54 protein-coding genes and 7 tRNA genes (1 of these 61 only partly in view) are annotated in these 55,898 nt (G+C 72.6%); 17 read left to right on the forward strand and 44 right to left on the reverse strand.

Features of this window, described 5'->3' with window-relative positions; genetic code table 11:
- The 18 genes from AC0666_RS22205 to pgsA all read right to left on the reverse strand — a co-directional run.
- Positions 1-481 carry the beginning of a RelA/SpoT family protein gene (locus AC0666_RS22205; RefSeq protein ID WP_361719183.1) on the reverse strand. The gene continues 1,958 nt to the left of window position 1, outside the view, so only the first 481 of its 2,439 coding nucleotides appear in the window; the start codon lies at positions 479-481; its stop codon lies off the left edge, out of view.
- A 204-nt stretch (positions 482-685) separates the two neighbouring features.
- On the reverse strand, positions 686-1,237 hold the full coding sequence (locus AC0666_RS22210) for an adenine phosphoribosyltransferase (protein ID WP_361719186.1): 552 nt from the start codon (positions 1,235-1,237) through the stop codon (positions 686-688).
- Entirely contained in the window at positions 1,234-2,289 is a 1,056-nt protein-coding gene (gene secF, locus AC0666_RS22215; RefSeq protein WP_468583707.1) for a protein translocase subunit SecF, read from the reverse strand. Before secF ends, AC0666_RS22210 begins: the two co-directional genes overlap by 4 nt.
- 3 nt (positions 2,290-2,292) lie before the next feature.
- Positions 2,293-4,089 carry a protein translocase subunit SecD gene (gene secD, locus AC0666_RS22220; RefSeq protein ID WP_361719191.1) on the reverse strand — a complete coding sequence of 599 codons (1,797 nt, stop codon included), beginning with the start codon at positions 4,087-4,089 and terminating at the stop codon, positions 2,293-2,295.
- Between the two features lie 154 nt (positions 4,090-4,243).
- Entirely contained in the window at positions 4,244-4,717 is a 474-nt protein-coding gene (gene yajC / locus AC0666_RS22225; protein WP_468970790.1) for a preprotein translocase subunit YajC, read from the reverse strand.
- 162 nt (positions 4,718-4,879) lie between these two features.
- Positions 4,880-5,947 carry a Holliday junction branch migration DNA helicase RuvB gene (gene ruvB, locus AC0666_RS22230; RefSeq protein WP_468583710.1) on the reverse strand — a complete coding sequence of 356 codons (1,068 nt, stop codon included), beginning with the start codon at positions 5,945-5,947 and terminating at the stop codon, positions 4,880-4,882.
- Positions 5,948-6,008: 61 nt separating this feature from the next.
- Positions 6,009-6,641 carry a Holliday junction branch migration protein RuvA gene (ruvA, locus tag AC0666_RS22235; protein WP_468970787.1) on the reverse strand — a complete coding sequence of 211 codons (633 nt, stop codon included), beginning with the start codon at positions 6,639-6,641 and terminating at the stop codon, positions 6,009-6,011.
- Positions 6,638-7,174 (reverse strand): crossover junction endodeoxyribonuclease RuvC, encoded by a 537-nt coding sequence (ruvC, locus tag AC0666_RS22240; RefSeq protein WP_468970785.1) that lies wholly within the window; start codon positions 7,172-7,174, stop codon positions 6,638-6,640. The genes ruvA and ruvC overlap by 4 nt, the downstream gene beginning before the upstream one ends.
- 127 nt (positions 7,175-7,301) lie before the next feature.
- The gene (locus AC0666_RS22245; RefSeq protein WP_468583712.1) at positions 7,302-8,054 is read right to left on the reverse strand and encodes a YebC/PmpR family DNA-binding transcriptional regulator; all 753 of its coding nucleotides are present in this window, start codon (positions 8,052-8,054) and stop codon (positions 7,302-7,304) included.
- Between the two features lie 57 nt (positions 8,055-8,111).
- Positions 8,112-8,711, reverse strand: coding sequence for a pyridoxal 5'-phosphate synthase glutaminase subunit PdxT (gene pdxT, locus AC0666_RS22250; RefSeq protein WP_468583713.1), 600 nt, complete (start codon positions 8,709-8,711; stop codon positions 8,112-8,114).
- 5 nt (positions 8,712-8,716) lie between these two features.
- Positions 8,717-9,637: a pyridoxal 5'-phosphate synthase lyase subunit PdxS gene (gene pdxS, locus AC0666_RS22255; protein ID WP_356848359.1), complete on the reverse strand. Its 921-nt coding sequence runs from the start codon at positions 9,635-9,637 to the stop codon at positions 8,717-8,719.
- A gap of 130 nt (positions 9,638-9,767) precedes the next feature.
- Entirely contained in the window at positions 9,768-10,310 is a 543-nt protein-coding gene (locus AC0666_RS22260; RefSeq protein WP_468583714.1) for a LemA family protein, read from the reverse strand.
- A 39-nt stretch (positions 10,311-10,349) separates the two neighbouring features.
- A complete protein-coding gene (locus tag AC0666_RS22265; protein WP_478708166.1) occupies positions 10,350-11,357 on the reverse strand; it encodes an aminoglycoside phosphotransferase family protein in 1,008 nt (335 codons plus the stop codon).
- A 2-nt stretch (positions 11,358-11,359) separates the two neighbouring features.
- Complete coding sequence (locus tag AC0666_RS22270; RefSeq protein ID WP_478708195.1) at positions 11,360-12,343, reverse strand: phosphotransferase family protein; 984 nt, start codon at positions 12,341-12,343, stop codon at positions 11,360-11,362.
- 5 nt (positions 12,344-12,348) lie between these two features.
- Complete coding sequence (locus AC0666_RS22275) at positions 12,349-14,823, reverse strand: hypothetical protein (RefSeq protein WP_478708167.1); 2,475 nt, start codon at positions 14,821-14,823, stop codon at positions 12,349-12,351.
- Between the two features lie 166 nt (positions 14,824-14,989).
- Positions 14,990-16,159 (reverse strand): glycosyltransferase family 4 protein, encoded by a 1,170-nt coding sequence (locus AC0666_RS22280; RefSeq protein WP_468970780.1) that lies wholly within the window; start codon positions 16,157-16,159, stop codon positions 14,990-14,992.
- Positions 16,156-17,061 (reverse strand): phosphatidylinositol mannoside acyltransferase, encoded by a 906-nt coding sequence (locus AC0666_RS22285; protein WP_471231304.1) that lies wholly within the window; start codon positions 17,059-17,061, stop codon positions 16,156-16,158. The genes AC0666_RS22280 and AC0666_RS22285 overlap by 4 nt, the downstream gene beginning before the upstream one ends.
- Entirely contained in the window at positions 17,061-17,807 is a 747-nt protein-coding gene (gene pgsA / locus AC0666_RS22290) for a phosphatidylinositol phosphate synthase (protein ID WP_468583717.1), read from the reverse strand. Before pgsA ends, AC0666_RS22285 begins: the two co-directional genes overlap by 1 nt.
- Before the next feature lie 217 nt (positions 17,808-18,024).
- Here pgsA and AC0666_RS22295 point away from each other — a divergent pair, with 217 nt between their 5' ends.
- Together AC0666_RS22295 and AC0666_RS22300 are read left to right on the forward strand one after the other, a co-directional pair.
- Positions 18,025-20,220, forward strand: coding sequence for an elongation factor G-like protein EF-G2 (locus tag AC0666_RS22295; protein WP_468970776.1), 2,196 nt, complete (start codon positions 18,025-18,027; stop codon positions 20,218-20,220).
- Between the two features lie 191 nt (positions 20,221-20,411).
- Entirely contained in the window at positions 20,412-22,076 is a 1,665-nt protein-coding gene (locus AC0666_RS22300) for a hypothetical protein (RefSeq protein WP_468970774.1), read from the forward strand.
- A gap of 127 nt (positions 22,077-22,203) precedes the next feature.
- Here AC0666_RS22300 and AC0666_RS22305 read toward each other — a convergent pair whose 3' ends face one another.
- A complete protein-coding gene (locus AC0666_RS22305) occupies positions 22,204-22,764 on the reverse strand; it encodes an HIT family protein (RefSeq protein ID WP_468583722.1) in 561 nt (186 codons plus the stop codon).
- A gap of 67 nt (positions 22,765-22,831) precedes the next feature.
- On the opposite strand from AC0666_RS22305, the gene AC0666_RS22310 reads away from it, so the two are divergent.
- A complete protein-coding gene (locus tag AC0666_RS22310; protein WP_478708168.1) occupies positions 22,832-23,512 on the forward strand; it encodes a potassium channel family protein in 681 nt (226 codons plus the stop codon).
- Positions 23,513-23,549: 37 nt separating this feature from the next.
- Here the strand turns inward: AC0666_RS22310 and thrS are convergent, their stop codons facing one another.
- Positions 23,550-25,526, reverse strand: a complete 1,977-nt coding sequence (gene thrS, locus AC0666_RS22315) for a threonine--tRNA ligase (protein ID WP_468970771.1) — start codon at positions 25,524-25,526, stop codon at positions 23,550-23,552.
- 167 nt (positions 25,527-25,693) lie between these two features.
- Between thrS and AC0666_RS22320 the strand changes: the two genes are divergently transcribed.
- Positions 25,694-26,170 (forward strand): GNAT family N-acetyltransferase, encoded by a 477-nt coding sequence (locus AC0666_RS22320; RefSeq protein ID WP_468970768.1) that lies wholly within the window; start codon positions 25,694-25,696, stop codon positions 26,168-26,170.
- Positions 26,171-26,185: 15 nt separating this feature from the next.
- Here the strand turns inward: AC0666_RS22320 and AC0666_RS22325 are convergent, their stop codons facing one another.
- Together AC0666_RS22325 and AC0666_RS22330 are read right to left on the reverse strand one after the other, a co-directional pair.
- On the reverse strand, positions 26,186-27,415 hold the full coding sequence (locus AC0666_RS22325) for a hypothetical protein (RefSeq protein WP_468970765.1): 1,230 nt from the start codon (positions 27,413-27,415) through the stop codon (positions 26,186-26,188).
- On the reverse strand, positions 27,415-28,005 hold the full coding sequence (locus AC0666_RS22330) for a DUF4365 domain-containing protein (protein WP_468583726.1): 591 nt from the start codon (positions 28,003-28,005) through the stop codon (positions 27,415-27,417). Before AC0666_RS22330 ends, AC0666_RS22325 begins: the two co-directional genes overlap by 1 nt.
- A 217-nt stretch (positions 28,006-28,222) precedes the next feature.
- On the opposite strand from AC0666_RS22330, the gene AC0666_RS22335 reads away from it, so the two are divergent.
- Positions 28,223-28,948, forward strand: a complete 726-nt coding sequence (locus AC0666_RS22335; RefSeq protein ID WP_361719332.1) for a 3'-5' exonuclease — start codon at positions 28,223-28,225, stop codon at positions 28,946-28,948.
- A gap of 83 nt (positions 28,949-29,031) precedes the next feature.
- Here the strand turns inward: AC0666_RS22335 and AC0666_RS22340 are convergent.
- Positions 29,032-29,103: transfer RNA gene (locus AC0666_RS22340), tRNA-Val, on the reverse strand.
- 39 nt (positions 29,104-29,142) lie between these two features.
- Positions 29,143-29,616 (reverse strand): SRPBCC family protein, encoded by a 474-nt coding sequence (locus AC0666_RS22345; protein WP_468583728.1) that lies wholly within the window; start codon positions 29,614-29,616, stop codon positions 29,143-29,145.
- Between the two features lie 124 nt (positions 29,617-29,740).
- Between AC0666_RS22345 and AC0666_RS22350 the strand changes: the two genes are divergently transcribed.
- The gene (locus AC0666_RS22350; protein ID WP_478708169.1) at positions 29,741-32,179 is read left to right on the forward strand and encodes an SCO7613 C-terminal domain-containing membrane protein; all 2,439 of its coding nucleotides are present in this window, start codon (positions 29,741-29,743) and stop codon (positions 32,177-32,179) included.
- Positions 32,180-32,247: 68 nt separating this feature from the next.
- Here the strand turns inward: AC0666_RS22350 and AC0666_RS22355 are convergent.
- A tRNA-Val gene (locus AC0666_RS22355) sits at positions 32,248-32,319 on the reverse strand.
- 60 nt (positions 32,320-32,379) lie between these two features.
- Complete coding sequence (locus tag AC0666_RS22360) at positions 32,380-32,826, reverse strand: TIGR02611 family protein (protein WP_478708170.1); 447 nt, start codon at positions 32,824-32,826, stop codon at positions 32,380-32,382.
- 177 nt (positions 32,827-33,003) lie between these two features.
- Between AC0666_RS22360 and AC0666_RS22365 the strand changes: the two genes are divergently transcribed.
- A complete protein-coding gene (locus AC0666_RS22365) occupies positions 33,004-33,417 on the forward strand; it encodes an SsgA family sporulation/cell division regulator (protein WP_030011909.1) in 414 nt (137 codons plus the stop codon).
- 227 nt (positions 33,418-33,644) lie between these two features.
- Positions 33,645-34,259, forward strand: coding sequence for a CGNR zinc finger domain-containing protein (locus AC0666_RS22370; protein ID WP_361719255.1), 615 nt, complete (start codon positions 33,645-33,647; stop codon positions 34,257-34,259).
- Here the strand turns inward: AC0666_RS22370 and AC0666_RS22375 are convergent.
- Both AC0666_RS22375 and AC0666_RS22380 read right to left on the reverse strand, forming a co-directional pair.
- Positions 34,218-34,397 (reverse strand): hypothetical protein, encoded by a 180-nt coding sequence (locus AC0666_RS22375; RefSeq protein WP_361719258.1) that lies wholly within the window; start codon positions 34,395-34,397, stop codon positions 34,218-34,220. The two genes, AC0666_RS22370 and AC0666_RS22375, sit on opposite strands and share 42 nt — an antisense overlap.
- A 164-nt stretch (positions 34,398-34,561) precedes the next feature.
- Positions 34,562-35,023, reverse strand: coding sequence for a hypothetical protein (locus AC0666_RS22380; RefSeq protein WP_468583733.1), 462 nt, complete (start codon positions 35,021-35,023; stop codon positions 34,562-34,564).
- Between the two features lie 119 nt (positions 35,024-35,142).
- Here AC0666_RS22380 and AC0666_RS22385 point away from each other — a divergent pair, with 119 nt between their 5' ends.
- A complete protein-coding gene (locus AC0666_RS22385) occupies positions 35,143-35,643 on the forward strand; it encodes a DsbA family protein (protein WP_361719264.1) in 501 nt (166 codons plus the stop codon).
- 49 nt (positions 35,644-35,692) lie between these two features.
- On the opposite strand, the gene AC0666_RS22390 is transcribed toward AC0666_RS22385, so the two are convergent.
- From AC0666_RS22390 to AC0666_RS22400, 3 genes are read right to left on the reverse strand one after another with little or no spacing between them, the layout of a single operon-like run.
- The gene (locus AC0666_RS22390; protein WP_468583734.1) at positions 35,693-36,517 is read right to left on the reverse strand and encodes a GNAT family N-acetyltransferase; all 825 of its coding nucleotides are present in this window, start codon (positions 36,515-36,517) and stop codon (positions 35,693-35,695) included.
- A 60-nt stretch (positions 36,518-36,577) separates the two neighbouring features.
- Positions 36,578-37,402 (reverse strand): aminotransferase class IV, encoded by an 825-nt coding sequence (locus AC0666_RS22395; protein ID WP_468583736.1) that lies wholly within the window; start codon positions 37,400-37,402, stop codon positions 36,578-36,580.
- A gap of 16 nt (positions 37,403-37,418) precedes the next feature.
- Positions 37,419-38,474 carry a chorismate-binding protein gene (locus AC0666_RS22400; RefSeq protein WP_468583737.1) on the reverse strand — a complete coding sequence of 352 codons (1,056 nt, stop codon included), beginning with the start codon at positions 38,472-38,474 and terminating at the stop codon, positions 37,419-37,421.
- Between the two features lie 181 nt (positions 38,475-38,655).
- Here AC0666_RS22400 and AC0666_RS22405 point away from each other — a divergent pair.
- The 5 genes from AC0666_RS22405 (at position 38,656) to AC0666_RS22425 (ending at position 39,129) form a co-directional block, all read left to right on the forward strand.
- A tRNA-Gly gene (locus AC0666_RS22405) sits at positions 38,656-38,728 on the forward strand.
- A gap of 39 nt (positions 38,729-38,767) precedes the next feature.
- Positions 38,768-38,841: transfer RNA gene (locus AC0666_RS22410), tRNA-Cys, on the forward strand.
- A gap of 1 nt (position 38,842) precedes the next feature.
- Positions 38,843-38,914 (forward strand) — tRNA-Val (locus AC0666_RS22415).
- A gap of 19 nt (positions 38,915-38,933) precedes the next feature.
- Positions 38,934-39,005 (forward strand) — tRNA-Val (locus AC0666_RS22420).
- A 49-nt stretch (positions 39,006-39,054) separates the two neighbouring features.
- Positions 39,055-39,129 (forward strand) — tRNA-Val (locus tag AC0666_RS22425).
- Between the two features lie 51 nt (positions 39,130-39,180).
- Here the strand turns inward: AC0666_RS22425 and AC0666_RS22430 are convergent.
- The 3 genes from AC0666_RS22430 to AC0666_RS22440 all read right to left on the reverse strand — a co-directional run bounded on the left by AC0666_RS22430 (position 39,181) and on the right by AC0666_RS22440 (position 40,971).
- Positions 39,181-39,483: a TFIIB-type zinc ribbon-containing protein gene (locus AC0666_RS22430; protein WP_361719275.1), complete on the reverse strand. Its 303-nt coding sequence runs from the start codon at positions 39,481-39,483 to the stop codon at positions 39,181-39,183.
- A 65-nt stretch (positions 39,484-39,548) separates the two neighbouring features.
- On the reverse strand, positions 39,549-40,550 hold the full coding sequence (locus tag AC0666_RS22435) for an aminoglycoside phosphotransferase/kinase family protein (protein WP_468970750.1): 1,002 nt from the start codon (positions 40,548-40,550) through the stop codon (positions 39,549-39,551).
- Positions 40,551-40,785: 235 nt separating this feature from the next.
- On the reverse strand, positions 40,786-40,971 hold the full coding sequence (locus tag AC0666_RS22440) for a hypothetical protein (RefSeq protein ID WP_037797219.1): 186 nt from the start codon (positions 40,969-40,971) through the stop codon (positions 40,786-40,788).
- A 544-nt stretch (positions 40,972-41,515) separates the two neighbouring features.
- Between AC0666_RS22440 and AC0666_RS22445 the strand changes: the two genes are divergently transcribed.
- The gene (locus AC0666_RS22445; protein WP_468583739.1) at positions 41,516-42,715 is read left to right on the forward strand and encodes a serine/threonine-protein kinase; all 1,200 of its coding nucleotides are present in this window, start codon (positions 41,516-41,518) and stop codon (positions 42,713-42,715) included.
- Between the two features lie 4 nt (positions 42,716-42,719).
- Here AC0666_RS22445 and AC0666_RS22450 read toward each other — a convergent pair whose 3' ends face one another.
- The 8 genes from AC0666_RS22450 to AC0666_RS22485 form a co-directional block, all read right to left on the reverse strand.
- Positions 42,720-43,544, reverse strand: a complete 825-nt coding sequence (locus tag AC0666_RS22450) for a TrmH family RNA methyltransferase (protein WP_361719283.1) — start codon at positions 43,542-43,544, stop codon at positions 42,720-42,722.
- Between the two features lie 58 nt (positions 43,545-43,602).
- Positions 43,603-44,859, reverse strand: a complete 1,257-nt coding sequence (gene cobA, locus AC0666_RS22455) for a uroporphyrinogen-III C-methyltransferase (RefSeq protein ID WP_468970746.1) — start codon at positions 44,857-44,859, stop codon at positions 43,603-43,605.
- A 319-nt stretch (positions 44,860-45,178) separates the two neighbouring features.
- Positions 45,179-48,322, reverse strand: coding sequence for a nicotinate-nucleotide--dimethylbenzimidazole phosphoribosyltransferase (gene cobT, locus AC0666_RS22460; protein ID WP_478708171.1), 3,144 nt, complete (start codon positions 48,320-48,322; stop codon positions 45,179-45,181).
- A 288-nt stretch (positions 48,323-48,610) separates the two neighbouring features.
- On the reverse strand, positions 48,611-49,816 hold the full coding sequence (gene cbiE / locus AC0666_RS22465) for a precorrin-6y C5,15-methyltransferase (decarboxylating) subunit CbiE (protein ID WP_468970740.1): 1,206 nt from the start codon (positions 49,814-49,816) through the stop codon (positions 48,611-48,613).
- 69 nt (positions 49,817-49,885) lie between these two features.
- Positions 49,886-50,578, reverse strand: coding sequence for a GNAT family N-acetyltransferase (locus tag AC0666_RS22470; protein ID WP_361719294.1), 693 nt, complete (start codon positions 50,576-50,578; stop codon positions 49,886-49,888).
- Positions 50,579-50,732: 154 nt separating this feature from the next.
- The gene (locus AC0666_RS22475; protein ID WP_468970737.1) at positions 50,733-51,593 is read right to left on the reverse strand and encodes a MetQ/NlpA family ABC transporter substrate-binding protein; all 861 of its coding nucleotides are present in this window, start codon (positions 51,591-51,593) and stop codon (positions 50,733-50,735) included.
- A gap of 122 nt (positions 51,594-51,715) precedes the next feature.
- Positions 51,716-52,384, reverse strand: a complete 669-nt coding sequence (locus AC0666_RS22480) for a methionine ABC transporter permease (protein ID WP_468970734.1) — start codon at positions 52,382-52,384, stop codon at positions 51,716-51,718.
- The gene (locus AC0666_RS22485) at positions 52,381-53,436 is read right to left on the reverse strand and encodes a methionine ABC transporter ATP-binding protein (RefSeq protein ID WP_468970731.1); all 1,056 of its coding nucleotides are present in this window, start codon (positions 53,434-53,436) and stop codon (positions 52,381-52,383) included. Before AC0666_RS22485 ends, AC0666_RS22480 begins: the two co-directional genes overlap by 4 nt.
- A gap of 562 nt (positions 53,437-53,998) precedes the next feature.
- On the opposite strand from AC0666_RS22485, the gene AC0666_RS22490 reads away from it, so the two are divergent.
- Positions 53,999-54,367, forward strand: coding sequence for a hypothetical protein (locus AC0666_RS22490; RefSeq protein WP_361719305.1), 369 nt, complete (start codon positions 53,999-54,001; stop codon positions 54,365-54,367).
- Positions 54,360-54,821, forward strand: a complete 462-nt coding sequence (locus AC0666_RS22495; protein WP_468970729.1) for a hypothetical protein — start codon at positions 54,360-54,362, stop codon at positions 54,819-54,821. The genes AC0666_RS22490 and AC0666_RS22495 overlap by 8 nt, the downstream gene beginning before the upstream one ends.
- Here the strand turns inward: AC0666_RS22495 and AC0666_RS22500 are convergent.
- Both AC0666_RS22500 and AC0666_RS22505 read right to left on the reverse strand, forming a co-directional pair.
- Positions 54,811-55,317 carry a GNAT family N-acetyltransferase gene (locus AC0666_RS22500; RefSeq protein WP_468970726.1) on the reverse strand — a complete coding sequence of 169 codons (507 nt, stop codon included), beginning with the start codon at positions 55,315-55,317 and terminating at the stop codon, positions 54,811-54,813. The two genes, AC0666_RS22495 and AC0666_RS22500, sit on opposite strands and share 11 nt — an antisense overlap.
- A gap of 37 nt (positions 55,318-55,354) precedes the next feature.
- Positions 55,355-55,855, reverse strand: coding sequence for an RNA polymerase sigma factor (locus AC0666_RS22505; RefSeq protein ID WP_468970724.1), 501 nt, complete (start codon positions 55,853-55,855; stop codon positions 55,355-55,357).
- Positions 55,856-55,898: the final 43 nt, after the last annotated feature.

Consider the following 55,898-nt stretch of genomic DNA (forward strand, 5'->3'; position numbering starts at 1 on the left):
CGCCGAAGTCGCGGCGCAGGTCCTCCAGCCCGTACTCGGTGTCCTCGACGGTGTCGTGCAGCAGGCCGGCCATCAGGGTGGCCGGGTCCATGCCGAGCTCGGCGAGGATGGTGGTGACGGCGAGCGGGTGGGTGATGTACGGGTCGCCGCTCTTGCGCTTCTGGCCGCGGTGCCAGCGCTCGGCGACCTGGTACGCCTGCTCGATCTGGCGCAGGGTCGCCGTCTCGATCTTCGGGTCGTTGCTGCGGACTATGCGGAGCAGGGGTTCCAGTACCGGGTTGTACGGGTTGGAACGCTGGACGCCGAGGCGGGCGAGCCGTGCGCGTACGCGGTTCGAGGACCCGGCCGACTTCGCCGGCACGGGCTTCGCCGGCGCGGGCCGCACGGGCGGGGCCGGCGGGGGCGTGGCGGGGGGCGTCGCGGCCTGCTCGGTCTGCGGTTCGGGCTGCGCGGCGGAGAGTGGCTGGACCTCGTCTGGCAAGAGCGCTCCTCTGGGGGTCCCCCCGGACGGAGTCCGGGGGACGATCCGGTGCCCCGGTCAGGTCCGGATAAACCATGGTAGCGAGGGTTGCGCCGCCCTGTTCCCCGCGCCCGGGGAGTGGAACGGCCGGGTATGCGCAGCGGGCGGGTACCCGGGGTGTCCCGGGTACCCGCCCGCTTCACGGGGGGTGTCGTCAGACCGCGATCAGACCACGATCAGCGCGTCCAGCGGGGCGCCCGCCAGCGCACCGGACAGCCGCTCGCGGCCCGGCAGGAACGACAGCTCCATCAGTACGGCCACACCGGCGACCTCGGCACCCGCACGGCGGATCAGCGTGAGCGAGGCCTCGGCCGTGCCGCCGGTGGCCAGGACGTCGTCGATCACCATGACCCGGTCGCCGATGGCCAGGTCCTCCGCGTGGACCTCGATCTCGGCGGTCCCGTACTCCAGGTCGTACGCCTGTCCGAGCGTCGCGCCCGGCAGCTTTCCGGCCTTGCGGACCGGCACGAAGCCGATGCCCGCCTGGACCGCGACCGGGGCCGCGAGGATGAAGCCGCGCGCCTCCAGTCCGACGATCTTCGTGGCGCCGTACCGGGTGGCGAGGTCCACCAGCTCGGCCGTCAGCGCCGCAAAGGCCTTCGGGTCGGCCAGCAGCGGGGTGATGTCCTTGAACATCACGCCCGGCTTCGGGTAGTCGGCGACGTCCTTGATCCGGCTGAGCAGCAGGTCGTGCACCTCGGGGGACAGCGGGCTCACCGGCGCCGCCCCGCGCGGCCCTGCGCCACGACCTGGGGTCCGGCCTCGGACCCGTGTCCCTCGTCCGCGGGGTCGCCCTTGGTGGCCGCGGCCTCGCGCTTGGCGAGGACCCGCTTGCGCAGGGCCTTCATGGCGGGCTCGCGCTCCTTCAGGTCCACGACCAGCGGGGTCGCGATGAAGATCGAGGAGTACGCACCGGCCGCGAGGCCGACGAACAGCGACAGCGAGATGTCGTTGAGCATGCCCGCGCCCAGGAAACCGCCGCCGATGAAGAGCAGCGCCCCGACCGGGAGCAGCGCGACGACCGTGGTGTTGATGGAACGGACCAGGGTGCCGTTGATGCTGCGGTTGGCGACGTCGCTGAAGGTGTAGCGGGTCTGCTTGGTGATGTCCTTCGAGCCCTCCTTGAGACCGTCGAAGACGACGACGGTGTCGTAGAGGGAGTAACCGAGGATGGTCAGCAGACCGATCACGGTGCCCGGCGTGACCTCGAACCCGACCAGCGCGTACACGCCGACCGTGATCGTGAGGTCGTGGATCAGGGCGATCAGTGCCGCGACCGCCATCCGCCACTCGAAGGCGATGGCGAGGTAGATCACGACGAGGACCATGAAGACACCGAGGCCGGTCCAGGCCTTGTTCGCGATCTGCTCGCCCCAGCTGGGGCCGACCAGGTCGGCGTTGATGTCCTTCTCCGTGACCTTGAGGTCGGCGGCGAGCTCCTTCTTCACGTCGGCCGCCGCGTCGGTGTCCAGACCCGAGATCTGGATGCGCAGGCCGCCGGTGCCGAGCTCCTGGACGATCGCGTCGTGGCCCGAGGCCTTCTCCGCGGCCTCGGTCGCCTTGGCGACGGAGACGGCCGTCTTCGGGGTGGTGAAGACGGCACCGCCCTTGAACTCGATGCCCATGTTCAGGCCTTGGACGGCCAGGGCCACGATCGCCGTGATGGTGATCAGGATGGAAACGCCGTACCAGACGAAACGCTTGCCGACGAAGTCGTACCCGACCTCACCGCGGTACAGCTTGGCGCCGAGATCTCCCAGCTTCGACATCTCTCACGCCTCCTTTACGTCGACGGGAGCGGTGACGGAAGCGGCGCCGGTGGCCGTACCGGAACCGGTACGGCGGGACCGGCGCAGCGGCGGCTTGGCGCCGAGCCGCTTCGGGTCCAGCCCGGACCAGGGGTGACCGCTGGAGAAGAACTTCGTACGGGCAAGCAGCGTCATGACCGGCTTGGTGAAGAGGAACACCACGACCACGTCGAGCAGGGTGGTCAGACCCAGGGTGAAGGCGAAGCCCTGCACCTTGCCCACGGTGACGATGAACAGCACCGCGGCGGCCAGGAACGACACGAAGTCGGAGACCAGGATGGTGCGCCGGGCGCGCGGCCAGGCCCGCTCCACGGCGGGACGCAGGGTGCGGCCCTCGCGGATCTCGTCGCGGATGCGTTCGAAGTAGACGATGAACGAGTCCGCGGTGATGCCGATCGCGACGATCGCACCGCAGACGGCGGGCAGGTTCAGCGCGAAGCCGATGCCCTTTCCGAGCAGCGCCATGATCGTGTAGGTGAGGACCGCGGACACCAGGAGGCTGATGATGGCGATGAACGCCAGGCCCCGGTAGTACACGAGCAGGTAGATCACGACGAGGGCGAGGCCGATGGCGCCGGCGATCAGGCCGGCTTTCAGCTGCTCGCCGCCGAGCGCGGCGGTGACGGTGGTGACGCTGTCCTCCTGGAAGGACAGCGGCAGGGCGCCGTAGGAGAGCATGTTGCCCAGGTCCTGCGCGGACTGCTGGGTGAAGCCGCCGGAGATCTCGGCGTTGCCGCCGGTCAGCGCCTGGCTCACGGAGGGGTCGGAGACGACCTCGCCGTCGAGCACGATGGCGAACTGGTTCTGCGGCATCTGCTTGGTGGCGAGCTCACCGGTGATCTTGGCGAACTTGTCGGCGCCCTTGTCGGTGAACTCCATGGTGACGATCCACTGGCCGCGGCGCGGGTCGATGACGCCCTTGGCGTCCTTGACGTCCGTGCCCGCGACCCCGGCCGGGCCGAGGATCCACTTGCCCCAGGCGTCGCCGCGCTTGCCGCAGGCGAGCGTGGGCTCCTCGGGCTTGGCGCCCTTGCCGGCGGCGGCGCGCTGCGCCTCGTTGGTGCAGTCCAGCGCGGCGAACTTCGCCTGGAGGTCGGCGGCGGCCGCATCGGCACCCGAGGGGGCCGGGGTCGGCGCGGGGGCCTTGGTGTCGTCTGCCTTCTTCGACTCGCTCGCCGAGGGCGAGGGAGTGGGCGCGGCCGGGGCCTTGAGGGCCTCGCTGAGCGCACGGCCCTGGGAAGTGGCGCTGGACGACGGGGTGGCCGGCGCGCTGGGCTTGCTGCCCTCGGCCTTGGGGGCGCCGGAGCCGCTCGCGGAGGGGCTCGGCGTGGCCTCGGGGGCCACGGGGGCGCCGTCGGCGAAGGCCAGGACCGGGCGGAAATAGAGCTGGGCGGTGGTGCCGACCTGCTCGCGGGCCTGCTGCTCGTTCGTCCCCTTGGGGATGTTCACGATGATGTGGTCGCGGCCCTGGGTCTGGACCTCGGCCTCAGTCACGCCGAGACCGTTGACGCGGCGCTCGATGATGCCGACCGCCGTGTTCATGTTGGTCTCGTTGATCGCGTCCGGCTTGCCGGGCTCGCTCTTGGCCTTGAGCGTGATGCTCGTACCGCCGGCGAGGTCGATGCCGAGCCGGGGGGTCGTCTGCTTCGTGAGGAACATCCCCGCGGTGAGCGCCACCATTGCGATCAGGATGACGGCCAGGGCGCGCCCCGGCCTCCCCTGAGCCCCCGTGGGCCGCCGGCCCTTCTTCGGTGCTGCCACCTTGTCGTATCTCCCTGTCCAACCGTCCCGCGCCGGGTCAGCGCGCGGACGGCCACGAAATGTGTGTGGGGACCCCTGCCCCCCGCAGAAGTGTCACTTACGGGGACCGCTACGGCTGCCGGTCAGGCGCCCGCGGTCCCCGGCCGGGCGCGTGCTACTTCGCGCCGGCGTCGCCGTCGGCCTTGCCGTCCTTGGGCTCGTCGTCCTCGGACTCGTCCTTCTTGCCCAGGTCGAGCTTCGGCGTCCCGGTCCCGGCCGCGTCCGCGTCGGCGGACCCGTCCTCGGTCCCGGTCAGCGACGAGGCGTCGTCGGGGACCACCGGCGCGTCGATCGTCGGATCTTCGACGATGCCGTGGACGATGCGGTTGTACTCCGCGTCCTCCAGGACGGCGCCGATGGCGTTCTTGGCGTAGATCGCGTGGACGCCGGGGGCCACCTCAAGGGTGACGGTGTCGTCGCCGATCTCCTTCACCGTGGCGTACATGCCGCCGATGGTGCGGACGCCGGTGCCCGGCGTCATCTGCTCGCGCATCTGCGCGGCCTGCTGCTGCCTCTTCTTCTGGCTGCGGGTCAGCAGGAACATGGCGCCGACACCCAGGAGGATGGGGAGGAGGAATGAGAGATTCACGGACGTAGGTCCTTCGCACGACCGCACATGCGGCGGCCTTTTCTACGGGGGTGGGCATACCGACCGGAAGGGTCGGCATCGGCGGAGTCTAGGCGAGTCCGCACCGATGGAACAACGCCCAGCATGGCACCGCAGTTCCTGAGCGGTCGAACCTCCGCGCCGTCAGGCCCCGAACAGGCCCTGTTGTCCGCTTGATCCACTCCCGCCGTGCTGCGGCGGGACAAGCCCCAGGTGAGCCCATGCGGCGGGGGTCGCGACCCGCCCGCGAGGAGTACGGGCGAGCAGGCCTTCGCGGACGAGGAACGGCTCGGCGACCTCCTCCACGGTCTCACGCTCCTCCCCCACCGCCACGGCGAGGGTCGACAGCCCGACGGGCCCGCCGCCGAAGAGCTTGAGCAGCGCCTCCAGGACGGCCCGGTCCAGCCGGTCCAGCCCGCGCGCATCCACCTCGTACACCTGCAGGGCGGTGGCGGCCACCTCCCGGGTGACCACGCCGTCGGCCCGCACCTGGGCGTAGTCGCGGACGCGGCGCAGCAGGCGGTTGGCGATGCGCGGGGTGCCGCGCGAGCGACCGGCGATCTCGGCGGCGCCCGCGGGGTCGATCTCCACGTCGAGGAGGCGAGCGGAGCGGTGGATGACGCGCTCCAGCTCCTCGGGCGCGTAGAACTCCATGTGCCCGGTGAAGCCGAAGCGGTCGCGCAGCGGAGGGGGCAGCAGCCCGGCCCGGGTCGTCGCCCCGACCAGGGTGAACGGGGGCAGCTCCAGCGGGATCGCGGTCGCGCCGGGGCCCTTGCCGACGATCACGTCGACCCGGAAGTCCTCCATGGCCATGTAGAGCATCTCCTCGGCGGGCCGGGACATGCGGTGGATCTCGTCGAGGAAGAGGACCTCGCCCTCCTGGAGGGAGGAGAGGATGGCGGCGAGGTCCCCGGCGTGCTGGATGGCGGGGCCGGAGGTGATCCGGATGGGCGCGCCCATCTCCGCTGCGATGATCATGGAGAGGGTGGTCTTGCCGAGGCCGGGGGCGCCGGAGAGCAGGACGTGGTCCGCGGTGGCGCCGCGCTGGCGGGCGGCCTTCAGTACGAGGTCCAGCTGCTGGCGGACCTTCTCCTGGCCGACGAACTCGCCGAGGTCCTTGGGGCGCAGGGCCGCCTCGACGGCGGTGTCCTCGCCGTCCGCCGCGGGCGCGACAATGCGCTCGTCCCGGTCGCTCTCGTCGTCCCAGTTCACGGTGTCAGTCTGCCTTCTCGGTTCGTACGGTGATCGGCTTCGGGCCGCGGCGGCGCCCCGGTCAGCGGGCGCGGTTCAGGGTCTGGAGGGCGGCGCGCAGCAGCTGCGGGACCGGGGCGGGACCGCCCGCGGCGATGGCCGCCTCGGCCTGCGGGGTCACCGCCGTGACGGCCTCCTCAGCCTCCCGGGCGGCGTAGCCCAGGCCGATGAGGGCCGCGGAGAGCTGCTCGGTCCAGGGGGCGGGCCCCGTGGCGGCGGCCCGCTGGGCCCCCACCAGGGCACCCGTGCCCAGCGGCGCGCCCAGCTTGTCCTTGAGCTCCAGGAGCAGCTTCTGGGCCCCCTTCTTGCCGATGCCCGGCACCGCCGTCAGGGCCTTCTCGTCCCCCGAGGCGACGGCCACCCGCAGCGCGTCCGGGCTGTGCACCCCGAGCATCGCCTGCGCCAGCCGGGGCCCGACCCCGCTGGCGGTCTGGAGCAGCTCGAAGACCTGGCGCTCGTCGTCGTCGGCGAAGCCGTAGAGCGTCAGCGAGTCCTCCCGCACCACCAGGGAGGTGGCCAGCCGGGCGCTCTCGCCGATCCGCAGGCCCGCGATGGTGTTCGGCGTGCACTGCACGGCCATCCCCACTCCCCCGACCTCGATCACGGCCAGGGTGGGGGCGAGTGCGGCGACCGGGCCGCTGACGAACGCGATCATGAGGGGCGGCCTTTCGAGGCGGAGGCGTGCAGGGCGACCGCCTGCTGGAGGCGGCTTTGGGCGGGAGCCCGCCAGATGTGGCAGATGGCGAGCGCGAGGGCGTCCGCGGCGTCGGCCGGCTTCGGCGGGGCGGCGAGCCGCAGCAGCCGGGTCACCATGGCGCCGACCTGCGCCTTGTCGGCCCGGCCGCTGCCCGTGACGGCGGCCTTGACCTCGCTGGGGGTGTGCAGGGCGACCGGTATCCCGCGCCGGGCGGCACACAGCATGGCAACGGCGCTCGCCTGTGCGGTCCCCATCACCGTACGCACGTTGTGCTGGCTGAACACCCGCTCCACGGCGACGACTTCGGGCCGGTGCGCATCCAGCCACTCCTCGATGCCCCGTTCGATGGCGACGAGCCGGCGACCCAACTCGGCGTCCGCCGGGGTACGGACCACGCCGACGCCGATCATGGTCAGTGGCCGTCCGGCCACCCCCTCGACCACGCCGACACCGCACCGCGTCAGCCCCGGGTCCACGCCGAGTACGCGCACCGTGCCCCCCTCCTCGCGCCGAACACCCCGTTGACGCCGTCAGACTATCCGGCACCACTGACAAGCCGACGGGCCGACGGGGTGTGTCCCCGTCGGCCCGTCGCCACACATGGGTGGAAGGCGCAGCCTAGGCGTCGACCTTCTCCATGACCTCGTCCGAGACGTCGAAGTTGGCGAAGACGTTCTGCACGTCGTCGCTGTCCTCCAGCGCGTCGATCAGCTTGAAGATCTTGCGCGCACCCTCTTCGTCGAGCTCGACCTGCATGGTCGGGACGAAGCTGGAGTCGGCGGAGTCGTAGTCGATGCCGGCCTCCTGGAGCGCGGTACGGACCGCGACCATGTCGGTGGCCTCGCTGATGATCTCGAAGGTGTCGCCGTTGTCGTTGACCTCTTCGGCACCGGCCTCAAGCACCGCGCCGAGCACGTCGTCCTCGGTGAGCTCGCCCTTCGGCAGGATGACGACGCCCTTGCGGTTGAACAGGTACGAGACCGAGCCCGGGTCCGCCATCGAACCGCCGTTGCGGGTCATGGCGACGCGGACGTCGGACGCGGCGCGGTTGCGGTTGTCGGTGAGGCACTCGATGAGGACCGCGACGCCGTTCGGGCCGTAGCCCTCGTACATGATCGTCTCGTAGTCCACGCCGCCGGCTTCGAGGCCGCCGCCGCGCTTGACCGCGGAGTCGATGTTCTTGTTCGGGACCGAGCTCTTCTTGGCCTTCTGGATGGCGTCGTAGAGCGTCGGGTTGCCCTCGGGGTCGGCGCCGCCCATCCGGGCCGCGACCTCGATGTTCTTGATCAGCTTCGCGAAGAGCTTGCCGCGCTTGGCATCGATCACGGCCTTCTTGTGCTTCGTCGTAGCCCATTTAGAGTGGCCGGACATCCGCCTGTCTCCTTCGCGTCACCAACAGTGTTCGTCTCCGATCCTACCGGGACCTGATTACAGCCCCGCGCGCACCATGTCGACGAAGTACGCGTGCACACGGTCGTCGCCGGTGAGTTCGGGGTGGAACGAGGTCGCCAGCACGTTGCCCTGGCGGACGGCGACGGTGTGGCCGTCGTACGTGGCGAGGACCTCGGCGGCGGCGCCGACCGACTCGACCCACGGGGCGCGGATGAAGACGCCCTCGACGGGGCCGCCGTCGATGCCGGCGAAGTCGATCTGTGCCTCGAAGGACTCGTTCTGGCGGCCGAAGGCGTTGCGGCGGACGATCATGTCGATGCCGCCGAGCGTCTCCTGGTCGTCACGGCCGTCGAGCAGCTTGTCGGCGAGCATGATCATGCCCGCGCAGGTGCCGTAGACGGGCATGCCGGCCCGGACGCGCTCGCGCAGCGGCTCCAGCATGCCGAACAGGACGGCGAGCTTCGACATCGTCGTGGACTCGCCACCGGGGATCACCAGGGCGTCGACCTCGGCGAGCTCCTCGGGACGCCGGACCGGCCTGGCCACGGCGTCCGCCGCGGCCAGGGCGATCAGGTGCTCCCGTACGTCGCCCTGCAGGGCCAGGACCCCGATGACGGGGGTGCCGGGAATGCTCATGCTGGCTACCAGCCCCGGTTGGCGTAGCGCTCGGCCTCGGGGAGGGTGTCGCAGTTGATGCCGACCATGGCCTCGCCCAGGTTGCGGGAGGCGTCCGCGATGATCTTCGGGTCGTCGAAGAAGGTGGTGGCCTTCACGATGGCGGCGGCGCGCTTGGCGGGGTCGCCCGACTTGAAGATGCCGGAGCCGACGAAGACGCCCTCGGCGCCGAGCTGGCGCATCAGGGCGGCGTCGGCCGGGGTGGCGACGCCACCGGCGGAGAACAGCACGACCGGGAGCTTGCCGAGCTCGGCGACCTCCTTGACGAGCTCGTACGGGGCGCGCAGCTCCTTGGCGGCGGCGTACAGCTCGTTGTTGTCGAAGCCGCGCAGCTTGGCGATCTCGTTCTTGATCTGGCGCAGGTGGCGGACGGCCTCGACGACGTTGCCGGTGCCGGCCTCGCCCTTGGAGCGGATCATGGCCGCGCCCTCGGCGATGCGGCGCAGGGCCTCGCCCAGGTTGGTGGCGCCACAGACGAAGGGGGTGGTGAACGCCCACTTGTCGGAGTGGTTGACCTCGTCGGCCGGGGTCAGGACCTCGGACTCGTCGATGTAGTCGACGCCGAGGGACTGCAGGACCTGGGCCTCGACGAAGTGGCCGATGCGGGACTTGGCCATGACCGGGATGGAGACGGCGTCGATGATCTCTTCGATCATGTTCGGGTCGGACATGCGGGCCACGCCGCCGTCCTTGCGGATGTCGGCGGGCACCCGCTCCAGGGCCATGACGGCCACGGCGCCGGCGTCCTCGGCGATCTTGGCCTGCTCGGCGTTGACCACGTCCATGATCACGCCGCCCTTGAGCTGCTCGGCCATGCCGCGCTTGACGCGGGAGGTGCCGATCGCCGAGGACTCAGCGGACTGCGGGGTGGAGGGAAGCGTGCTCACGGATTGACCTCACTCGGGCTGGTGTACTCGGTGTACGTACCTGACGTACTTGCCTGAGGAAACCCTCCCCGACCAGTCCACTGCAAGGGCCAATATGGAGCGAGTGGCCCTTTCGGAGGCTCCATGCGGTCTAAGTCGGCCGATCCGCAAGATCCACCGGCGGCTCGTCGTCCATTTCGAAGGCGAGCGGGAAGGGCGCATGCCCGGCCAGCCGGAACCACCGCACCTTGCGGTGCCGGCGCAGGGCCCGCGCCGCCCGTACGGCGTCGTTGTGGAACCGCCGCGCCATGGGCACCCGCCGCACGGCCGCGGCGAGCTCCTCGGCGGCGCCCTCGCCCCCGGGGGCCGCCTTGAGCACCTCGACCTGGCCGGCATCGGCGAACACCGCGCGCAGCGCCTGGCTCAGCTCGCTCTCGGCGACCTCGCGCTGCTCCTCCTCGGCCTGCCGGGCGGCGTGGGCGGCCTCGTACAGCACGAGCGAGGAGGCGGGGTCGAGCACCCCCGAGGTGGCCACCTCCAGCACCACGGAGGCCCGCCGCACGAGCTGCGCGTCAAGAGCGGCCCGGGCCGCGTCCATCCGCGAGTGCAGCCGGTCCAACCGCCCGGCGGTCCAACTGAGGTACACCCCGACCACGCCGAGCGCCAGGGCAATCCACACAAGGGTTTCGATCACGCCGCGCGACTCTACCTCCCCCCGGCTCCCTCAGGCGGTTCAGCCTGCGGCCGCCCAGCGGTCGGCAGCGGATTCGATCTCCCCGACGCCCGGAACGGGCGGTGCACCAGTGCCCCAGTGCGGCCTGGCGGCGGCGAGTTTGCCGGCCAGCTGCCGGGCCAGCGCCCGTCGGTCAGCCGTAGCCTCCGCGGCGGCGATGCGCCTGCCCCAGCGAACGGCGTCGACGACTGCGGACTTCACCGCCTCGTAGGCGAGGTAGTAGTGGAGATCGGCACGCCACTGCCGGCGGCACTGCGGCGGAGCCTGGCGTTCCCAGCCCTCGCGCACCACGCTCTGCTCACCCGGCGTGTACGACATCTTGTGGAGGTGGTCGGCGAGGTCGTAGACGGGGTCGCCCCACAGGGCCAGTTCCCAGTCGAGAAAGGCGACGCGCCCCTGGTCGTCAAGCATCATGTTCTGCCGGTGGATGTCCGCGTGCAGCAGCGCGAAGCTGCGTTGGGCCATCAGGCGGGCCCGGTCCCTGAGCACAGCACACGGATCCTCGGGCACCCCGAGCGACTCGTAGAGCCTGCCGGTCTTCTCGTCGCCTCTGCGCCGGATCTCCCCTACGAGCCCGAGCAGCCGCCCGGCGAAGCCTGCGGTGTCGCCGTCCTGAGGCCAGCCCCCGGGCAGGGCAGGCAGCGCGGAGGCGGGCACACGCAGCAGGCAGCCGAAGAACCCTTCGACCGCGTGCAGCACGGCGTCGGGCAGGGGCTTTCCCTCCGGGACCAGCTGGTCGACCCGTCGGCCGGGAAGAAACTCGTGGATCTGGAAGTCGGGATCCACACCCGCGTGGAGGAGACGCGGGGCGGAAGGGACGTAGGGGCCGACCGCGTCGAGTACGGCGGCCTCGGGCCACAGGGTGAGATCCATCGCCTCGGACTCCCGGACCCGGATACGGACCATGACGGGGCCGGCATCCGTCTCGACGCGGACGTTCCGGTTGTAGTGCCCCGCGAGGGCCGTGCCTCCCAGCCGAGCCTTTTCGTACAGGGCGACAGCGTCCACGGCTATCCCTTCCACCAGGGTACAAGCGACTCGGCGACCCTCTGCGCGGTCAGATCGGGAGGCGATCCCCACACCTGGCGGGCAACGTTCACCTTCTTGGTCAAACGCCCGATGAGGAAGTCCCGCTCGGGTTGGGCAGCGCCCGCCAGCTGCTTCGAATAGCGGACGGTGTCCACGATCGCCGACTTGATCCTCTCGTGCGCCATGTACAGGCGAAGGTCGTCGACAGGCCCCGCGGTGAACTGCGCGGGCAGCCTCGCCCGCCACGCACGCAGGACGTCCGCCTGCTGGTCGGCCGGGTAGTCCATCTTGTGGAAGTGGATGCCCAGCTCGTACACCGGATCCCCCCACAAGGCGAGCTCCCAGTCGAGGAACCACGTTTCGCCCTCGGTCACGATCATGTTCTTGCGGTGGAGATCGGCATGGAGCACGGCGAATGGCCGAGGCGCCAGCGTCTTCCACAGCGGCTCGACCACGGCCAGGGGATCTTCGGGGATTCCCAACTCCGCGAAGACATCGCGGTACTCCGCGAGATGGGTGGAGTGGACCTGCCGGGTGAGGGCGGCCAGAAGGCGGCCGAAGTCGCCGCTGTCACCCGATTCCGGCCAGCGCTCCGGCAGCTGCGGGGCCTCCTCTCGCGGAATCCGCACCAGCTGGTCCATGAGGGTGACCACATCGGCCAACACGTTGGCCGGAACGGAGCTGCCTCGGGGGGAGAAGCTGTCGAGCACCCTGCCCTCGATGAAGTGGTGAACCTGGAAACGGGGATCGTCCGAGACGTGACGGAGTTCGGGTACCCGTCCGACGTACGGGCGGATGCAGGCAAGCACGTCCTCTTCCCGCCATAGCCGCAGGTCCATGCTGTCAGCCGCTTCCAGGGGAATGCGGACGTTGAACTTTCCGGCAGGCGTCCGCACACCGACATTTCGGTTGTAGTACCCGGCCGCCGCCTGGTCGGCATCGCGGGCCCGACCGTAGAGCTCCATCCACGTCACGAGGCCACCTCGATCAACATCGACAGTACGTCCTCCGTACGCTGGTCCAGCCCTTCTGCGCCACCCAGCGGGCGTAACGAGGGGCGGGCGCGCTCGGCCAGCGCGGCCAGCTGCGGGTCGTCCCAGCCGATCCGTGCGGCCGCCCGCTCAATGGCCAGGATCAGCGAAGGATAGACCTGGCAGATCTCCAACTCCCGTGCCGCGTGCCGCAGCAGCGCCCGTGTCGCCTCCAGCTCACCACGCCGCAGGAGCAGGAAGGCCCGGAACATGTCGGCACGGGCGCGGCCGGACCGGTAGCCGGCTCGGTCGAGTGCGGTATTGGCGTTGCCGAAGGACAGGTCCGCCCTGTCCAGCTGTCCCAATCGGGTCTGAGCGATGCCCATGGCGGTGTACGCCTTCCCGATTTCATGTTGCGCCCCGAGATCCCGCTGGACTTCGAGGGCAGAACCGGCCTCGGCGACGGCCGCCTCCGGGTCGGTGAACGCCCAGAGCTCGGCCCTGTTGGTGCGGATGTTGGCGAGCCCGATGACGGATCCCGCGGCGCGGTACTCGTCCTCCGCCTGCCCCAGCAGTTCTTCGGCGCGTTCGAAGTCCATCAAGAACCGGTGGCCGAGATGCATCAGGCGTTTGAGATCGCCCCGGACGGCGCGCTCTCCGGGCGAGCAGATCCGATGGACCTCCTCCGCCAGGGCGAAGGCACTTTCGAAGTCGCCCTGCCACATCCGGATGTCCGCGACACACAGGCCGGCGGCTGTTCTGGCCTCGCCGTCGTGCCCGTCCCAGACCCGCTCGAAGATGCGTGCCGCCAGGCCGGTTTCGCCGGCGATACGCCGTGCGTTCGCCCCCGCCAGCGCCAGCCGGGCGGAGACGACCGAACGGATCGGTACGTCGAGGACGGGTGTCAGGGTGATGGCCGCCCCGGCATCGCCCAGCTCTAGCTTCGATTCGGCTTCGAGGCAGTCGGCCGCATCCCGGACACCATCGAGGTCCGGGGCGGTCGTGCGTGCCCCGCCCCGCGAGGCCAGGAACTCCCTGAGGTCCTTGACCATGCCGTCGACTGCCTGCCGGCCGCTCAGGGCCATGGCCCGGTCGGCGTGCTTCAGTATCCGCTCGGGGGACAGGTTCTGGGCGTGGAGTCCGTGGTAGGCGGCCTCCCGTAGAGGGGACGACCGGGCCACGCCGGCGCTCTGAGCCCCGGTCTCCATCCGGTCCGCGAGGTCCTCCCAGTACCCCCTCAGGACGGCGTGGACCGTGCGCTTCACGGCAGGCGACAAGCGGTGTTGCAGCGCCGAAACCATGAGCTGGTGCAACCGGTACCAGCCCTGGTCCAGCGGGTACGCGAAGGAGTAGGCGGTCAGCGACTCCCACGCCAGCAGGTTCGCGGGCAGGTCGAACTGCCGCCCGATGACCCGGAACACCTCAAGATCGAAGGTGCGCGCGATGCTGAGCAGTTCGAGGATCCTGATCTCGTCAGGCGCCACGTGTTGGAGAAACCGCTGGAGGATTTCCTCCGACGTCCCCGCGTCTTCGATCCGGGCGGGGTTCTGCAGGTGGGTGTCCACGGCGAGATGCAGGTAGAACGGAACTCCCGCACTCGCCTCGGCGATGGTCCGCTGCTGCGGAATCCCACTGATCCCGGCCTGCGCGAGGAGTTCGAGCCTGGCTTCCATCGGGAGGCCGCCGACGCGGGCGGTTCGGATCACAATCGCCCACTCCTTGTCGTACGCCGCCCACGGGAGGGCTTCCCGACTGGCCAGCACGGTCAGGCCGCCGTGTAACTGCCCGAGAAGGTCCCGTATCCACGCATCGGAGGCGAAGCTGCGACCGCCGGCCAACGGAGTTGGCACCATGGCCTCGTAGGCATCCACGTAAAGAACGTACGGCTTGTCCTCCGCCGACTGGCGCATCTCCTCGGCGAATAGGTAGATCACCGCATCACCGAGCTCGGCGTTGGAGAGGTTGTCCAGCTCCTGAAGCGTGGGGTCCGCCTCGATCCGCTGCCGACGCTGGCGGTTGGCCATGGCGCGCCCCGTGAGCCGTACCAGGCCTGCTGCGGTCCCGAAGACCGGCAAGCCCATTGCATCGTCCAAGATCTTGGAGAGTACTTCGCTCTCCTCCGCGAAAGGCGTGTTCTTCCGGCTCATCTGCAGCTGCGGGTGCACGCGCTGCCACAGGACCGCATAAGCGATGTCAAAACGGTCGAACCGCACGCCCTGCGCCCCGAATTCCATGCGCAGCACCGCCAGTGCATCCTCGGGCTGCCGGAGCGTGGGCAGCTGGAGGTCCAGCCGAGCGGTGCGGACACCCTCGGGAGTGCGGTTGCGCAGCTCTTGGAGCAAGCGCGACTTCCCGATGCCGCCGACGCCGACGACATTGAGGATCCTCGGGCGCTCCAAGACGCCCGCGAGTTCCCGGTCATAGGCGTTCAGCAGGCCCTCGCGGTTGAAGAACTGCCGCTGTAAGGCCGACACGCGTCGATAACGCGGCCTGATGGACATGACGACTCCCCCCGACACCCAGCGCGGTACGCGAAGGCGAGATTACCCATACCACCGAGTCCACCACGCCCCGATTGGCGATCCGAAACCACGCACGCGACGGGCAGTTCGGCGAAGGAGCCTGGACCCCGGGCCGCGGTCAGGGGGACGGGTCGCGGGTGAGGCCGAGGCGGGTGCGGAGGGGGGCGCGTTCGTCCGCGGCCACCGCCGTCGCGCCGTCCGTCACCGTTTCGTAGACCGCCAGGATGTCCGCGCCGACCGTCGACCAGTCGAAGCGCCGTACGTGGGCCGAGCCGCGGGTGCTGAGTTCCGCGCGGCGGGCCGGGTCGCGGAGGAGGGAGACCGCCGCCGCGGCCAGGGCGTCGGAGTCCTCGTTCGTGAACAGCTCCCCCGCCGCGCCCTGGTCGAGGACCTGCGCGAACGCGTCCAGGTCGGAGGCCAGGACCGCCGCTCCGGCCGAGAGGGCCTCGACCAGGATGATGCCGAAGCTCTCGCCGCCGGTGTTCGGCGCCACGTACACGTCGACGCTGCGCAGCAGGCGTGCCTTGTCCTCGTCCGAGACCATCCCGAGGAACTCGACGCGGGAGCGGAGGGCCGGCGGCAGGGAGGACACCGCCTCCTCCTCGTCGCCGCGGCCCGCCACGAGCAGGCGTACGTCCGGGCAGGCCTCGACGATCCGCGGGAAGGCGGCCATCAGCACGGGGAGCCCCTTGCGGGGTTCGTCGATGCGGCCGATGAAGCCCAGGGTCATGCCGGCCCACTCCGCCTTCGGCTCGGCCGAGGCGAAGAAGTCCACGTCCACGCCGTTGGGGATGACCACCGCGTCCCCGCCCAGGTGCTCGACCAGCGTGCGCCGGGCGTACTCGCTCACCGCGATCCGGGCGCTGATCTTCTCCAGGGCCGGCTGGAGGATCGGATAGGCCGCGATCATGGCCCGCGAGCGCGGGTTGGAGGTGTGGAAGGTGGCCACGATCGGCCCCTGGGCCGCCCAGCAGGTCAGCAGTCCCAGCGAGGGCGAGGTCGGCTCGTGGATGTGGATCACGTCGAAGACCCCGTCGTGCAGCCAGCGCCGGACGCGGGCAGCCGACAGGAAGCCGAAGTTCAGCCGGGCCACCGACCCGTTGTACGGCACGGGCACCGCCCGCCCCGCCGAGACCACGTACGGCGGCAGCGGCGTCTCGTCGTCGGCCGGGGCCAGCACGGACACCTCGTGGCCGAGCCGGATCAGGTGTTCGGCCAGGTCCCGGATGTGGAACTGGACCCCTCCGGGCACGTCCCACGCGTACGGGCAGACAATGCCGATCTTCACGCGGAGCGCTCCTCCAGGTCGTCCAGCCACAGCCGCTGGAGCATGTGCCAGTCCTCCGGGTGCTCGGCGATCCCCTTCGCGAAGACGTCCGCCAGCGCCTGGGTCATGGCGGACGTCTTCTCGGTCCGCGTCCCGGCCTTCGGCACCTCCACCTCGGGGTGGATGCGCCCGTACAGCTTCGGCGTGTCCCCGTAGTGCAGGGTGACGGGCAGCAGCACGGCGCCCGTCTGCTGGGCCAGCAGCGCCGGCCCGGCCGGCATGCGGGCCGCCGCGCCGAAGAAGTCCACCTCGACCCCGGAGGCCGACAGATCGCGGTCGGCGACCAGGCAGATCATGCCGCCGGAGCGCAGCCGCCGGGCGAGGGTCCCGAAGGTGGCTCCGCCGTTGTGGGGCAGCACCTCCATGCCGAGGCCCTCGCGGTAGGCCACGAAGCGGTCGAACAGCGACTCGGGCTTGAGGCGCTCCGCCACGGTGGTGAACCCGACCCCGACGTGCCCGGTGACCCAGGCTCCCGCCAGGTCCCAGTTGGCCAGGTGCGGCAGTGCGGCGACCACGCCGCGCCCCGAGGCGAGGGCCTCGCGCAGCAGGTGCTCGTCCTTGATCTCGACGTCCGTGGCGAAGCGCTGCGGGTCCATGGCCGGCAGCCGGAAGGATTCCATCCAGTAGCGCATGTACGAGCGCATGCCGGCCCGCGACAGCTCCCGCAGCCGTTCCGGGCCCGCCTGGGGCACCACCCGGGCCAGGTTCGACTCCAGGCGCAGGACGCTCTTGCCGCGCCGCTTCCACGCGTAGTCGGCGATCCGCCGGCCGAGGGCCACCGCGGCCGGTTCGGGCAGCTTCTTCACCCCGGCCCAGCCGAGCCCGTACAGCCCGTCGACCAGCTTGTCCTGCATCCGGCCCATCAGGCCGCGCCCGCTTCGGAGGCCGACGCCGCGGCATCCGCCTCCGCCGCCTCACGGCGTACGGTGACCACCCGCTGGATCAGGGTGACCAGCGAGCCGCCCGCCACGATCCACAGCGCGATAGGCAGCAGCACCCCGATCCACGAGGGCACCCCGAAGGTCTGCAGACCCGAGAGACCGGCCGCGACCAGCGAGATCACCAGCCGCTCGGCGCGCTCGACCAGCCCGTTGACGGCCACCGGCAGCCCGATCGACTCGCCGCGGGCCTTGGTGTACGAGACCACCTGGCCGCTGGCGAGGCAGAAGATCGACACCGCGCACAGCACGTTGTCGTGCCCGGAGCCCGCGTACCACAGCGCGAGTCCGCCGAAGATCGCCGCGTCGGCCACCCGGTCGAGGGTGGAGTCGAGGAAGGCGCCCCAGCGGCTGGAGGTGCCGGCCTGGCGCGCCATGTTCCCGTCCACCAGGTCGGAGAACACGAAGAGGGTGATGGTGATCGTGCCCCAGAAGAACTCCCCCCGCGGGAAGAAGACCAGCGCTCCCGCCACCACTCCGGCGGTGCCGATGAGGGTGACGGCGTCCGGGCTCACCCCCCGCCGGAGCAGAAATGCGGCGAATGGCGTGAGAACACGCGTGAAGAATGCACGCGCGTACTTGTTCAGCATGGCCTTCCCGGAGGGTCGCTGGGCCGGACGGCCCCATCGGCCACCGGCTGGCCCATCGTAGCCAGCGCCCCGGTCCGCCATGCCGCGCACCCACGGTTCGCGCCGGACAAACGCCGGACCGCCGCCGGAGAGGCGGCGGACAGGCGCTCCACGGCCGGCAGGGGGGCCTGCGCCGGACCCGCCGGGCCGCGCCTTCTCCCGCCGCGGGGTACTACGTATGGACGCACTGTGACGGCAGTGCAAAGCTCGAAGGACCCCGATCAACCTCCTCACCGCCACACCGGGAGGCACGAGCACCATGGGAGCCACATCACACCAATCCGGAGCCGCCGGCAGGGCACTGGCGGCCGACCGCCCCTCTTCCGTACGGAACGTCGTGCTGGTCGGCCACACCGGATCCGGGAAGACCACGCTGGTCGAGGCCCTGGCCCTGACCGCCGGAGCCATCAACCGGGCCGGCCGGGTCGAGGACGGTGCCACCGTCTCGGACCACGACGAGATCGAACACCGGCAGCAGCGTTCCGTACAGCTGTCCCTCGTCCCCGTCGAATGGGCCGGAATCAAGATCAACATCTTGGACACCCCCGGATACGCGGACTTCGTCGGAGAGCTCAGGGCCGGTCTGCGCGCCGCGGACGCGGCCCTTTTCGTCGTCTCCTCCTCGGACGGCATCGACGGCGCCACCCGCATGCTCTGGGACGAGTGCGAGGCCGTCGGCATGCCCCGGGCCATCGTCGTCACCCATTTGGAGGCAGCCCGGGCCGACTACGAGCAGATGACCTCGGTCTGCGGCGAGATCTTCGGCGCCGAGGACCCCGACGCCGTCATCCCGCTCTACCTCCCCCTCTACGGGCCCCCCGGCCCCGACGGGCACGCCCCCGTCACCGGCCTCGTCGGCCTGCTCTCGCAGCGCGTGTACGCGTACGACTCCGGGGAGCGGGTGGAGCGCGACCCGGACCCCGAGGAGCTCGCCCGGATCACCGAGGCCCGCGCCCGCCTGATCGAGGGGATCATCGCCGAGAGCGAGGACGAGAGCCTCATGGACCGCTACCTCGGCGGCGAGGAGATCGACGTCAAGACCCTCGTCGACGACCTGGAGCGCGCCGTGGCCCGGGGGACCTTCCACCCCGTCCTGATGGCCGCCCCAGCCGCTGAGGGCGCCCGCCAGGGGCTCGGCACCGTCGAGCTGCTGGAACTGATCACCGGTGGCTTCCCGACCCCCGCGGAGCGGGCCCCCGTCGCCGTCACCACCCCGGACGGCGCCGAGCGCCCCGCCGTGACCTGCGATCCCGAGGGCCCCCTGGTCGCCGAGGTCGTCAAGACCGCCTCCGACCCGTACGTGGGCCGCATCTCCCTCGTCCGCGTCTTCTCCGGCACCCTGCGGCCCGAGCAGACCGTGCACGTCAGCGGCCACGGGCTGGCGGACCGCGGACACGAGGACCACGACGTCGACGAACGGATCGGCACCCTCACCTCCCCCTTCGGCAAACAGCAGCGCACCCTGACCCATGCCATCGCCGGCGACCTCGCCTGCGTGGCCAAACTCGGGCGCGCCGAGACCGGCGACACCCTTTCGGCCAAGGACCGGCCTCTGCTGATGCAGCCCTGGCAGATGCCCGACCCGCTGCTGCCCCTCGCCATCGAGGCCCACAGCAAGGCCGACGAGGACAAGCTCTCCCAGGGCCTGGCCCGGCTCGTCGCCGAGGACCCCACGATGCGGCTGGAGCAGAACCCGGACACCCACCAGGTCGTCCTGTGGTGCCTGGGCGAGGCCCACCAGGACGTGGCCCTGGAACGGCTGCGCACCCGCTACGGCGTCCAGGTCGACCCCGTCCCGCACAAGGTGAGCCTGCGCGAGACCTTCGGCGCCAAGGCCGCCGGACGCGGCCGGCACGTCAAACAGTCCGGCGGACACGGCCAGTTCGCCATCTGCGAGATCGAGGTCGAGCCGCTCCCGCCCGGCAGCGGCATCGAATTCGTCGACAAGGTCGTCGGCGGCGCCGTGCCCCGCCAGTTCATCCCGTCCGTCGAGAAGGGCGTACGGGCCCAGGCCGCCCGCGGGGTCGCGGCCGGCTACCCGCTGGTCGACGTGCGCGTCACCCTCGTCGACGGGAAGGCGCACTCGGTGGACTCCTCCGACGCCGCCTTCCAGACCGCCGGCGCCCTCGCCCTGCGCGAGGCCGCCGCCGAGGCCCGCATCCACCTCCTCGAACCGGTCGCCGAACTGGCCGTCCTCGTCCCCGACGAGTACGTCGGCCCCGTCATGAGCGACCTCGCGGGCCGCCGCGGCCGGGTCGTCGGCACCGAACAGGCGGGCGCCGGCCGTACACAGGTCCGTGCCGAGATCCCCGAGATCGAGATCGGCCGCTACGCCGTCGAGTTGCGCTCCGTCTCGCACGGCACGGGCCGGTTCAAGCGGGCGTACGCCCGCCACGAGCCCATGCCGCCGCAGATCGCCGACAAGGTGCGCGAACAGGCGGAGAAGGGAACCTGACTGACAGGGCATCGGATCGGCCGCCCACCCGACCGCGTGCGGTGGGCGGCATTTCCCTGTCCCGTCACCACGGGGCGCCGTCCGCCGATAGGCTCATCAGCGGGGTAAGGCGATAAAGCGGTAAAGAGCACGGCACAAGAGCACACGAGCGCAAGAACAGTAGAGCGCAACGCTCGGCGATGGGGGCAGCGGTGGCGGACGACGGATTCGACTTCAGTCCCGGGGCACAGATTCCGCTCCAGGGCGGCGGCGGCCAGACCGCGGCGACCAACGCCCTCGCCTCGGCCGCGTACCGGGACGGCGGCAAGGACAGCCAGCTGTCCTCCCTCCTCAAGGCCAACAACGAGTACCACGAGTCCACGGTCAAGCCCCCGAAGATCTCCCTCTTCGAGCCCAACCTGGGCGAGGCCTTCTGCCGTGCCGTCGAGGCCCGCACCCTCGCCCCCGGCCGCAAACCGCTCATCCAGTCCTTCGGCGCCGACCCGCAGACCGTCGTGGAGCACTGCCTCGCCGCCACCCGCCTGCGCAAGGAACGCGACCGCAAGCTGCGCCTGATCGTGCTGGTCTGCGGCGTGCTCTTCCTGCCGGGACTGCTGCTGTGGCTGGGCCTGTTCCAGCTCCGCAAGTCCCTGTCCGCCAAGGACGGCAAGCGTTCCTGGGTGGGCACCTCCCTGCTCGTGGGCGTCGGCGTCCTCGCGGCGGTCCTGATGTTCCGGCTGCCGTTCACCGGCTTCCTCGGCATCTACCTGCGCGGCATGATCATCGCGCCGGCCTTCGGGTGGTTCCTCGCCCGCCGCCTGTGCGAGCGCACCGCGGCCGACATGCGCTCACGCTGGGACGGACTGCTGTCCGGCGGCGGCATCGGCGCCAAGATCCCCGAGGCGGTGCCCGGCAACCCCGACGAGAAGGCCCGCGAGGACCTGCGCCACTCCCTGGCCAAGCTCACCGCCGAGGACCGCAGCAATTCCGTCTTCTACGCCGGCCCCAAGGGCATCCTCGGCATGGGCACCCGCTGGGGCAGCTGGCAGCTCGCCGAGGAGCTGGTCCCCCGGACCGAGGGCGCGGAGATCCACCCCTTCCGCAGCTGGGACGTCATACGGGCCGTCGACAGCGAGCTGCGCAAGCTGGAGCGCGGCCCCCTGCACACCGGCGGACTGCCGCCGGCCTCGATACAGCACTGGATCGTCACGCCGGTCGGCGAGGGCGCCAAGGAGGTGGCCCGCCCCACCGGTGAGGACGTCGACACCTTCCTGGTGAAGCCGCACGAGATCACCCGCATCTGCAACGAGCAGCAGTTCAGCGGCGGCAACCGGCACTACCTCGGCATCCAGTACCCGCTGTGGGACGGCCAGCTCGTCATCACGATGCTGGTGACGGTCACCGTGCTCTACAAGACCCTGCGGGTGGAGGTGACCGGGCACGCGCTCGGCCCCGTGCACGGCCTGTTCACCACCAAGTCGGAGGCGCCGAAGGTCGAGGTGCCGAAGTCGTTCCGGTTCTGGGAGACCGTCGAGCGCCCGCTGCCGCTGGTGGACGCGCAGGAGGTGGTCCGCCTCGCCGTCCGGGCCCCGCTGACCTGGTACCCGCCGATCCTGGACTTCCTCGGCGGCAAGCTGATCCTCCCGGAGCCCTTCGGGCTGCGGCACGCCTGGGCCGGCCAGCCGTGGCGGCACCGCTTCATGGCCGACGACGCGCTGCGCGCCGCGACCCCGGTCCTGCGGGCGGTGCACACCGCCGCGATGCGGGTCCTGGAGGAGAACGGCGTGGACACCGAGCGCTTCTCCAACCGCTCGATGATCGTCAGCGGACTCGTCCAGGACGCCGCACCCCGCAAGGCGGACGTCTACGACGCGTAGGACTGGTCTACGACGCGCAGGACTGGTCTACGACGCGCAGGGCTGGTCGGCGACGCGCAGGCCTGGTCGGCAGGCGCCCGGCCTGGTCGGCGACGCGCAGGGCAGGTCGCCGACACGCAGGGCAGGGTCAGTCCTGGGGCCAGGCCTCCGCGAGCATCTGCCGGGTGTCCGCGAGGAGTTGCGGCAGCACCTTGGTGTGGCCGACGACCGGCATGAAGTTCGTGTCCCCGCCCCAGCGGGGCACGATGTGCTGGTGCAGGTGCGCGGCGATGCCGGCTCCGGCGGCCGCTCCCTGGTTCATGCCGATGTTGAACCCGTGCGCACCGGACGCCTTGCGCAGCGCGACCATCGCCCGCTTGGTGAGATCGGCGAGCTCGGCGGTCTCGGCGGCGTCCAGGTCCGTGTAGTCGGCGACGTGCCGGTACGGGACGACCATGAGGTGGCCGCCGTTGTACGGGTACAGGTTCAGCACGGCGTACACGTGCCGGCCCCGCGCCACGATCAGGCCGTCCTGATCGGACATCTCCGGAATTCCGCAGAAGGGACAGCCGTCCCCGGCCTCCGGGCCGCTCGGCTTGTTCTCCCCCTGGATGTACGCCATCCGGTGGGGCGTCCACAGACGCTGGAACGCGTCCTGCGTGCCCACACCGACCTGCTGCTCCGGCTCAGTCGTCATGGGATGCAGCATATGACCTTGCCCCGGCCGGGCGTGTCGCCGGGGCAAGGACCGGCTCCGCGGGCGCGATGCCGGGCCCGTGGACGACACCGCCGAGACCCGGGACCGCGCGTGGGAGCGCTGCAGCGAGCTGCCCCTGCTCTGCGCCTCCCTGGTCTTCCTCGCGGCGTACGCGGTCCGCGTGCTCGCTCCCGACCCGGCCCGGGGCTGGCGGGAGACCGCCCTCCTCCTGGTCCTGGTGACGTGGCTGTGCTTCCCGTGCGACTACGCGGTGCGCATGGTCCTGAGCCCGCTGCCACCGCTGCGCTTCGTCCGCCGCCATGGGCTGGACACCCTCGTCCAGGTCCTGCCGCTGCTGCGCCCGCTGCGCGTGGTCAGACTGCACGACGCGGTCCAGGCGCGGATGGACCGCCCGCGCCGCGGCCTGTACGCCCGGGTGATCACGTACGCCGGGCTCTCGGCCCTGCTGATCGGCTTCGCGGGGGCGCTCGGCGTCTACCACCACGAGCGACGGGCCCCGGGGGGATCGATCGGCACCTTCGGGGACGCGGTGTGGTGGGTGTGCGAGACGCTGACGACCGTGGGCTACGGCAACGTGGCCCCGGTGGGCCGGTTGATCGCGAGCGGTCTGATGCCGTGCGGGCCGGCCCTGCTGGGCGCGGTGACGGGCTCGTTCTCCTCGTGGCTGCTCCACGTCTTCCGCCGGGAGGACGAGGAGGGGCCCCCGGGAAGCGGTGGCTTCCCGGGGGCCCCTTCATGAGTGCCGTACGCGCCTGACGCGTCGGACGCGCCCGACGTCAGACCTGGACGCGGTCCTCGACGACCTTGGCCAGCTTGGCCAGCGCCTCGTCCTTGGGGATGCCGTTCTCCTGCGAACCGTCGCGGTAGCGGAAGGAGACGGTGCCCGCGGCCATGTCCTCGTCCCCGACGATGATCATGAACGGCACCTTGAGCTTCTGGTGGTTCCTGATCTTCTTCTGCATGCGGTCGGAGGAGGCGTCCACCTCGACCCGCAGGCCCTTCTTCTTCGCCTCGGCGGCGAACTCCTGCAGGTACTCCACATGGCCGTCGCCGATCGGGATGCCGACCGCCTGGACCGGGGCCAGCCACGGCGGCATGGCGCCGGCGTAGTGCTCCAGCAGCACCGCGAAGAACCGCTCGATGGAGCCGAACAGCGCGCGGTGGATCATGACCGGGCGCTGGCGCGAGCCGTCGGACGCGGTGTACTCCAGGTTGAACCGCTCCGGCAGGTTGAAGTCCAGCTGGACGGTCGACATCTGCCAGGTGCGGCCGATGGCGTCGCGCGCCTGTACCGAGATCTTCGGGCCGTAGAACGCCGCACCGCCCGGGTCGGGGGTCAGCGGGAGGCCCTGCTTCTCGGCCACCTGCTGGAGGACCGCGGTGGCCTCCTCCCAGACCTCGTCCGAGCCGACGAACTTCTCCGGGTCCTTGGTGGACAGCTCCAGGTAGAAGTCGGTCAGACCGTAGTCGCGCAGCAGGTTCAGCACGAAGGTGAGGGTGCGGTCGAGCTCCTCGGCCATCTGCTCACGGGTGCAGTAGATGTGCGCGTCGTCCTGGGTGAAGCCCCGGGCCCGGGTCAGGCCGTGCACCACGCCCGACTTCTCGTACCGGTACACGGTGCCGAACTCGAACAGGCGCAGCGGCAGTTCGCGGTAGGAGCGGCCGCGCGCGTCGAAGATCAGGTTGTGCATCGGGCAGTTCATGGGCTTGAGGTAGTAGTCGGTACCACCGTCGAGCTGCATGGGGGGGTACATGCCCTCCGCGTACCAGTCCAGGTGGCCGCTCTTCTCGAAGAGGGTGCCCTTGGTGGCGTGCGGGGAGTAGACGAACTCGTAGCCCTCCTCCTCGTGCCGGCGGCGCGAGTAGTCCTCCATGGTCCGGCGGATGATGCCGCCGCGCGGGTGGAAGACGGCGAGGCCGGAGCCGATCTCGTCCGGGACGGAGAAGAGGTCCAGCTCGTTGCCGAGCTTGCGGTGGTCGCGCTTCTCGGCCTCGGCGAGGAAGTCGAGGTGCGCCTTCAGCTCCTCCTTCGAGGGCCACGCGGTGCCGTAGATGCGCTGGAGCATCGGGTTCTTCTCGCTGCCGCGCCAGTAGGCGGCGGCGTTGCGCATCAGCTTGAAGGCCGGGATGGTGCGGGTGGTGGGCAGGTGGGGACCGCGGCAGAGGTCCTTCCAGCACAGCTCGCCGGTCTTCGCGTCGAGGTTGTCGTAGATGGTCAGCTCGCCGCCGCCCACCTCGACGTTCGCCCCGTCGTCGGTGGAGGCGGAGCCCTTGATGCCGATGAGCTCCAGCTTGTACGGCTCGTCCGCGAGCTCCTCGCGGGCGGCCTCGTCGGTGACGACGCGGCGCGAGAAGCGCTGGCCGCGCTTCTGGATCTCCTGCATCTTCTTCTCGATGGCCTTGAGGTCATCGGGGGTGAAGGGCTTGGCGACGTCGAAGTCGTAGTAGAAGCCGTCCCGGACCGGCGGGCCGATGCCCAGCTTGGCCTCGGGGAACAGCTCCTGCACGGCCTGCGCCATGACGTGCGCGGTCGAGTGGCGCAGGATGTTCAGGCCGTCCTCGGAGGAGATCTCCACCGGCTCGACGGTCTCGCCGTCCTGCACGGCGTAGGCAAGGTCCTTGAGCTCGCCCGCCACCCGCGCGGCGACGACAGTGCGCTCGCCGGCGAAGAGCTCGGCCGCCGTAGTGCCCGTGGCCACCACGCGCTCGTCCCGCTCGGAATCGCGTTGGATGATCACACGGACGTCTGACACCGGTCTCTCCTGACTCTGGGGGCACCTCCCGGCGTGAGCCGAGGGAGGAATGCGCGAGCGAACGCTGCGCGCCTGAATCGTACCGAGCCGAGTGGCTGCGCCGCTAAACGGTTATCGCCCGCCGGTACGGTGGGATCTTCGCCCGCTGCCCGAAGGGACCTCCCCGTATGCCGAGCCTGCCCGTCCGCCCGCTGGACCTGGCCGACGACGCGACCGCCGCCGCGGTGCACCGGATCGGCCGGGCCGCGTACGCGGTGGAGGCGCAGCTGATCGGCTTCGACGGCATCCCGGCCCTGCGCGAGAGCCTCGCGGAGCTGCGGGGGCGGCCGCTGCACTGGCGGGGGGCCGTCGCGGCGGGCGGGGAGCTCGCCGGCTTCCTCGCCTGGGAGGACGAGCCGGACGGCAGCGTGTGCCTGGACCGGCTGTGCGTGGACCCGGCCTGGTTCCGCCGGGGCGTCGCCTCGCTCCTGCTGCGCCACCTGCTGACCGAGGCCCTGCCCGGCCGCCGGATCACCGTCACGACCGGCGCGGCGAACACCCCGGCGGTCACCTTGTACGAACGCCTCGGCTTCACCCGCGGCGAGGACTTCTCCCCCGCCCCCGGCCTGGTGATGGCCTCGTTCACACGCGCCGCGGAGGACTGAGGACGAGCGGGGGCCCTAGTCGTCCGACGGCAGGACGTCCGTGGGGTCGAGGGACTCGTCCAGGGACTTCATGAGGCGGTCGCGTTCCACCTCGTCGAGGGGGACGGGCGTGACATCGGCGGCTTCCGCCAGCCGCCGGAAGCCGCCGCGGCGCTGCAGGCGGCCGCTGATCCGGATCGGCAGGCCCACCAGATGGGCGTGGCCCGCCACCCGGTACGCCTCCTCGTCGAGCACCGCCCGTACGTACGGGACCTCCGCGCCCGCCAGCACCCGCAGCCGTATGGTCCCGCCGCCCCCCGGCGCGGACCTGCGCATGCGGACCACCGCCCCGGCCACCCGCACCGGTACCGCCGGCTCTTCGCGGGTGTAGCGGGCCGCCGCCTCCCGGAGCACCGGCAGGTCCCCGGGGGAGAACTCCACCGGCTCCGGCCGGGCCGCGCACCCCGCCGGAACCCCGGCGGCGGGCGCCCAGGCGAGCGCGATCCGGGCTCCCTCCGAGCCGCGCACCAGCGAGATCAGCGCGTCGGCGAGCTCCCGGCTGACGCCCGCCTCCACGGCGGCGTCGAAGGCCTCCATGCCGCCGGTGGCGCGCCGGTAGTCCACGGCTTCACGGGCCGCGTGCAGGGCGTGGTGCAGCCGCGTCACGGTCCCCCGCCCCCCGTCCACCGGGACGTACGCGGTGAGTCGGCGGCCGCCGGGGGCCGGGCCCACCAGGACCCCGTCCAGGCTCCGCTCGGCCTGGGCGCGGTGCCGTGCCCCGTAGTAGCCGGCCCGTGCCCGGTCGGCCAGGGCTCCGGCCAGCAGGAGCTGCCGGGCGGCCGAGCGCAGCTGCTCCTGCACCGTCCAGGCGGCCTCGCCCCGGGGCCCGTACAGCCCTTCGGGGCCCTGCGCGATCTGCCGCTCCCAGCGGATCTCGTCGCTGGGCACGCTCAGCCCGTAGAGCACCTCCCGCGCCGACGGCAGCCCGCTGTGCGACAGCGCGGTGAGGGCCTCCTCCAGCAGGTCGGTGCAGTCGGGGAAGGCCCGGCTCTCGGGGACGAGGAGGCTCGTGCCCGGGCGGCCGGGCGGTGTCCAGCGCCCGTACCGGCCGGCCGCCCCGCCCCGGCGCTGCCAGCCGTGCCGGTGCAGCAGCGCGCCCAGTACGGCCGGGTCGACGTGCAGGGGGTCGGGCGTCCCCGGCTCCGCGAAGTCGGCGTACTCCGAAGGGGACGACAGCGGTTCGAGGTGCGGTGCGTGCCAGTGCATCAGGGTGTCCCTCCCGACCCGACCCGGGTCATGATCTCGCACAGCGCACGGTCGTCGAAGATCCGCGTGGTGGGGATCCGTACGGTGGTCCGGCGCCGGCCGGTCACGGGGTGTCCGGCGAGGTTGGTCCAGTAGCAGCAGTGCCGCAGGTCGAGCCGGTCGTGCCCGGCGGACAGCCACTGGTCGCGCTCGCGCGGGACGAGCATCACGACGAGGATCTTGTGGACGGCGACCGGGGTGCGGGCCAGCTTCACCAGGTGCTCGTTGTCGAGGGTGAAGGCGAAGGTGGGCCCCGGCGGTCGCGGTGCGATCTGGTAGGTCGCCTTCAACTGCACCTTGATGGTGACCTCGTCGTCGACGACGTGTTCGGGCGCGCCGTGGCTGACCTGCCAGTCGATCCCGTTGTCCGGGAAGGGCTGGGAGAGCGAGCAGCCGGCCGCGGCCGCGACGGCGTGGAGGTAGCCCACCTGGAGGGTCTCCATGCAGGCGGTGGTGGCGAGTGTGCCGCGCAGCAGTCCGCTCCGCGGATCGCTCCGCGGATCGATCCGCCCCTGCAGCACCCCGCCCGGTTCGGGCTGCGCGAGCGCCATGGCCGGCTCCCCTTGCCTTCCGGGCTTGCCGTGTGAGGGGGGATGGGAGGGGGCGGGGTTGACGACCGCTCATGTGCACGGCCCCCCGGGGAAGTTGTCTCCGTACCGGAGGGGCCGCAAACGGCGTACGGCGCAAACAGGCCGGGTATCACCGACTCGGGCAAGGGCGGCGTGATCGGTGCGCGCCCATCTGCCGATCGGGGACGAGGAGTTCGCCATGACGCGCTGGTACGAGGGACCGCTGGCCGCATTCGACACGGAGACGACCGGGGTGGACGTGGAGCAGGACCGGATCGTGTCCGCCGCTCTCGTCGTGCAGGAGTGTGCGGGCGGCCGGGTCCGCTCCACCCGCTGGCTGGTCAATCCGGGTGTCCCCGTGCCCCCGGAGGCCACGGAGGTGCACGGTCTGACCGACGACCACCTGCAGCGCAACGGGCGGTGGCCCGCGCCGGTCATGGAGGAGATAGCCCGTGCACTCGGGGAACAGCAGGTGGCGGGGCGGCCGGTGGTGGTGATGAACGCGCCTTTCGATCTGACGCTGCTGGACCGGGAGTTGCGGCGCCACCGGGCCTCGACCCTGGCCCGGTACCTGGACAACCGGCCTTTGACGGTGCTGGATCCGCGGGTGCTCGACAAGCACCTGGACCGGTACCGCAAGGGCCGCCGCACGCTGACGGACCTGTGCGCGCACTACGGGATAGAGCTGGAGGGCGCGCATGACGCGGCCGTGGACGCGCTGGCCTCCCTGGAGGTCGTCCGGGCGGTGGGGCGCCGGTTCGCGGGCCGCCTGGAGCGGCTGACCCCGGCCGAACTGCACACCCTGCAGGCGGTGTGGCATGCGGCGCAGGCGCGCGGCCTGCAGGCGTGGTTCGCCCGCCAGGGCACGCCGGAGGCGGTGGATCCGCACTGGCCGCTGCGGCCGGAGGTGTCGGCGGCGGCGTGAGGACGGTCCCGGGGAACGCTCTCGGGGAACGGTCCCGGGAATGCGGAAGGCCGGTCCGTCGATGACGGACCGGCCTGTCCCGGTGGGCGATACTGGGATCGAACCAGTGACCCCTTCGGTGTGAACGAAGTGCTCTCCCGCTGAGCTAATCGCCCGGGAACGGACTGAACAATACAAGAGGCACCGGGTCTGGTTCAAACCGCTTCCGGCGGGGCCGCCAGATGCGCCGCGAGGGCGTTGCGCCCGGCCCGCATCATCAGGGCGTGGTTGAGCCGGAAGACGGGCCGTGCGGGCAGCGCCAGCGTCCGCAACAGCGGCCGGCGCACTTCGACCTCCTGCTCGTACAGCGCCCGCGTGCCCTCGCCGCCGGGGCCCCGGCGCGGGCGTACGGTCCACCGGGCCCAGCCCTCGATGTCGCCGTGCAGGGCCGCCTCCAGGACGCCCCGCGCGGGATCGCTCAGCAGTCGGGTGGCGGTCATCCGGATCTCGTACGGGAACACGGAGCGGATGCACAGGGCGCTGCTGCGCCCGTCGATCGCCTCGGCCCGGCGGACCTGGGGCCACCAGCGCGGGTACTGGCCGGCCTGCTCCAGTACGGAGTAGACGCGTGCGGGCGGGGCGTCGAGGTCCCACACGCTGCGGAAGCGGTAGCGGCTCCAGCGGTGCATGCCTCCAGTCTGGCCCGCCGCAGCCCCCGGTATGCGCTACTCCCCCGCTTCCGCGGGTACTCAGGGCGGATCTGAGTACGGACCCCCATGGCCCCGCGGGCGTGAGCGGGGCCACACTCCGGGCATGGCACCTCCACCACCCGACATGCCCCGGCCGCCCGACATGCCGCTGCCGCCCGCCGAGGAGTTGGCGCTCATCGACCGGGAGCTGGCCCAACTCGACCACCGCCGCTCGTACTTGCTCGCGCGCCGGGAGTGGCTGCTGCGGCTGCCGGTGCCGGCCGGATGGCCCGCGCCCGCACCTGCGCCCACGCGTCCGAAGGAGGCCTCGGCCCCGGGCGCGCAGAACGTGCTGCTGACCCTGGGCGCGGTGCTGCTGGCGGTGGCGGCGCTGGCGTTCACGCTGCTCAGCTGGGGCTCGCTGGGCATCGCCGGGCGCTCGGCCGTCCTCGCGCTGGTGACCGCGGGGGCGCTCGGTGCGCCCGTGCTGCTGCTACGCCGCGGGCTGCGGTCCACGGCGGAGTCGGTGGCGGCCGTGGGGCTGCTGCTGACGGTGCTGGACGCGTACGCGGTGTACGCGGTCGGCGTGCCGGACGCGGACGGCACGGCCTACGCCGCAGGTGCGGCCGCGGTGCTGGCTGCGGTGTGGGCAGGCTACGGCCGGGCGGCGGCGAAGCTGGCCCTGCCCTGGCCGGCGGCGGTCCTGGCCGCGCAGCTCCCGCTGCCGCTGGCCGCGGCGGCCTCCGGCGCGGGCGGGGTGGGGCTCGGCTGGGCGCTGCTGGTGACGGCGGCGCTGGACGCGGCCCTCGCGCTCGCGGCCGCCGGGTCCCGGCTGGCCGGGCTGGTCCGGCTTGCCTGGGTGCTGGCCGCGGCGCTCGGGGCGGGGGCGCTGCTGACCGGCCTTTCGGGCGTGCCCGGGGCGCTCTCGGCGGGAGCGGCGGCGGGTCCGGCGGCGCTGCTGGGGGGCTGCGCCGTGCTGGGGGTCGCGGTGGCCTGGCGGGAGCCCTCGGCGTCGGGCGCCGCACTGGCGGGCGGCCTGGCGGCGGTGGCGGCGGCCGGCGGGACGCTGCGGCCGGAGCTGGCTCCGGACTGGGCGGTGGTGGTCCTCCTGCTGCTCGCGCTGCCGCTGCCGGCGGTGGGAGCGGCGAGCGGGCTGCCGGCGGCGGTCCGGCGGGGCCTCACCCGGGCGGGGGCGGGGGTGGCGGCCCTGGCCGTGCTCTGGGCGCTGTCCGCGGCGGCGCTGCGCCTGGCCTCCCGGGCGGAGGTGCTGCGCGAGGTGTGGGCGGCGACCACCCCGGTGCCCCAGCCGTGGGGGCCGGGCCCGGCCGCGGCGGTGGCCCTGCTGGTCGCGGCGGCGGCCGGCTGGGCGGCGGCGCGGGCGCTGCCGTACCGGGAGCCGGCGGTGGTCGCGGTGGTGTGCGGCTGGGCGGCGGCGCGGGCGCTGCCGTACCGGGAGCCGGCGGTGGTCGCGGTGGTGTGCGGCTGGGCCGGGCTGTTCACCGCGCCGATGTTCCTCGGGCTGCCGGTGGCGGTGGTGCTCGCGGCGCAGCTGGCGGTGACGGCGGCCGCCGGTGTGGGCGCGCTGCGGGTGGCGGGCGGGCCCGGGGTCGCGGCGGGGGTGTGCGCCCTGGTCGGAACCGTGGACGTGTCGGTGGCCGCGCTGGACGGGCGTACGGCCACCGTGGCGGTGCTCGGCCTGCTGAGTGCGGGCAGCGCGGCAGCGGCGGCGTACGGGGCCGCTGCGGGCCGTGTGCGGGCCTGCGGGGCGGGACTGGCCGTCGGGTACGCGGGGGCGACGGCGGCGGCGCTGAGCGCACTCTGGGGGCTTGCGCCGGCCTGGTGGGGGCTGCCCCTGCTGGTCGTCCCGGCGGCAGTCGCGGCCCTCGGTCCGCGGCTGGGGGCCGTGCGGGTTCCGGCCGAGGTCGCGGCGGGGGCGGTCGGTCTGGGGGCGCTGCTCCTGGCGGGCTCGGCGGGGCCGGCCCGGCCGCTGTCGGCGCTGGTGTGCGCGCTGGCCGGGGTGGTCTGCGCCGGCGCGGCGGTGCGGCCGGAGCGCCGTTCGCTGGGCTGGGCGGCCGGGGTGCTGGGGGTGGCGGCCGCCTGGATCCGGCTGGCGGCGTCCGGTGTCGCCGTACCGGAGGCGTACGCCCTGTCGGCGACCTTGCCGGCGCTCGCCGTGGGCTACCTGCGCCGCCGGCGGGACCCGCAGGCCTCTTCGTGGACCGCGTACGGGCCCGGACTGGCCGCGACGCTGCTGCCGAGCCTGGCCGCGCTCTGGGGCGATCCGCACTGGCTGAGGCCGCTGCTGCTCGGCGGTGCGGCGCTGGGCGTGACACTGGCGGGCGCGCACCGGCGGCTCCAGGCCCCGCTGGTGCTCGGAGGCGCCGCCCTGGCCGCGGTGGCGGTGCACGAGCTGGCCCCGTACGTGGTCCAGGTGGTCGGCGCGCTGCCGCGCTGGCTGCCGCCGGCGCTGGCCGGGCTGCTGCTCCTGCTGGTGGGGGCCACGTACGAGAAGCGGCTGCGCGATGCGCGGCGGCTGCGGGCGGCCCTCGGACGCCTGCGCTGAGGCCCCTGCGGGGACGGGAACGCCAAGGGCCCGGAGACTTCGAGAAGTCTCCGGGCCCTTGGTCCGGGTGGGCGATACTGGGTTCGAACCAGTGACCCCTTCGGTGTGAACGAAGTGCTCTCCCACTGAGCTAATCGCCCGGACGCACCGCAAACATTACCCCATGTCAGCGGTGCTCCAGGACCACCCTCGGCGGGGCATCACTGGTCCTTGAGGTTCCAGGGCATCGTGAGGCCGTACTTCCACACGTAGAAGCCGATCAGCGCGCCCGCGATCACGAGGCCGACGGTGGTCAGGATGATGTTGCGGCGGCGGACCTTCGGGTCGAGGGCCTTCTTGGCGGCCTCGGTGACCTTGCGCTTGGTCCAGCGCAGCACGAGGTGCGCCCAGGCGAACTCGGTGGCCCAGATCGCCAGGCCCGCGAAGATCGCCACCCAGCCGGGGCCCGGCAGCACGAGCATGGCCACACCGGCGCCGATGACGGCGAGTCCCACGACGAACACGCCGACCTGCCAGCTCAGGTGCAGGGTGCGTCGTCTCTTGATGAAGTCGGGCGCCTTCGACACGTGCAGCTCGTGTTCCTCGGCGTGCTCGGTGCTCTGGTCGCCTGCGGGCTCGTGGGCCCCGTGGTCACTCCCCGTATTCATGAGCCCGAATCTACCGGAGCCTGAAGCACACGTGAAAGGTCGTTCGGATCCGCCGTCCGAGGGACCCAGAGGTCCGCAAAACGGTCAGAGGGGTTTACAACGGCACCGTAGGTGGCATGTCGATTTCGCCGACGTGCGAATCCCCGAGCGCACACTGAGCGAAAGGCCCTGGCGCTTATGAACACCACGGTCAGCTGCGAGCTGCACCTGCGCCTCGTTGTGTCGAGCGAGTCTTCACTGCCTGTTCCCGCGGGCCTGCGGTATGACACGGCCGACCCCTACGCCGTGCACGCCACCTTCCACACCGGCGCCGAGGAGACGGTCGAATGGGTATTCGCCCGTGATCTCCTCGCCGAGGGCCTGCACCGGCCCACCGGAACCGGAGACGTCCGCGTCTGGCCGTCCCGCAGCCACGGTCAGGGCGTCGTCTGCATCGCCCTGAGCTCACCGGAGGGAGAAGCGCTGCTCGAAGCACCCGCACGAGCACTCGAATCGTTCCTCAAGCGGACGGACGCCGCGGTTCCCCCCGGGACCGAGCACCGGCATTTCGACCTCGACAAGGAGCTCTCCCACATCCTGGCCGAAAGCTGAGCCAGGCCCACCCCAGCCCGACACCGTCCGACTCGGGGCGACGGTGCGGGCCGGACCACCACATACGGCAAGCAGCGGCGCTGTTCTCGCGGGAGCCACCTGCGAGGACGGCGCCGGTGCGGTTTTCGGGGTGGGCCACGTCCCGGCGGCGGCCGGGGGAGCTAGAGTCGGCCCCCACCGGCGGCATGGAACCGTCGCCGCAGGCCCGGCCCCAGGGAGCGACCCCCGTGCAGATTCCCCACGACACCCGTCGCGCGCTCGACGTCGTCGTCGCGCTGGTGAACACCGCGGCCGAGGCGGACCAGCCCGACGGGCTGGCGGACATCGGCTCGCTGCGCGCCTTCGTCCGCGAGTACGAGATCAGCGACGTCGGCGAGCTCGGCGCCCGCGACCTCGCCGGGGTGCGGACGGTACGCGGCAAGTTCGCCCAGGTCTTCGCTGCGCCCACCGCGCGCGCCGCATCCCAGCTGATCAACGAGCTGGTCGCCACGGCCGGCACCACCCCGCAGCTGACCGACCACGACGGCTACGACTGGCACGTCCACTACTTCGCGCCGGGCGCCTCCCTCGGGGACCACCTGGCGGCCGACGGCGGCATGGCGCTCGCGTTCATCGTGGTCTCCGGGGAGCAGGAGCGGCTGCGCCGCTGCGAGGCCCCCGACTGCCGGCGGGCCTTCGTGGACCTCTCGCGCAACCGCTCGCGGCGCTACTGCGACAGCCGGACCTGCGGGAACCGGCTGCACGTGGCCGCGTACCGGGCGCGTCGCAAGGAGGCCGACGCGGGACCGGAGGCGGCCCTGTCAGAGCAGGAACAGGTCATGAACGGCAGCCAGCAGCAGTAGGGTGCCGATCACCCCGAGGAAGATCATCAGGGGTGGCTGGGAGAGCGCGAAGAGGCAGCCTCGCGGCTCCTCGGCGACCGGGGCGGGGACCGGTGCCGGCGTCGGAACCGGCGGTTCACCCTGCGATGTGTCGAGCATGTCGGGCCGATGATGGCGCAGGGCGCCTGCGGACGTACCCCAACACGCCCTTGTCCACGCGGGGGTTCACCCCTTCTCGTGGACCCTCGGCGGATCCGCCCGCCGTCCTCGCGTTCCGTGCTTCGGGTCCCGCGCCGGCGATCCCGCGCTCGGGATCCCGTGCTTCAGATCCCGTGCTTCTTCAGGATCGCCTCGATGTCGGAGAAGTCGTCCGCGGGGGGCTGCGAAGCCGCCGGGGTGCGGCCGGCCGGTGACGGCGTGGAGGCGCCGGGGGCGACGGCCTGGTGCGCGGGGCGGCCCTTGGCCGGGTCGGCGGCCCTCTCGCCCTTGGCGAGGCCGCGGCGCTCGACGGCGCGGGTGGTGGCGAAGAGCAGCCAGGCCAACCCGAGCAGCCCGAAGCCGATCCAGACGGTCGGCTTGAAGACGACGTCGGACAGCCACGCGACGACACCCGTCAGCACGAGCGCCACCGGCACCAGCGCGTACGCCGTGATCCGGGTGGCCGCCAGGAAGCGCCTGCGGTAGGCGGTCACCGCGGCGACGCCCAGGCCGGCCGCGGACACCGCGGAACATATGGTCTCGGCCAGCATGCTGTCCTCCAGGTCCGGGCGGTCCGTCCCCTCCATCGTGCACCGGGCACCGTCGTACAGGCCATGCGCCGGGCCGATCTCCGGGACATCTCCGGGTCGCCCCGGGGGCAGAGCCCGCGGCGGTCGCCGGGCCGGGGGGCTGGGAGACTGTCCGTATGACCGATTCCGTGATCCTCGACGTCTGGTGCGAGCTCCAGTGCCCGGACTGCCACCGCGCCCTGGACGACGTACGCGCCCTCCGGGCCCGCTACGGTGACCGGCTGGACATCCGGCTGCGCCACTTCCCGCTGGAGAAGCACAAGCACGCCTTCGCGGCGGCGCAGGCCGCCGAGGAGGCCGCCGAGCAGGGGCAGGGCTGGCCGTACACGGAGGCCGTACTGGCCCGCACCGCGGAGCTGGCCGAGCGCGGCGAGGCCGTGCTGCTGGACGTGGCGCGCGAACTCGGCCTGGACGTGGAGGAGTTCGACACCGCCCTGATCGACGGGCGGCACATCCTGATCGTCGACGCCGACCAGGCCGAGGGCAAGGCCATCGGCGTGACCGGCACCCCGACGTACGTGATCGGCGACCAGCGCCTCGACGGCGGCAAGAGCCAGGACGGCCTGCGCGCCCGGATCGAGGAGATCGCCGACCGGCTGCTCGCCGGAGGCAGCTGACCGCCGGCGGGCAGCCGACCGCCGGGACCGCCCGCCGGAGCCGGGCCCGCTAGAGCAGGTCCTTGGAGAAGTGGAAGACGGTCGGCCGGTAGCCGAGGGACTCGTAGAGCCGCAGGGCCGGCGTGTTGCCGCTGAACACGTGGAGGCCGAGGAGGCGGTGGCCCGCGGCGACGGCGGTGCGCTCGGCGAACAGCATCAGGGCGCGGCCGTGGCCCCTGCCCCGGTGCTCCGGCGCCACGGCCACGTCGTAGACGTACGCGCCCTGCTCGTTCGGCGCCAGCCACAGGTGGCCGACGGGCGCGCCCGCCGCCTCCAGCACGGCGAGGGTCACACCGGGGGTGGCCAGGCCCTGGGGCAGTTGGCGTTCGTGGTCGGCCGCGGCCTTGGCGCGGGCGGCCTCGGCGGACATCCCGCGGCTGGTCCAGTCGGCGGCGTAGCCCCGCAGCGCCTCGGCGAACCAGGCGGTGTACTCGGCCTGCGTCATGGGACGGCCGGTGACGCCGCCGCCCAGAGCCGGCGGCTGCGCCGGGAGCTCCTTGACCATGTTGCGGCCCTGCTCCGCGTACCCGAGCGCCTCGGCCATGCGCAGCCCGCCCGCCGATCCGGCCGGGACGGACACCCGGACCGCGCGGCACCCCCAGCCCCGCAGCACCTCCTCGGCGGCGAGGGCCCCCACCGTCGCCCGGCCCCGGCGGCGGTCGGGCTCGTCGACGGCCAGGTCCCGGATCTCGCCGACCGTCGGCCCGAAAGGCGTGTCACAGGCCGCCACCAGGGCGCCGACGCGCCTGCTGTTGACCCGGATCTCGTACGGGCGCGAGCGCGCGCCGCCGGTGCTCTGCTGAAGCGGCCCGCTCGGCCGCAGGGTGGTGGTCATCAGTCGAGTTCTACCCCTCCCCGCGGCCCGTACGACAGTCGTTTAAGGGCGGGCAGGAGGTTACGGGTCGAGGTCCTCCCCGGAGCGGGCGTCGAAGATCCGCATCGCCTCGGCGGTGACCGGACCGGGGGCCGCCGCGGACGGCGTGTGCCCGTCGACGCGGTGGACGGCCTGGACATCGCGCAGGGTGGAGGTCAGGAAGACCTCCTCGGCCTGCTGGAGGGCCTCGAAGGGCAGGTCCGTCTCCTTGGCCCCGGCCCACTCCACCACGAGGGCGCGGGTGATGCCGGCGAGGCAGCCGGACGCGAGGGGCGGGGTGTGCAGTTCGCCGTCCAGGACGACGAAGACGTTGGAGCCGGTGCCCTCGCAGAGCTGCCCGACGGTGTTCGCGAACAAGGCCTCCGAGGCCCCGGCCCGGTGGGCGGCGGCCAGCGCGACCACGTTCTCGGCGTACGAGGTGGTCTTCAGGCCGGTCACGGCGGACCGCTCGTTGCGCACCCAGGGGACGGTGATCGTGGCGGTGGTGTCCGGCCGGCGGGTGGTCTCGCCGACGGCGACGACCAGCGTCGGGGCGGCCTCGCCGCGGTCGGAGCCGAGCGGGGAGACACCGCCGGTGTAGGTGATGCGCAGTCGGCCGAGCGGCACCGGATTGGCCTCCAGGACGGCCGCGCAGGCGCGGCGCACCTCGTCGTGGTCCGGGTCGGGCAGCCCGAGCCCGCGGGCCGAGCGGGTCAACCGCTCCAGGTGGCGGGTGAGCGCGAAGGCCTTGCCCCGCTCCGCCTTCAGCGTCTCGAACACTCCGTCGCCCACGGTCAGCCCGTGGTCGAACACGGACACCTGTGCGCTGTCGGCGTCCCGCAGCGCGCCGTCGAGCCAGATCCTCACCGTACGATCCCTCCGCTCACCCAGGGGTACCTGTCACCGCATGGGCTCCTGACGCTACCTGGAGCAGGCGGGCGGCCTTCAGTTCGGTCTCCGCCCATTCGCGCTCGGGGTCGGAGCCCCAGGTGATGCCCGCGCCGGTGCCGAAGAGCAGCCGGGGGCCGCCGGGGGCCTGGCGGTCGATCCAGAAGGTGCGGATGCCGACGGCGAGCTCGCCGGTGCCGCGGTCGGCGTCGACCCAGCCGATGCCGCCGCAGTAGGGGCCGCGGGGGGCGGTCTCCAGGGCTTCGATGATCCGCAGCGCGGAGGACTTGGGGGCGCCGGTGACGGAGCCGGGCGGGAAGGTGGCGGCGAGCAGCTCGGGCCAGCCGGCGCCGTCGGCGAGCTCTCCGCCGACGGTGGAGACGAGGTGGACCAGGCCCGGGTGCTCCTCCACGGCGCACAGCTCGGGGACGGTGACGGAGCCGGTGGCGCAGACCCGCCCGAGGTCGTTGCGGACCAGGTCCACGATCATCACGTTCTCGGCGTGGTCCTTGGGCTGGAGGTCGGCGGCGGTACGGCCGGTGCCCTTGATGGGGCCGGACTCGACGTGGCGGCCCGCCCGGCGCAGGTAGAGCTCGGGGGAGGCGGTGGCGATCTCGACGCCGTGGGCCGGCAGGCGAATCGTTCCTGCGTAGGGGGCCGGGTTGCCGCGGGCGAGCAGGGCGGTGAGGGCGTCGACGTCGGCGCGGGCCGGGTCGGGCAGCGGCGCGGACATCACCCGGCAGAGGTTGGCCTGGTAGACCTCGCCGGCGGCGATGTGCTCGCGGATGCGCCGTACGCCGGCCGTGTAGGCCGCGCGGTCGAGCGAGGAGGACCACCGGTCGACGGCGGGACCCCGCCAGGCCCCGGGGACGGGCGCGGGCACCGGGTCGGGGCGTATGTCCCCGAAGCGCGCACAGACCAGCCGCCCCTCGAAGTCGGCTGCCACCGCCCAGAAGCCGGCGGAGTCGAGGGCGGAAGGGTCGCTGGTGACGTCGCGGAGGTCCGTCGCGAGGAGGCCGCCGAAGCGGGCCAGGGGAAGCAGGTCGTGCACGGCTGCGAGTCTATGACCGGCGGGGCGGCGGCGCCGGTGCGGTGACGGTCGGGTGACCGGCCGTGATCGAGCGGCAGCACGCTGCGGAAACGCGTTTTTGAGCTGGCCCGGTAATCCGCTAGAGTTCAACACGTCGCCAGGGAGCGAAGGGGCCGAAACCCCGGAGTGAGCCCGGTGACCTGCGGACGTAGCTCAGTTGGTAGAGCACCACCTTGCCAAGGTGGATGTCGCGAGTTCGAGTCTCGTCGTCCGCTCGAAGTGGGGGATCTTCCCGAGAACCCCTGCAGCTCCATGGTGGAGTGGCCGAGAGGCGAGGCAACGGCCTGCAAAGCCGTCTACACGGGTTCAAATCCCGTCTCCACCTCCAAGGACGATTAGCTCAGCGGGAGAGCGCTTCCCTGACACGGAAGAGGTCACTGGTTCAATCCCAGTATCGTCCACTGGTCCGCAAGGACCCCCGCGCGATTAGCTCAGCGGGAGAGCGCTTCCCTGACACGGAAGAGGTCACTGGTTCAATCCCAGTATCGCGCACGCAGTATCCTGCAGTACCTGTTCCACCTGCGGCTTCACAGCCGTACCCGCGCGATTAGCTCAGCGGGAGAGCGCTTCCCTGACACGGAAGAGGTCACTGGTTCAATCCCAGTATCGCGCACCACCGGAAAGCCCCGGCCGTCTCGACGGCCGGGGCTTTCGCGTGCCCTGCGGGTCAGGAGGAGAACAGCATCCGGCCGAAGCCGCCGCGGTGGTGGCCGTGGTGGCCGTGGCCGCCGTGGTGCGGGGCACCCCAGGCGGGCGCCGGGGCGGCGTGCGGCGCCGGATAGGGGGCCGGCGGCGCGGCGGGCGGGGGGACCTGGCCGTACTGGGCCGCCGTGTACTGCGACTCCAGGCGGGTCAGCGCCTCCAGCTCGCCGTAGTCGAGGAAGATGCCGCGACAGCCGCTGCACTGCTCAATCTGAACGCCGTTGCGGTTGTAGGTGTGCATCATCGCGTGACACTTCGGACACTGCATGACCGGATCAACTCCTCGCCGTCTGCGTCGACACCGGATGCATGCCCGGTGGCGTGAAGCTCACCCTACGACGGAGCCCCCGGCTCCAAGTCGGGCGGGAGGGTGGCTATTCGGGTACAGGACTCCACCATCAGCCGTTCCACGTCATCGAGTCGGCGGTGCTTTTCTGCCGCTTTGGCCAGCGCCAGCGCCGCGGTCTGTACGGTGAGGGCCCGGGCGGGGACATCGAGTTCCGGCCACGGGTCCGAGCCGGGCGGCCCGGCAGCCGGCCCTCCGGCGGCCCGGTAGGCGTCGAGGAAGCGGACCCAGGTGCCGGAATCGAGCAGCCCTGCGGCGTACCAGGCCGCGGGGCGGGCCAGGTCCCAGGCGGGGGCGCCGACCCCGAGGTCGTCGACGTCGATGAGCCGCCACTCCCCTGCCGCGCCCGGGCCCCCCTTGCCCGGGGCCCGCCTGCCCGGGGCTTCCTTGACCGGGCCGCGCACCAACTGCCCCAAGTGCAGGTCCCCGTGGCACAGCCTCCCGCCCGGCGGGGCGGGCTCCTCGCCCCGGGCCCACGCGGGCAGGGTGCGGGCCGCGGCGCGCACGTGCTCGGCGGGGCCCGGCGTCTGCGGGTGCGGCGGAGCCTGCGCCAGGCGGCGCAGGGCGCGGGCGACCTTGGCGGGGCCGCGCATCGGGGGCACGGGACCCGGCAGGCGGTGGACCGGTACGTGATGCAGGGCGGCCAGCAGCCGTCCGGCGGCCTCCCAGGGGGCGTCCCCCGGCCGCTCCGGGTCCACGGGGGCGCCGTACGGCCAGAGCGTCACCGGGCGGCCGTGGAGGCGGCGGACCTCGGTGCTGAGCGGGGGCAGCAGCACGCCGGCCAGCGCCTCGTCCGCGGCGATCCGCATCCGGACCGCGAGGCCCTCCCGGTCACTGTCCCCGGCGTGCGCCTTGGCCACGGCGGCGCCGCACCGCACGACGGTCCCGTCCTCGCGGTCCGCGAGCAGCTCGTACGGCCGCGGCACGGGCGCGGCGGGCAGGGTGGCGGCCGCGAGGGCTGCGAGGGCCGCGGGCAAGGACGTCGGCATGGGATCCCCGGGGTCGGGCGGTGGCGCCGGGCCCGGCAGCGGGCCCGGCGTGATCGTACGCCCTGCGGGGGCCGCACGACCGTACGCCTGCGCGGCATCAAAAAGGGTGCTGCCCGTGCGACTCCCCAGTCGCACGGGCAGCACCCTTCACCTGCCGTCCGTCGCCGCGCCCCCGTCCCCACGGGGTGCGACAGGCGATGTCTGCCCGGGCCGCTCTCCCGGGCTCGGGCGCCGCTCAGCGCCCGAGCATCACACCGACGGACGACGCTTGTGCCGCCACCTGGTCGAAGCCTCCGAAGAGGAAGAGCAGGAGGGCGGCCAGGGGGAGCACCATGGCCGCGGCCACCAGCGGGTGGCGCGTACCGGACTCGTGGCCGTTGAACGCGAATGCCTTGCGCCCCTGCCGTGCGATGTCCGCCATGGTCCTCTCCCTGTGTCGGCAGCGGTGGGCTTGTGACCTCGGGGGACGAGTGCGCCACCCACCGCTTGTCCTCAACACTAGGCGGGCGGGCACCCCCCGGCGTCCTGCCTTCGTACCCCTTGACAGGCCTCCAGGAGGATGACGGCTCCCTCCCCGTGTACTCCCCTGGGTGGAGATCGGCCCCCCGTTGTAGGGGTCATCCCCGAGGGGGTGACCGGAGGGTGGTGACTTCGCTCACTTGCGTCACTCCCCGCGCATGCGTCTCCGCCTACGGGGTACACAACAAGATCACCCCGTCCGGCCGCGCCCCGCGTGCGCCCGTCGGCCGCCCCCGACCCCGGCTGCCGCCCCAATCCCCTTGGGGGCAAGGCTCTTTGGGGCAGTCGGCACGCGGTGCCCGGCGACCGGGCGGGAGGGCTGAGGAACCCTCAAGTGGGCGATGACGCACAGACGATCGATTCCTCCGGCGAGGGCGCGGCCTCTGAGCGCTCGTGGCGGATGGTCCGTAAGCTGTGCCACGTCAACAGGACGACCGGTCAGCGGGGTGGACATGGCGATGATGCGGCTCCGGCGCGAGGACCCGCGTGTCGTCGGCTCGTTCAGACTGCACCGGCGGCTCGGCGCCGGGGGCATGGGCGTGGTCTACCTGGGCTCGGACCGGCGCGGCCAGCGCGTCGCGCTCAAGGTGATCCGCCCGGATCTGGCCGAGGACCAGGAGTTCCGCTCCCGCTTCGCGCGCGAGGTGTCCGCTGCCCGGCGGATCCGCGGCGGGTGCACCGCTCGCCTGGTGGCCGCGGACCTGGAGGCGGAACGGCCGTGGTTCGCCACCCAGTACGTGCCCGGGCCCTCCCTGCACGACAAGGTGGCCGAGGAAGGCCCCCTGACGGCCGCGCAGATCGCCGCGATCGGCGCCGCGCTGTCCGAGGGACTGGTCGCCGTGCACGAGGCGGGGGTCGTCCACCGCGACCTGAAGCCCTCGAACATCCTCCTGTCCCCCAAGGGGCCCCGGATCATCGACTTCGGGATCGCGTGGGCCACCGGCGCGAGCACCCTCACCCATGTGGGCACCGCCGTCGGCTCCCCCGGCTTCCTCGCCCCCGAGCAGGTCCGCGGGGCCGCCGTCACCCCGGCCACCGACGTCTTCGCCCTCGGCGCCACCCTGGCCTACGCCGCGACCGCCGACTCCCCCTTCGGGCACGGCAGTTCCGAGGTCATGCTGTACCGCGTGGTGCACGAGGAGCCGCACCTGCACGGGGTCCCGGACGCGCTCGCACCCCTCGTACGGGCTTGCCTGGCCAAGGATCCCGAGGACCGGCCCAGCACGCTCCAGCTGTCGATGCGGCTCAAGGAGATCGCGGCCCGGGAGGCCCAGGGCCTGTCCGACGGCCGCCCGCCGGCCCCGCGCGTACGGGCCGAACGGCCCACCGGGCGGCTCCCCGAGCAGTACGCCGACCAGCGCACGGAGCGGCGTACCGGCGGCACTCCCGCGCCCCAGGGACAGCCCAAGGGCCCGCACAGCGGACCCCACTCGCGGCCCTCGTCCTCCCGGAACCCCGCCGGGGGCCAGGGACCGTCCTCCCGCCCGACCGCGGGGCGTACGGGGGGCCGCCCGGCGCCCCGGACCACGGGGACGGGACGGCGCCCGTCGCGGCCTGACCCGAAGCTGATGCGGCAGCGGCTGATCGTGTTCGTCGTGGTGACGCTGATCGTGGCCCTGGGCATCGCCGCCGCCCAGAAGTTCTGACCCGTCAGGGCTGCTGCGGCGGGCGGGTGGCGTAGAAGGCGACCGCCGAGGCGGCTGCCACGTTCAGGGAGTCGATGCCCTCCGCCATCGGGATCCGGACCCACTCGTCGGCTGCGCGCAGGGCGTACGTCGACAGACCGTGTCCCTCGGAGCCCAGCATGATCGCCGACCGCTCGAAGCGCTCCGGCGGGACCTGGTCCAGCGGGGTGGCCTTCGGACTCGGCGTCATGGCCAGGATCCGGTAGCCCGCCTCGCGGACCTTCTCCAGGTCGGCGGGCCAGGCGTCCAGTCGTGCGTACGGGACCGAGAAGACGGACCCCATCGAGACCTTGATGGCCCGCCGGTAGAGCGGGTCGGCGCAGTCCGGGGACAGCAGTATCGCGCTGATGCCGAGGGCGGCGGCGCTGCGGAACGCGGCGCCGAGGTTGGCGTGGTCGACGAAGCCCTCGAACACGGCGATGCGCCGGCCCGCGCCCTCGTCCGCGAGGAGCTCGGCGGGGGCGGGCAGCGGCTTGCGCTGCATCGAGGCGAGGGCGCCGCGATGCACGTGGTAGCCGGTGACGCGTTCGGCGAGCTCCGGGGTGACGGCGTAGACGGGGGCGGGCAGTTCGTCGATGACATCGCGCATGACGTCGACCCATTTGGCGGAGAGCAGCATCGAGCGCATCTCGTACCCGGCGTCCTTGGCGCGTCTGATGACCTTCTCGCCCTCGGCGATGAACAGGCCTTCCGCGGGCTCGCGGCGCCGCCGGAGCTCGACGTCGGTCAGGCCCGTGTAGTCGTGCAGCCGCGGGTCGTCGGGGTCTTCGACGGTGATGAGATCTGCCACGGGGTGATACTGCCTTGTCCTGGGTGTGGTGCCAACGGCCCTGCGGGGCGGCGGCGGTTCAGACGTTCGGGGTTCCGGCGTTCGGGGCCGCGGCGGTCGGGGCTGCGGCATGCGGGGTTCCGACGCGGACGACCTCGCCGATGACGATGACGGCCGGCGGGCGGACCTCCTGTGCGCGGACGGTCTCGCCGACGGTGGCGAGGGTGGCGTCCACCCGGCGCTGGGTGGCGGTGGTGCCCTCCTGGACGACCGCCACGGGGGTGTCGGCGGCGCGGCCGTGCCGGACCAGCGCCTCGGCGATCAGGCCGATCTTGTCGACGCCCATCAGGATCACCAGGGTGCCGGTGAGCTTGGCGAGGGAGGCCCAGTCCACCAGCGAGCGCGGGTCGTCGGGGCCGACGTGGCCGCTGACCACGGTGAACTCGTGGGCGACGCCGCGGTGGGTGACCGGGATGCCGACGGCGCCGGGCACGGAGATGGAGCTGGAGATGCCGGGGACGACGGTGCAGGAGATCCCCGCCTCGGCGAGCGCCTGGAGCTCCTCCATGCCCCGCCCGAAGACGTACGGGTCGCCGCCCTTGAGCCGGACCACTGCCTTGCCCGCCTTGGCGTGCTCGATCAGGGCGTTGTTGATGGCCTCCTGGGCCATGTAGCGGCCGTACGGGATCTTCGCCGCGTCGATGACCTCGACGTGCGGCGGCAGTTCGTCGAGCAGGTCGCGGGGACCGAGCCGGTCGGCGATGACCACGTCGGCCTCGGCGAGGAGGCGGCGGCCGCGGACGGTGATCAGGTCCGGGTCGCCCGGGCCGCCGCCGACGAGGGCGACGCCGGGGGTGTGGGAGCGGCCGGCTGTGAGGGAGCCGTCGCGCAGTCCCTCGACGACGGCGTCGCGGACGGCGGCGGAGCGGCGGGGGTCGTTGCCGCTCAGGACGGCGACGGTGACTCCCTCGACGCGGCCGGTGGCCGGGGTCCAGGCGGTGGCCGCGTCGGCGTCGTCGGCGCGCACGCACCACACGCGCCGGCCCTCGGCCTCGGCGGAGGCGCGGTCGTTGGCCTCGCGGTCCCGGGTGGCGATGAGGGCGTACCAGGCGCCGTCGAGGTCCCCGTCCTGGTAGCGGCGGCGCTCCCAGCGGATCTCGCCCGTCTCGGCCATGGCGTCCACCGACGGGGTGGCGGAGGGGGAGATCAGGACGACGTCCGCGCCGGCGGCGACGAGGGCGGGCAGGCGGCGCTGGGCGACCTGGCCGCCGCCGATGACGACGACGCGGCGGCCGGCGAGGCGCAGACCGACGGGGTACGCGGGGTGTTCGGCCATGGCGGTGCGGCTCCTGATACGGCGGTGTTCTGCGTGGCCGCTGCTGCGCTGGAGCGGCTGGTCCGGTGTGACGTGCGGTTTCGGGTGTGCGGGTCCACGATACGACCCGGCCGTTCCGCCGCTGCGCGGGGCTCGTCTCCCCACCCCGCCCCTTCCCGAAACCGGGGGCCCCGCCCCCGGGCCCCCGGCAGGGGCACGGGCCGCGCCCGGCACCCCGTTCCGGGCGCTCCGCGCCCGGTGCGCTCAAACGCCCCGCGGGCTGTGATCAGCCCTGGTGTGACGGGGTGGGGCAGGGCTCCGTGCAGCGGTGGGGTGGGGGTTACTTCTCGGTGACGCCCGCGGAGTCGAACGTGGCGACCTCGTGCATCGCGCGGGCCGCGCTCTGCACCAGCGGAAGGGCCAGCAGTGCGCCCGTGCCCTCACCGAGGCGGAGGTCCAGGTCGACCAGCGGGCGCAGGCCGAGCTTGTTCAGGGCGGCGACGTGCCCGGGCTCGGCGCTGCGGTGGCCCGCGATGCACGCCGACAGGGCCTCCGGGGCGATCGCCCGGGCCACCAGGGCGGCCGCGCCGGCGCTCACGCCGTCCAGGATCACCGGGGTGCGCAGGGAGGCCGCGCCCAGGAGGAGGCCGACGATCGCCGCGTGCTCCAGGCCGCCGATGGCCGAGAGGACTCCGATCGGGTCCGCGGGGTCCGGCTGGTGGAGTTCCAGCGCACGGCGGACGACCTCGACCTTGCGGGCGTGCGTCTCGTCGTTGATGCCGGTGCCCCGCCCGGTGACCTCCGACGGGTCGACGCCGGTGAACACCGAGATCAGCGCCGCGGACACCGTGGTGTTCGCGATGCCCATCTCACCCGTGAGCAGCGCCTTGTTGCCCGCCGCCACCAGGTCGCGGGCCGTCTCGATGCCCACCTCGATGGCCGAGACGGCCTCCTCGCGGGTCATCGCCGGGCCGGTGGACAGGTCCGCCGTGCCCGGGCGGACCTTGCGCGGGAGCAGGCCCGGCGTGGCCGGGAGGTCCCCGGCGACGCCCACGTCGATCACGCAGACCTCGGCGCCCACCTGGTTCGCGAAGGCGTTGCAGACCGCCCCGCCGCCCAGGAAGTTGGCCACCATCTGGGTGGTGACCTCCTGGGGCCAGGGGGTGACCCCCTGGGCGTGGACCCCGTGGTCACCCGCGAAGATCGCGACCGCAGCGGGCTCCGGGATCGGCGGCGGGCAGACCCGGGAGAGGCCGCTGAGCTGCGCGGAGATGATTTCGAGCATGCCCAGGGCCCCGGCGGGCTTGGTCATGCGCTTCTGGCGTTCCCAGGCCTCGCCGAGCGCCTTCGCGTCGAGCGGGCGGATGCCGGCGACGGTCTCGGAGAGCAGGTCGTGCGGCTCCTCGCCGGGCAGTGCGCGGCGTCCGTACGTCTCCTCGTGGACGACCCAGGCCAGCGGCCGGCGCTGCGACCAGCCGGCCTGCGCGAGCTCGGGCTCCTCCGGGAACTCGTCGACGTAGCCGACGCAGAGGTAGGCGACGACCTCCAGGTGCTCGGGCAGGCCCAGCTCGCGGACCATCTCGCGCTCGTCGAAGAAGCTGACCCAGCCGACGCCGAGGCCTTCGGCCCGCGCGGCGAGCCACAGGTTCTCGACGGCGAGCGCCGAGGAGTACGGGGCCATCTGCGGCTGGGTGTGCCGGCCGAGGGTGTGGCGGCCGCCGCGGGTCGGGTCGGCGGTGACGACGATGTTCACCGGGGTGTCGAGGATGGCCTCGATCTTGAGTTCCTTGAACTGCTTCGCCCGGCCCTTGGGCAGCGACTTCGCGTAGGCCTCGCGCTGGCGCTGGGCGAGCTCGTGCATCGTCCGGCGGGTCTCGGCGGAACGGATGACGACGAAGTCCCAGGGCTGGGAGTGGCCCACGCTGGGCGCGTGGTGCGCGGCCTCCAGGACGCGGAGCAGCACCTCGTGCGGGATGGGGTCGGTGCGGAAGCCGTTGCGGATGTCGCGGCGTTCACGGATGACGCGCAGGACGGCCTCGCGCTCGGCGTCGTCGTACGCGGGGGCCGGCTCGCCGGCGGAGGGCTCGACGGCTTCGGCGACCGGCTCGACGGCCGACTCTGCGGGGGCGGGCTCGGGGGCTGGCTCGGCGGCGGGCTCGGGGACCGGCTCGGCGGCGGGCTCGGTTACCGCCACCGGAGCCGGCTCCGGCTCCACGGCGGCCGCGGGGGCGGGTGCCTCGGGCTGGGCCGGAGCGGCGTCCGCCACGACGGCCACGGCCTCCGGGGCGTCCTGCGCCGCCACCGGCTCCTCGGCCACGGGCTCGGGGGCCTGGGCCACCGGTTCGGCGGGCTGGGGCGCCGGCTCGGGCTGGGGCTCGGCCGGCGCCTGCTCCGCCTGCTCCGGGGCGGCCACGGGTGCGGCCTCGACGACGGGCTCGGGCGCGGGGGCGGCGGGCTCGGCGGCCGCCACCACCGCAGCGGGCTCCGGCTCCGGCGACGCGGGCTCCGGCTCCGGCATCGGCGCGGGCTCTGCGGCCTCCCCGGGCTCGGGCTGCGCGGCTGCCACGGGCTCCGGCTGCGACGCGGGCTCGGCCACCGCGACCGGCTCCGCCTGCGGCTGGAGTTCGGGCTGCGGTTCGGGCTGCGGCTGCGGCGCGGGCTGCTGCTCCGGCTGCGGCGCGGCCTCCGCCACCGCCACGGGCTCGGTCCCCCACGGGGCCCCCGCCTGCAGCGGGATCTCGGCCGGCTGCGGAACCGGGGCGGCGGCCTGCGGGCGCGGCACGTCCAGGTACTCGGGTCCGGTGGTCGGCGGCCCCGACTGCGGGACCGGGATCGGCGCCACCGGGGTGCTCACGGCAGCGGCGACGGGCTGCGGCGCGACCGGAGCGGTGGCCGGACCCCGGTCGGCGAGGGAGCGTACGACCCCGCCGGTGGCCTCGGGTACGGGCGGCCCCATGTGCAGCGGGCGGCGGGCCGGGGCAGCGGGGGCCGCGGGGGCGGCGGGGGCCGCCGGGGGCGGGACCACGAGGCCGCCGAGGTCGAGCGCGCCGGAGTCACGGCCGCCGGCCTCGTGCGCGCCCGCGCTGTACGAGGAGTCGGCGAAGGACGGGTCGGCGAAGGAGGGCTCGGGGAAGGACGGCGCGGCCGGCGAGGGCTCGGGGTAGGCGGGCTCCGCGTAGGCGGGTGCGGCCGGCGCCTCGGGGTACTCCGCGTACGGGGCGTCGTAAGAGGTTTCGATGGGGAAGGCCGGGGCCGGCGGGACGACCTGGGGGTCGCTCCATGCGCCCTGGCCGCTCGGCATCAGCAGCAGTTCCTCGTCCTCCGGCTCGGCCGGGTTGTCCACGAGGTCCTGAAAGGCGTAACCCCCCGGGACGGGCGCGGGTGCGGCGGCGGGGTGCTGGGCCGGAGCGGGAATGCCCTGCTGATCCACCATGCCCGCATTGTCCGGGAGACCCTCGCCCGGTACCTGGCCGGTGTCAGTCATGCGTACCCCTCGCCCATCGGTGTTGCCCTCTTCGATCGCCCTGCCGCCCACGAGGCCGTCGGGCGGCGTTGCGTGCGGGGCTGCCGTGCGACGTGTCCGTCTTCGCACACACCGTGCGACAACCAGTAAGCATTGTCGCGCCCGTTAGCGACCACGGCGGCCATAACTGACATGGTCTGCTGTGGACTGCGCCACGTCGAGCGCCTTTTGACACCGTCACGCCCGACCAAACCAGGACAGTACGACCAGGGCAGTACGACGATCGGCCAGCCTACCCCGCCCTCCCGCCTAGCGGTTCACGGGGCGTTCGGCGGCCAGCAGGAAGACGACGGAACGCTCCTGTTCGTTCCACGTACGGGTGTCCAGGCCGACGGACTGGAGCAACGCGCACTCGACGGTGTAGCCGCCTTCGGTCAGCGCGCGGCCGATCGCCTCCGCCTCGTCGCGGGTGGAGGCGTGGCTGACGATCCGTTCGGGGCGGCGGTCGGCGACGGCCGCGACGACCTGGGCTCCCCCGCCGCCGACGCGGACGACGTCGGGTTCGGGCAGGTCTTCCAGTACGTGGGGCGCACGGCCGGGGACGACCCGGACCTGTACGCCGCGCTCCCGGGCGGCGGCAGTTACGCGTTCGCAGGCGCGCGGGTCGGCGTCGACGGCGATGACGGCGGCGCCGAAGGCGGCGGCCTCGGCGGCGAAGGCTCCGGAGCCCGCGCCGATGTCCCAGACGAGGTCCCCGGTGCGGGGGCCGAGACGGGCGAGCTGGGCGGCGCGCAGCTGCGCCGACTCCCCCTCGCCGGTGTCGGCCCGGGGCCGGGCCCAGCCGCGGGTGAGGGCCTGGGCCGGGTTCTGGCCGAGCAGCCAGGGCGGTTCGGCGGAGGCGGCGGCCTGGCCGGCCCCGCCGATGACGATGACCACGTTGGGGTCGCGCCAGCTGTGGTCGGGGACCTTGTCGGAGGTGAGGACGGAGACCTGCTCCTTGTCGGTGCCCAGTTCCTCGCAGATGACGAAGGTGCGGTGGACCGGCCCGAGCAGCAGGGCGAGTTCGGCGGGCCCGGCGCCGGGCGAGGTGAGGACGGCGACCTTGCCGTGGGCGCGGCAGACGTTGACGGCGCGGCGCAGGGTGCGCGGGTGGGCCACGACGACCTGGGCGTCGTCCCAGGGCATGCCGGCGCGGGCGAAGGCGGCGGCGACGGAGGACACGGCGGGGACGACCTCGACTTCGAGGCCGTGCTCCGGAGCGCGCAGGGTGCGTACGACACCGAAGAAGCCGGGGTCGCCGTCGGCGAAGACGACGGCGGTGCCGCGGTGGCCGGCGATGCGGCGGGCGGCCAAGCCGAGGCTGCCGAGGCGGATGCGTTCGGCGGCGGGCGGGACCTCGGGCAGTGCGAGGTGGTGGGCGGCGCCGGCCACGAGGGTGGCTGCGGAGAGCGCGGACCGGGCGGCCGCGGTCAGGGCGGAGCCGTCCCAGCCGATCACCGTGACCCGGTCGGCCATCGTCGTCAGTCTCCTGGGGTGGGGGCGGGCGCGGGGATGCGGGCACGGTGAGACTACCTGGTCATCGGGTCAGTTCCAGTCGGCGCCGACGGCGTACCCGTTCGCGCCGGTGGGCCGTCCGAGCTCGTATCCGTAGCCCTCGCGGCCTTCGTAGCCCTCGTGGTCCCGGTAGCCGTCGGCGTCCTCCAGGTCCTCGGGGACCAGGCTCCAGACGATGAGGTCGGTGCGGGTGTCGCTCCAGGAGCCGTCGGCGGTCTGCGTGCGCACTATCCATGCGTTGCGCAGGACGCCTTCGCTGATGCAACCGATCTTCTGGGCCACCTGCTGGGAGGCGGTGTTGTCGGCCGCGGTGCGCAGTTCGAGGCGTTCGAAGCCCTGGTCCCGGAACAGCCACTGGGCGACGGCGAGGACGGACTCGCTGGCGTAGCCCTCGCCGCGGGCCCAGGGGGCGGTGACGTAGCCGACCTCGGTGGTGCGGGTGCGCCAGTTGGTGTTCTGGAGGTGGACGATGCCGACGAGGCGCTGGGTGAGGAACTCGGCGACGGCGAAGACGATGCCGCGGCCCTCGGTACGCTCGGCGTGGGACTGCCGGGTGGCCCAGGCCCGGGCGTCGGCGACGGTGTAGGGGTGGGGCGCCGAGGTCCAGGCGACGACGTGCTCGTCGTTCATCATCTCGGTGAGCGCGGTGACGTCCTCCCCGTCGAAGGGGCGCAGCACCAGCCGGTCCGTGCTGATGGTGACGTCCGGGAAGGTGGTAGTCATGCGCAGCTCCATGCTGTTGCTGGACCGTTTGTGCGGGTCGTAGGCACAGCATGCAGCATGCGCCGGGGGATGTGCAGGGCCGGGTTGCCCGGAAGCGGGCAGCGTGCGGCCCCGCACGCCGGCGTGGGCGTGCGGGGCCGGACGGGGGCGGCGATCAGGCCTGGGGGGCGCCGAAGGCGGGGGTGACCGAGCCCTGGTACTTCTCCTCGATGAACTTCTTGACCTCGTCGGAGTTCAGCAGCTTGGCGAGCTTCTCGATCCGCGGGTCCTTCTCGTTGCCGGCCTTGACCGCGAGGAAGTTGGCGTAGGGGTTGTTCTCGGCCTTCTCCAGGACCAGCGCGTCCTTGGCGGGCGCGAGGTGCGCTTCGATGGCGTAGTTGCCGTTGATGACGGCCGCGTCCACGTCGTTGAGGGCGCGCGGGACGGTGGCGGCCTCCAGCTCCTTGAACTCCAGGCCCTTCTTGTCGGTGATGTCGGACAGCTTGGCGCTGGTGCCGACGCCTTCCTTGAGGGTGATCACGTTGTTCGCGGCGAGCAGCTGGAGGGCGCGGCCCTCATTGGTGGTGTCGTTGGGGACGGCGACGGTCTGGCCGGGCTTGAGGTCGGTGAGGGCCTTGACCTTCTTGGAGTACAGGCCGAGGGGCTCCAGGTGCACGTTCACGACGGGCACGATGTGGGTGCCGTTCTTCTTGTTGAAGTCGTCGAGGTATGGCTTGTGCTGGAAGTAGTTGCCGTCGACCTGGCCCTGCTCGGTGGCCGTGTTGGGCAGGACGTAGTCCGTGAACTCCTTGACCTCCAGCTTGAGGCCTTCCTTGGCCGCGAGCTTGTCCTTGACGAAGTTCAGGACGTCGGCGTGGGGGCTCGGGGAGGCCGCGATCAGGAGCGGCTTGCTCGCGTCGGCCGTGCCGCCGTCGGCCTTGGCGGCCGGGTCCGAGGAGCTGCCGCAGGCGGTGAGGCCGAGGGAGAGCGCGGCGGTGGCGGCGGCGAGGGCGGTGAGCTTGAGGTTCTTGCGCACGAAGAGTGCCTTTCATTGCGGTGCAAGTGCGTGGGTCTCACGCCGGTCTTGCGGGTGGTGGCCCAAGCACGACAAGTGCGGGCCTTCTTTCCGGGTGGAGAGGGTCTGGGGAGCCCGGGGGCTCAGGCCGCCCGGCCGCGCCGGGCCAGGAGGCGGACCGCGCCGTCGCCGATCAGCTGGATCACCGTGACGACGGCGATGAGGACGACGACGGTGGCGACCATGAAGCCGGTCTCGAAGCGCTGGAAGCCGTAGGTGATGGCCTTGGAGCCGAGGCCTTCGCCGCCGACCGCGCCGGCCATGGCGGAGTATCCGACCAGGGTGATCACGGTGGTGGTGACGGCGGCGACGAGGGAGGGCAGGGCCTGCGGCAGGAGCACCTTGCCGACCAGGGTGGGGATGCCGCCGCCCATGGACTCGACGGCTTCGACCAGGCCGTGGTCCACCTCGCGGACGGCCGTCTCGACGAGCCGGGCGAAGAAGGGGATGGCTCCGATGGCCAGCGGGACGATCATGGCGGTGGGGCCGATGAAGGTGCCGACGACGGCGGTGGTGACCGGGATCAGGAAGATCAGCAGGATGATGAACGGCAGCGAGCGGCCTATGTTCACGATGACGCCGAGCACCTTGTTGACCGGCTGGTTCTGCAGGAGGCCGCCCTTGTCGGTGAGGACCAGCAGGATGCCGAGGGGCAGTCCGCCGAGGACGGTCACCAGGGTGGACCACAGCACCATGTAGAGGGTGTCGTACGTGCCCTGGGTGAGCAGGGGCTGCATCTCGGACCAGGTCACTTGACACCTTCCTTGACGAGTGCGGCGATCTCGGAGTCGATGTCGGTGTCCTCGTCGACGATGTCGACCTGGAGGCCCTGCTCGCGCAGGAAGCCCACGGGGACGACGTTGTCCTCGTAGCGGCCGGGGAGTTCGATGCGCATGCGGCCGATCTGGCGGCCCGCGACGGTGTCCATCGCGGCGCCGAGGATCGAGATGTCGATGTTGTACGTCCGCGACAGCTGCGAGATCACCGGCTGGGTGGCGGCTTCGCCGTGGAAGGTGACGTCGACGACCGTGCGGTCGGGGCCGGTGGCGGCGCCGCTGACGGGGAAGAGTTCACCGGCGAGCTCGGAGCCCGGGGTGGCGAGGAGTTCGGCGACGGTGCCGGACTCGACGATCCGGCCCCGCTTCATCAGGGCGGCCGAGTCGCAGATCGTCTTGACGACGTCCATCTCGTGCGTGATGAGCAGGACGGTCAGGCCGAGCTGCCGGTTGAGGTCGCGCAGCAGCTGGAGGATCGAGCGGGTGGTCTCGGGGTCGAGGGCGCTGGTGGCCTCGTCGGAGAGCAGCACCTTGGGGTCGCCGGCGAGGGCGCGGGCGATGCCGACGCGCTGCTTCTGGCCGCCGGAGAGCTGGCCGGGGTAGGCCCTGGCCTTGTCGGCGAGGCCGACGAGGTCGAGGAGTTCGAGGGCCTTGCGGGAGCGCTCGCGACCGGAGACGCCGAGGATCTCCAGGGGCAGCTCGATGTTGCCCTGAACGGTGCGCGAGGACAGCAGGTTGAAGTGCTGGAAGACCATGCCGATCCGGCTGCGGGCCTCGCGCAGTTCCCTTCCGGCGCGCCGGCCGCGGCCGGCCAGGGCCGTGAGGTCGACCCCGTCGACGGTCACGGTTCCGGTGGTGGGGCGTTCCAGCAGGTTCACGCAGCGGATGAGGGAGGACTTGCCGGCCCCGCTCTGGCCGATGACTCCGTAGACCTCGCCCTCGCGGACGTGCAGATCGACGCCGTCCAGGGCGGTGACCTCACGGCCACGGGACTGGTAGACCTTCGTGAGGCCCGATGTGGTGATCACAGGATTTCCGTCGCTGTCGAGTGCGCGGCGCAGCGGGTGCCGGGCACGGGGCAAACATCTGGGGACGCGATACGGGTCGAACCGGGGCATGGCGGTGGTTCCGACGCGTGCGCGGGGGCAGGAGCGTTCCGGTCCGTACTGCTCGGCAGTGGCGGGGCGGACGGGCTCGGCCTGCCTCGCTTCGGGGCGCGAGGCTCGGGGAGGGGGCCCTCAGAAGGCGCACATTCGACACATACAACGAGCACCGGGCGTCATCGTCGCCTCGGTCGCAAGGGTGCGGCTGCTCGTCGTGGTCATGGGCCCCAGTAAAGCAGACATATCCCGTCACCGATCAAAGCTGTCCGGATAGCGGACGCATTCCGGCCGCATACCGGACACCGCCGAAGGGCCCCGAAGGCCCTGCTGGGCGCTCCCCCGGGGAGCTGACCTGCGGTGAGCCGGCCCGGCTTGCGGCCCGGCCCCGGCCGCGCCCCGCACGGTGCGGGGGCTGCGCTGTGGTCAAGACCACGGCGGCCCCGGGGTGGGCGCACAGGGGCTTTCGCCCCCGTAATACCCTCGCTGCATGCTCGACGCCCTGACGGCCGCCCTCGGTGTGGCCGCACTCGCCCTTGCCGCCTGGTGCGGTTTCGCCGCCCTGCGCGACCAGCCGACCAAGGACTGGCACTTCATCGGCATGGGCGTGGTGACCCTGCTGGTCCTGGTCCAACTGGTGGTGGGGCTGGTGAAGCTGGCGCAGGGCGAGAAGCCCGACGAGGGCTCGGTGATCTTCGTGGCCTATCTGGTGGGCGCCTTCGCGGCGGTGCCGGCGGCCGGGTTGCTCTCGCTGACGGAGCGCACCAAGTGGGGTTCGGTGACGGTGGCCGCGGGCGCGGTCGTCCTCGCCGTGCTCGAAGTACGGCTCTACGACATCTGGGGGACCCCCGGTGCCTGACACTCCCGACACCGCGGCGTCCGAGGCGCAGCCCGCAGCGCAGCCCGGGGCGCACGAGGCACCCGCCCGGCGCGCTCGGCTGGTCTCCGGACCCGGACTGCTGCTGGTCTGGCTCTACGGGGTGATCGCGGTCGGCGCCGTCTCGCGCTCCGCCTACCAGATCTCCACGGAGTTCGACCAGGCTCCGCTCCCGTACGCGCTCTCCGGCCTGGCCGCGCTGGTGTACGCCTTCATCACCTACTCGCTGGTGCGCGGCGGGGAGACGGCCCGCAAGGCGGCGCGGATCTGCTGCGCCGCCGAGCTGACCGGCGTCCTGGTCGTCGGCACCTGGACGCTGGTGCGTCCCGAGGCGTTCCCCGATTCGACCGTGTGGTCCGGCTTCGGGATGGGCTACCTGTTCATCCCGGTGATCCTGCCGATCACCGGGATGCTCTGGCTGCGCGTCAGGCGCTGACCGCGAAGTCGGTGGCCTGCGGGGCGTCCTTCTCCAGGATCACCAGCCGCACGCCGTCCGAGGCGGTGCGACCGCCGACCTGCACGTAGCCCGCCTTGCGGTAGAGGCGCAGGTTCGACTCGCTCTTGTGACCGGTGTGGAGACGGAACCGGGTGGGGCCGCCGTGGCCGGCGAGGGCCTCCTCGACGGCGCTCAGCAGCCGGGCGCCGAGCCCGTGGCCCTGCAGGCGCGGGTGCACGCAGAGCTTGGCGATCCTGCCCGTGCCGTCCTCGTCGACGTTGCCGCGTACGGTGCCGACGACTTCGTCGCCGAGCCGGGCGACCAGCACCGTGTCGGTCGCCAGCTCCGCCTTGAGGGAGTCCAGGGTCTGGGTGAGCGGCTGGATGCGGTAGTTGCCGTACAGCTCGGCCTCGCGCTGGAACGCCAGGTACTGCAGTTTGAGGATCTGCTCGGTGTCCTCGGCAGCTGCCGCCGAAATGGTCACGCTCATGCCCATGTGCGCATGCCTCCCGCTCACCTGGTAGCCCGTCGGTCTACCGCTCCCTTCCCCGTAGGCCAGGAGCCGCAACCTCTGCAGCCAGCATTCTGCGCAGACATCCCAGGCAACGGGAACGGACGGGTCCCAAACTTCCTTGTGAGATACCCAACTCTCCTGCGATTTCACGGTAAGTGAGGTCTCTGGGCGAAAGAAGTGCCCTCATCAGCTCCGGACACCGTCCGGGCAATCGGGCGACCGCCGATCGGAGGGCCCGGTTCTCCTCCCCGTGCAGCAGCGCCGCTTCCGGCTCCGCGGCGTCGGCGTTCCCGGGCCGGCAGCCGTAGGGGATCTCCCGGCGGGCCCGGCGGCGGGCGAGCCGGGCCTCGGCGCGTACCGCCCGGCGCAGCCAGCGGGCGGGCTCGGCGGGGGCGGGGCCGCGTTCCAGCAGCCTCACCCAGACGGCTTGTTCCAGGTCGGCGGCGTCCACTCCGGCGGCCGGGGCCTCCGCGGCCGCCTCCGCGGAGAGCAGGGGGCCCAGTTGCTTCAGCAGGTCCATGCCGGGCGGGACGCGCGGCCCCCGCCCGGCGGTTTCCCCACCG

Source organism: Streptomyces sp. NPDC043680, assembly GCF_056436685.1.

Bases quoted from the DNA above. Each gene is read 5' to 3' on its own strand.
- AC0666_RS22470 (WP_361719294.1), bottom strand. From the start codon at position 50,578: ATGACTACCACCTTCCCGGACGTCACCATCAGCACGGACCGGCTGGTG.
- AC0666_RS22385 (WP_361719264.1), top strand. From the start codon at position 35,143: ATGACCGATTCCGTGATCCTCGACGTCTGGTGCGAGCTCCAGTGCCCG.
- AC0666_RS22320 (WP_468970768.1), top strand. From the start codon at position 25,694: ATGCCGAGCCTGCCCGTCCGCCCGCTGGACCTGGCCGACGACGCGACC.
- secF (WP_468583707.1), bottom strand. From the start codon at position 2,289: ATGTCGAAGCTGGGAGATCTCGGCGCCAAGCTGTACCGCGGTGAGGTC.
- AC0666_RS22295 (WP_468970776.1), top strand. From the start codon at position 18,025: ATGGGAGCCACATCACACCAATCCGGAGCCGCCGGCAGGGCACTGGCG.
- AC0666_RS22285 (WP_471231304.1), bottom strand. From the start codon at position 17,061: ATGGGCCGGATGCAGGACAAGCTGGTCGACGGGCTGTACGGGCTCGGC.
- AC0666_RS22430 (WP_361719275.1), bottom strand. From the start codon at position 39,483: ATGCAGTGTCCGAAGTGTCACGCGATGATGCACACCTACAACCGCAAC.
- AC0666_RS22305 (WP_468583722.1), bottom strand. From the start codon at position 22,764: ATGCTGCATCCCATGACGACTGAGCCGGAGCAGCAGGTCGGTGTGGGC.
- AC0666_RS22345 (WP_468583728.1), bottom strand. From the start codon at position 29,616: ATGCACCGCTGGAGCCGCTACCGCTTCCGCAGCGTGTGGGACCTCGAC.
- AC0666_RS22380 (WP_468583733.1), bottom strand. From the start codon at position 35,023: ATGGAGGGGACGGACCGCCCGGACCTGGAGGACAGCATGCTGGCCGAG.
- AC0666_RS22435 (WP_468970750.1), bottom strand. From the start codon at position 40,550: ATGCCGACGTCCTTGCCCGCGGCCCTCGCAGCCCTCGCGGCCGCCACC.
- AC0666_RS22440 (WP_037797219.1), bottom strand. From the start codon at position 40,971: ATGGCGGACATCGCACGGCAGGGGCGCAAGGCATTCGCGTTCAACGGC.
- AC0666_RS22505 (WP_468970724.1), bottom strand. From the start codon at position 55,855: ATGGACCTGCTGAAGCAACTGGGCCCCCTGCTCTCCGCGGAGGCGGCC.
- AC0666_RS22335 (WP_361719332.1), top strand. From the start codon at position 28,223: ATGACGCGCTGGTACGAGGGACCGCTGGCCGCATTCGACACGGAGACG.
- AC0666_RS22245 (WP_468583712.1), bottom strand. From the start codon at position 8,054: ATGTCCGGCCACTCTAAATGGGCTACGACGAAGCACAAGAAGGCCGTG.
- AC0666_RS22390 (WP_468583734.1), bottom strand. From the start codon at position 36,517: ATGACCACCACCCTGCGGCCGAGCGGGCCGCTTCAGCAGAGCACCGGC.
- ruvA (WP_468970787.1), bottom strand. From the start codon at position 6,641: ATGATCGCGTTCGTCAGCGGCCCGGTCGCCGCACTCGCCCCCACCCTG.
- pdxT (WP_468583713.1), bottom strand. From the start codon at position 8,711: ATGAGCATTCCCGGCACCCCCGTCATCGGGGTCCTGGCCCTGCAGGGC.
- AC0666_RS22500 (WP_468970726.1), bottom strand. From the start codon at position 55,317: ATGGGCATGAGCGTGACCATTTCGGCGGCAGCTGCCGAGGACACCGAG.
- AC0666_RS22350 (WP_478708169.1), top strand. From the start codon at position 29,741: ATGGCACCTCCACCACCCGACATGCCCCGGCCGCCCGACATGCCGCTG.
- AC0666_RS22365 (WP_030011909.1), top strand. From the start codon at position 33,004: ATGAACACCACGGTCAGCTGCGAGCTGCACCTGCGCCTCGTTGTGTCG.
- cbiE (WP_468970740.1), bottom strand. From the start codon at position 49,816: ATGGCCGACCGGGTCACGGTGATCGGCTGGGACGGCTCCGCCCTGACC.
- cobT (WP_478708171.1), bottom strand. From the start codon at position 48,322: ATGACTGACACCGGCCAGGTACCGGGCGAGGGTCTCCCGGACAATGCG.
- AC0666_RS22375 (WP_361719258.1), bottom strand. From the start codon at position 34,397: ATGCTCGACACATCGCAGGGTGAACCGCCGGTTCCGACGCCGGCACCG.
- cobA (WP_468970746.1), bottom strand. From the start codon at position 44,859: ATGGCCGAACACCCCGCGTACCCCGTCGGTCTGCGCCTCGCCGGCCGC.
- AC0666_RS22330 (WP_468583726.1), bottom strand. From the start codon at position 28,005: ATGGCGCTCGCGCAGCCCGAACCGGGCGGGGTGCTGCAGGGGCGGATC.
- pgsA (WP_468583717.1), bottom strand. From the start codon at position 17,807: ATGGCGGACCGGGGCGCTGGCTACGATGGGCCAGCCGGTGGCCGATGG.
- AC0666_RS22360 (WP_478708170.1), bottom strand. From the start codon at position 32,826: ATGAATACGGGGAGTGACCACGGGGCCCACGAGCCCGCAGGCGACCAG.
- AC0666_RS22325 (WP_468970765.1), bottom strand. From the start codon at position 27,415: ATGCACTGGCACGCACCGCACCTCGAACCGCTGTCGTCCCCTTCGGAG.
- AC0666_RS22270 (WP_478708195.1), bottom strand. From the start codon at position 12,343: ATGGAGCTCTACGGTCGGGCCCGCGATGCCGACCAGGCGGCGGCCGGG.
- AC0666_RS22490 (WP_361719305.1), top strand. From the start codon at position 53,999: ATGCTCGACGCCCTGACGGCCGCCCTCGGTGTGGCCGCACTCGCCCTT.